The organism is Shewanella indica (assembly GCF_002836975.1).
GTDB classification, from domain to species: domain Bacteria; phylum Pseudomonadota; class Gammaproteobacteria; order Enterobacterales; family Shewanellaceae; genus Shewanella; species Shewanella indica.
The window spans coordinates 1-57671 of record NZ_NIJK01000053.1 but is presented as its reverse complement, the minus strand read 5'-3'; the positions used below and the strand labels follow the sequence as shown (position 1 = coordinate 57671).

The window sequence follows — 57671 nt, the reverse complement described above, 5'->3', positions numbered from 1 at the left end:
AGCTTGGCAAACAGTTCCTTGGCATCGTAAACCGGCCTTCCCCACACCTTGTCGTGATATTCCTGATAGAGTGGATCATCAGTCACCCAGCCACAACGAACTATATCCATTACTCAAAATCCCTTAAATCGCTAAATCCGATAAAAAATAACCTACATAAGCCTATATCGACAAGGTATAATCGAAACCATTTTCTATTAATAGCTGACAGCAGTAGATATGACGACGAAACACGACGTGAAGACATTCCAGGGTTTTATCTTGACCCTGCAAGAATACTGGGCGCAGCAAGGTTGCGCCATAGTTCAACCCCTGGACATGGAGGTCGGTGCCGGCACCTTCCATCCACAAACCTTTTTGCGTTCATTGGGCCCTGAGCCGATGAGCAGCGCGTATGTCCAACCATCGCGCCGCCCTACCGACGGCCGCTATGGTGAAAACCCCAACCGTCTTCAGCACTACTATCAGTTTCAGGTCGTATTGAAACCTTCACCGGATAATATTCAGGAGCTATACCTCGGCTCACTGCAAGCCCTAGGTGTAGACCCAAGTATCCATGATATCCGTTTCGTTGAAGACAACTGGGAATCACCTACCCTGGGAGCCTGGGGCCTGGGCTGGGAAGTTTGGCTCAACGGTATGGAAGTCAGCCAGTTCACCTATTTCCAACAGGTTGGTGGCCTAGAGTGTAGCCCGGTAACCGGCGAAATCACCTATGGTCTAGAGCGTCTTGCCATGTATATTCAAGGCGTAGACAGCGTCTATGATCTGGTGTGGACCGACGGCCCAATGGGAAGGATCACCTATGGTGACGTGTTCCACCAAAACGAAGTGGAGCAGTCAACCTACAACTTTGAACATGCCGATGTCGACTTCCTGTTCGGTCTGTTCGATCAGTGCGAGAAAACCTGCCAGCACCTGCTTTCACTGGAAAAACCTCTGCCTCTGCCCGCTTATGAGCAAGTTATGAAGGCTTCACACGCCTTCAACCTACTCGATGCCCGTCACGCCATCTCTGTGACCGAGCGTCAGCGCTATATCCTGCGGGTGCGCACCATGGCCAAGGCGGTAGCCGAAGCTTATTACCAGGCGCGTGAAGCCCTGGGCTTCCCAATGTGCAAGTGAGGTAGAACTAATGAATTTTGACAACTTACTCATAGAGATAGGTACAGAAGAGCTGCCACCAAAAGCCCTACGCACTCTGGCAGAATCTTTTGTAAACAACTTCTGCGAAGAACTAGACAAGGCCGAACTCAGCTATAGCAAGGCACACTGGTATGCCGCTCCGCGCCGCTTGGCGCTCTACATAGAGCAACTGGCTCTGGCACAACAGGATAAAGTGGTTGAGAAAAGAGGCCCAGCGGTCAGCTCGGCCTTTGATGCCGAAGGCAAGCCAACCAAGGCCGCCGAAGGCTGGGCCCGCGGCAATGGTATCAGCGTTGCCGAAGCCGAGCGTCTGGTGACAGACAAGGGTGAATGGCTGCTGCACCGAGCCAAGGTTGAAGGTGTGACCACTGAAAGCCTGATCCCGTCCATGGCTCAACACGCTCTGGACAAGCTGCCGATCCCCAAGCCTATGCGCTGGGGCAGCAACAAGACTCAATTTATCCGCCCCGTGCACACAGTTACTATACTACTGGGCGACAAGCTGGTAGCCGGTGAGCTGCTGGGTATCAATTCAGCGCGTACCATTCGAGGTCACCGCTTTATGGGTGAAGCCAGCTTCGAGCTGGATCATGCCGACAACTATCTCAGCAGCTTGAAAGAGCGCGGTAAGGTGATTGCCGACTATCAGGCCAGAATAGATATCATCAAGACAGACGCAGAAAAAGCCGCTGCCAAGTTGGGTGGCCGTGCCGATATCGCCGATGAACTGCTTGAAGAAGTCGCCTCCTTGGTTGAATGGCCTGTGGTACTGACAGCGGCTTTTGAAGAGAAGTTTTTGCAGGTGCCCGCTGAAGCCCTGGTCTACACAATGAAAGGCGATCAGAAATACTTCCCGGTATTTGATGGCAACAATAAACTGATGCCCAACTTCATCTTTGTGACCAATATTGAGTCCAAAGATCCGGCGCAAATCATTGCCGGAAATGAGAAAGTTGTCCGCCCTCGCCTGGCCGATGCCGAATTCTTCTTTAACACAGATAAAAAGCAATCACTCGAGTCCCGCATTGCCAGCCTGGAAACCGTGGTATTCCAGAAGCAATTGGGCACCCTTAAAGACAGAGTGGAGCGTATCTCCTGTGTGGCCGAAGCCATTGCGGCCAAAATCGATGCCAACCAAGCCGATGCCAAGCGTGCCGGTCTGTTGTCCAAGGCCGATTTGATGACCAATATGGTCATGGAATTTACCGACACTCAAGGCACCATGGGCATGCATTACGCGCGCCTCGAAGGGGAAACCGAAGCGGTTGCCCAGGCATTGGAAGAACAGTACAAGCCCAAGTTCTCCGGTGATACTGTGCCAACAGCGCCGGTATCCTGCGCTGTTGCACTGGCAGAGAAGCTGGATACCCTGAGCGGAATATTCGGTATCGGCCAGGCTCCTAAAGGCGCTGCCGACCCCTTTGCCCTGCGCCGCGCGGCCATAGGTGTACTGAGGATCATTGTTGAGAACAAACTGCCACTGGATCTGGTCGAGCTGATTGCCTACGCCATCAAGGCCCACGGCAGCAACCTCAGCAATCAGAACTGCGCCGAAGAGGTGCTGGAATTCCTGATGGGCCGTTTCCGCGCCTGGTATCAAGATAAAGGCATCAGTACCGATGTGATTCTGGCGGTTCTGGCCCGTAGACCAACTCGTCCGGCCGACTTTGACAGCCGTATCCAGGCCGTCAGCCATTTCCGCACCCTGGAGCAGGCAGCCTCTCTGGCCGCTGCCAACAAGCGGGTTTCCAACATTCTTGCCAAGGTTGAAGGTGAATTGCCAAGCGAAGTCGATATGACTCTGCTGCAGGAAGATGCCGAGAAAGCCCTGAATCAAGTTCTGAGCTCACTTCAGCCACAACTTGACCCCTTATTTGCCAAAGGGGAGTATCAACAGGGATTGACCCTGCTGTCGACGCTGAAAGAGCCGGTAGATACCTTCTTTGAAGATGTGATGGTAATGGCCGACGATGAGGCGCTGCGCCGCAATCGTCTGGCACTGCTGAATCAACTGCGAAATCAGTTCCTGCGGGTGGCCGACATATCACTGTTGCAGTGATGGCTGTTGCTGTAATGGCAAACCGATAAAAAAACGCGCCGAAAGCGCGTTTTTTCATTTTATTTCAAGCAGTTGCTTGTGCCATTGTTCAAACATTCCCCGGCTGATATTGGCTTCTTTCAACAAGGCGTCCAGCAATTCCGGAGGCAACTTATCCTCTTCCACCAGCATAGAACATTCACTGAGCAGATTGGCTTGCCAAATCAGCTGGCTTAAACGATTTTCCGGCTTGGCACCGACATTGGCCAAAGGTTGCAATACAGTCTCAAATGCCTTGGGCAACTGCCAACAACTCACCAGCAGGCTACTCAATGACAGGGAGCGCGCCGTCATCACCTGACGGAACAGCCAGGACTTGGGCTGCTCACCAGGCTCGGCTTGAATAAAGGCATCGAGCAGTAGTTTGAAGATGGCTATCTTGCCAACATCGTGCAGCAGCCCCACCATAAAAGCAGTATCAGGTTCTTCGGTTTCCAATTCTCCGGCCAGGAAAGCCACCTGCAGTGAATGGCGCCACAAATGGGCCCCAAAGCGGCGAAAGTAGATAGGTTTGATATCTATCATCTCTTTCATCATGCAGGTGGTCACTATCCGTCTCAACCTGTTGCTGCCCAGTTGAACCAAAGCCTGCTGAAGACTGGTTATCTGCCGCTCGCTGCGGCGAAAAGCCGCCGAGTTACAGATGCGGATCACCTCGGCACTCAACACGGGATCTTGTTGAATAAGCGCGACTATATCCTGATTATCAAATTCAGGATCGCTGAGTTTACTGTCCAGCTCCAGCATTCGGCCAGGGATCTGCAATACAGAATCGGCAATCTGCTGCGGTGAGGCCAGAGCCAGCTCAATGTCGCTCATGACCCGCTTTTCGAGTTTATTGGCTACGCCACCGCTATTTTGACTGCTGACGGAGAACAGTAAACTGTAAAATAGCGCCGTAGCATCAACGGCGGTCACCAACTCATCGCTCTCGGTGGCTGTCTCCCGGGAGCGGCTCAAGGTTTTCCGCTCATGCTGGATATTGGGCGGGGCTTCGTTGAAGCTTTTCGGTCGCTCTACTTCAACCTTTTCCCTGAGATTAAACAGTTTCCTGAAGAGTCTTATCAATTGATTTCCTGCGCAATTATTCCACCCAAGATGGTTCAGTATAATCGCTATTTAACAAAGTAAACGCGGCGAACATCCAATAAAAAAGGAAGGCCAGAAGCCTTCCTTTTAAAGATAATAAGCAGTTTGATTAAATGTCGAGGTTAGCCACGTTGAGGGCGTTGGCCTCAATAAAGTCGCGTCTTGGCTCAACCTGATCGCCCATCAGAGTGGTAAACAGCTGATCAGCGGCAATCGCATCTTCAATGGTAACCTGCAACATGCGACGGCTCTCTGGATCCATGGTGGTTTCCCATAGCTGCTCAGGGTTCATTTCACCCAGTCCTTTATAACGCTGGATATAGAGACCGCGCTTGGACTCGGCTATCAGCCAGTCAAGAGCTTCAACAAAACTGCTGACCTCTTTAACCCTCTCACCGCGTTTAACATAGCCACCGTCTTCAATCAGATCACAGATCTGCTCACCCAGCTTGGCAATGCGTTCATAATCGCTGGAATGGAAGAAGTCATAACCAAACAGATAATGGGTATCTATGCCGTGTTTGCGCACAATGAGCTGCGGCAGATACACCTTACGCTCAGGATCCAGCACAGTTTCCATCTTGTAGATCACGCCGCCGTTCTCTTCATCTTCAAGATCCTGCAGCAGCCCGTTGCACCAATTGGTCATAGCGGCTTCGTCGGCCAACATTTCGGCTGTCACCCGTGGACGATACAGCATGCGGTTGGTCACATTGGTTGGATAACGTTTTTCCAAGCGCTCAATGATGGCTTCCACTTCACGATATTGGTAAACCAGACGCTCCAGGCCTTCACCAGACATAGCCGGTGCATCCTTGGATGGATAGATGCAGCCGCCATCCAAAGCCTGAGTGGTCAAGTATTCAGTCAATGCCGGTTCATCTTTCAGATATTGCTCCTGCTTGCCTTTTTTCACTTTGAACAAAGGAGGTTGAGCAATATAAACAAAGCCACGTTCGATCAGCTCTGGCATCTGACGGAAAAAGAAGGTCAACAGCAGCGTACGAATGTGCGAGCCGTCGACGTCAGCATCCGTCATGATGATGATGTAGTGGTAACGGGTCTTGTCCGGATCATATTCATCACGGCCGATACCACAGCCAAGGGCGGTGATAAGAGTGGCCACTTCCTGAGAAGACAGCATCTTGTCGAAGCGAGCCTTCTCTACGTTAAGAATTTTACCCTTGAGTGGCAAAATAGCCTGGTTCTTTCTGTTTCGGCCCTGTTTGGCACTACCGCCGGCCGAATCACCCTCCACTATGTAGATTTCAGAAAGACCTGGGTCTTTTTCCTGACAGTCTGCCAATTTACCCGGCAAACCACCTAAATCCAAAGCACCTTTACGGCGGGTCATCTCGCGCGCTTTGCGGGCCGCTTCACGGGCGCGGGCAGCATCGATAATCTTGCCAACAATCATCTTGGCATCGGCTGGGTTTTCCAGCAGATAGTCATTCAGCTTCTCACCCATGGTCTGTTCCACGGCGCCTTTGACCTCACTGGAAACCAGCTTGTCTTTGGTCTGGGAGCTGAACTTAGGATCCGGAACCTTCACAGATACCACCGCGGTCAGACCTTCACGGGCATCGTCACCTGTGGCGTTGGTCTTGCCCTTCTTGTTGAAGCCTTCCTTCTCCATGTAGTTGTTCAGGTTACGGGTCAATGCCGCCCGGAAACCTGCCAAGTGAGTACCACCATCACGCTGCGGAATGTTGTTGGTAAAACAGAAAATGCTTTCCTGAAAACCGTCGTTCCACTGCATTGCCACTTCGACAGTAATGCCATCTTCCCGCTCTTGAGAAAAATGGAAAACATCCTTATTCACCGGAGTCTTGTTGCGGTTCAGGTATTCTACGAAGGCCTTGATACCGCCCTCATAATGGAATAACTCATCTTTGTTGTCGCGCTCGTCAACCAGACGAATACCCACGCCGGAGTTCAGGAATGACAGTTCGCGAATACGCTTGGCCAGCAGCTCATAATGAAACTCGGTATCTGTAAAGGTTTCATGGCTGGGCCAGAAACGAATTTCAGTACCTGTTTTAGTCGCTTCACCGATTTCCTTGATAGGCTCTTGCGGCTCACCATGTTTGTAAAACTGCTCATAAACCTTGCCATCGCGGCGAATAGTCAGTTGCAGTTTTTCCGACAGTGCGTTAACCACGGATACACCTACACCGTGCAGACCACCGGAAACTTTATAGGAGTTGTCATCGAACTTACCGCCGGCGTGCAGCACTGTCATAATAACCTGAGCTGCCGATACTCCTTCTTCAGGGTGAATGGCAACCGGAATACCACGACCATCATCTTTTACAGAGACAGAACCATCAACATGAATGGTGATCACTATGTCACTGCAGTGGCCCGCCAAAGCTTCATCGATAGAGTTATCGACGACTTCGAATACCATGTGATGCAGACCCGTGCCATCGTCGGTATCACCAATATACATCCCAGGTCTTTTACGTACCGCATCAAGGCCCTTAAGGACCTTAATACTCGAAGAATCGTAACTGTTCTCTGACATATTATTCTCTCATCGGTTATTCAATGACCGTTACCCGCCCCTGTTCCACCTGAAAAATCCGGCTGGGGGGCGTGCTTAATGAATCTGATATTGCCGCCGGGTCAATCGCAGTGACAAACACTTGCGCCCCGGTTTCGCTCAACTGCCGCAGCAATAACTTCCTGTGTTTCGCATCCAGCTCTGACGGCAGATCGTCGACCAGATAGATACTATTCTTATCTATTTGTTGTTTAAGTAACTTTCCCTGTGCTATTCGTAATGCACACACCAACAACTTCAGCTGACCACGAGACAAAGCATCCTGAGCAGGCAAATTACCCACTCTGAGTCTCAAATCAGCTTTATGGGGGCCACTGACAGTGTGCCCCATGGATAGATCCCGGGAATAAGACGCCTGCAACAGGGCCGCAAACTCAGTTTTACTATCCCAACCACGGGTAAAAGAAACCTTGATATCAACCTGTGGTAGAAACTCCCCGATTATACCCTTAAGTAGTTCATTTAACGAGTCTACATATGCCTTTCGTATCTCAGTAACCAACTCGGAGTAACGGACAAAATCCCGGTCCCAGAATGCGATTTGCTGATAGGCAGCACCATCCTTAAGTAACTGATTACGCTGTTTAAGGATTCTTCTTACATTAACCCAAGCCTGATAAAACTGCGGATCACAATGAAAGGCGCCCCAGTCGATAAACTGACGCCTGGCCTTAGGGCCTTCAAACAGCAGCGAAAAGCTCTCTGGAGTTATTACCTGGATTGGAAGAGTGTCGGCCAGCACAGACAGGCGCTTTATCTTCTCGCCATCCATTCTGACCTCGGTTTCGCCGCTGCGAAACCGTCGCAGTCCCAACTTACTGTCACCGGAGGGCAGGTTCAAATTGGCAAACAGGGTCAACTGATCCTGTTGGTTATTGATCACCCTCTGAGACAGATGACTGCGAAATGAACGTCCCATCCCCAGAAAGTAAATCGCCTCCAGGACACTGGTTTTGCCACTGCCATTTTGGCCGTAAATAAGATTCAGCCCAGTGCCGGGAAGCAGTTGGGCTGAATCGATATTACGAAAAGCTTGGATATTGAGACGAGTTAGACTCATTTAAGGCCCAAAGTCGCCCCTAGAGGCGCATCGGCATCACCACGTACATGGAGTCTTCCTCGACGTGGTTTTCAATCAAGGCACTGGAGTTACCATCACTGAGGGTAATCCTGACTTCGTCGGCCTTGAGGCCATTGAGCACATCCAGCAGATAAGAGACGTTGAAGCCAATTTCGAGCGGCTGACCGGCATAATCCACATCGATGATCTCTTCGGCTTCTTCCTGCTCCGGGTTATTGGCGGTAATCTTGAGTAGCGCATTTTCCAGCTGTACCCTGACACCGCGGAATTTCTCATTGGACAGGATAGATGCCCGCAATAGTGCTTGCTTAAGCTGATTGCGACTGGCCAGCACTATCTTGTCACCACCCTTGGGCAATACCCGACGATAATCCGGGAAGCGGCCGTCCACCAGCTTACTGGTGAACACTGCGCTGGCGGTAGTAGCACGAATGGCGTTCTCACCAATGGCAATATGGATATCCTGATCTTCACTGTCCAGCAGGCGAGCCAGCTCCATCACCCCTTTACGAGGCACGATCACCTGATTTTCCGGCAAAGAGGCTGCTATCTCTCTGTGGCTCAGAGCCAAGCGGTGGCCGTCTGTTGCAATGGCGCGCAGTACATTACCCTCGGTTTCCAGCAGCAAGCCGTTGAGGTAGTAACGCACATCCTGGTTGGCCATGGAAAACTGAGTAGCATCTATCAGTGACTTGAGTGTGCCCTGCTTGAGGCTAAATTCGATGGCAGGCTGGAAACTCTCGACATTGGGGTATTCTTCTGCCGGTAGCGTCGCCAATGAGAAACGGCTGCGACCGCTGCGAAGCAGCCACTTGTTTTCCTGCTGTTCGATTTTGATTTCGCTCTGCTCAGGCAGAGACTTGACGATATCGAGCAGTTTCTTGGCCGGCACTGTGGTGCGACCTTCCTGCACTTCGCCACTGACCTCGGCACTACCGACCAGTTCCACCTCAAGATCTGTACCCGTCATCTTGAGTGAGTGATTGCTTACTTCCACCAGGAGGTTTGCCAGAATGGGCAAGTTATGGCGTCTTTCCACCGCGCCACTGACCAACTGGAGCGGCTTTAATAGGGCATCCCTATCGATCGAAAATTTCATGGTCCTGTTCCCTGATTAAGAAGATAAGGTTCTAATCAAGTTGGCATAATCTTCTTTAATGTCGTGACTCTCTTCCCGCAGCTGCGCAATCTTGCGGCAAGCATGCAGCACAGTTGTATGGTCACGGCCACCAAAGGCATCACCTATCTCAGGTAAGCTCTGATTGGTTAATTCTTTAGACAATGCCATGGCCATCTGCCTCGGTCTCGCCACACTGCGGGAACGGCGCTTGGACAGCATATCGGCCATCTTGATCTTGTAGTATTCAGCCACTGTTTTCTGAATGTTGTCTATAGTGACTAATTTTTCCTGCAGAGCCAAGAGGTCACGCAAGGCTTCGCGCACAAAATCAATGGTTATTGGCCGACCGGTAAAGTTGGCATTGGCGATAACCCGGTTCAATGCCCCTTCCAATTCACGCACGTTGGAACGTAAACGCTTGGCAATGAAGAAGGCCACTTCATCCGGCAAGTTGATCCCGCTCTCCTGCGCCTTGCGCATCAAAATGGCGACCCGGGTTTCCAGCTCCGGCGGCTCAATGGCCACGGTAAGACCCCAGCCAAAGCGCGACTTGAGTCGATCTTCCACACCATCGATCTCTTTCGGATAACGATCCGATGTCAAAATGATCTGGTGATTGCCCTCAAGCAAGGCATTAAAAGTATGGAAAAACTCTTCCTGGGATCTATCTTTATTGGCAAAGAACTGAATGTCATCAATAAACAGGGCATCTACGCTACGGTAGTAACGCTTGAAGTCTTCAATAGCATTATTTTGCAGCGCTTTGACCATGTCTTGAACAAAACGCTCGGAATGCATATAAACCACTTTGGCGTTGGGATTATTCTTGATAATGCCGTTGCCTACGGCGTGCAACAGGTGAGTCTTACCCAGACCGGTACCGCCATACAAAAACAGAGGGTTATAGGCACCACCCGGGTTTTCTGCCACCTGCAATGCGGCCGCCTTACCCAGTTGGTTAGACTTACCTTCAACAAAGTTGTCAAACTGGTAAGTGGGATTAATATTACTGCGATAACTGTGGTTTACAGCCGGTTCAGCAGCAGTGTTAAAGGTTGCACCTTTACCGGCTGCACTCTTGGGCGCGCTGACAGACGCCTTGGTCGCAGTTGGGGCCTGTACCTGGGGCTTGGCCGACGGACGGCTACCAATATCAAACCTGAGTTTCGGTGCATCATTGCCCAAATGCTCAGTAAAAAACTGATTGATAATGTTGAGATATTTATCTCTAACCCAGTCAAGCACGAACCGGTTGGGCGCATAGAGCACCAGGGTATCCCCATCCATTTCGGCTTGTAACGGTCTGATCCACATACTGAATTGTTGAGCAGAAAGCTCATCTTGTAGTCGTCCGATACATTGCTGCCAAAGTGAAACCGCCACGTACTTATCCCCAAAAGATCGCCTCGAAAGGAGGGTATTCTATAGTGAGATCTGAATAATCGCTATCCTTTAAGTGTAATTATCCCCAGGCAGATCCCAACAGTCAGATCTGTCGGATCCAGATCGATCTCCCAAGATCCGCTATTTGGCGAGCCGGTTAAAATCCCGCTTTATAAAGCGATCCACCCTGATCTATAATCAGCGACCGCCGATCTGCCAAAAGATTAATGGATCCACAAGATGTAGTGTCCGTACACAGAGTTATCCACATCCTGTGGTGACAACAGCTCAACAGATCGCGAAAATGCCGAGATAAATTACCTTGAGAGGGGCTGCACGTGTTGACTGCCCTGACTAAAGTGATTACAATTCGGCCTCTTTTTTGCCCTTACCTCAAACAGAGATAAGGTAAATTCACTAACAAAGACGGATTGCCATCATGAGTAAACGTACTTTTCAACCTAGCAACCTGAAGCGCAAGCGTTCTCACGGCTTCCGCGCTCGTATGGCTACAGCGAACGGCCGTAAGGTACTGGCTCGTCGCCGTGCCAAAGGTCGCGCTCGTCTGTCTGCTTAATTGCGAGTAGACAACTAGGTGACTCGTTACACCTTTACGCGGGAGTTACGCTTGCTAACTCCCGCGCAATTCAAAACCGTATTTTCCAACCCCATTAAAGCCTCCTCAGCTGAGATAACCCTGCTTGCTGTACCCAATGAGATGCAACATCCGCGTCTTGGACTCACTGTGGCTAAACGCCATGTAAAGAGAGCCAATCAACGCAATCGTATCAAGCGGGTGATCCGGGATAGCTTCCGCCTCAATCAACATGATTTGCCACCACTGGATATAGTGGTCCTGGTTCGCGGCGGTGTGCTGGATATGGATAATGAACAGCTCAGAAAGCTGGTAGAAAAGTTATGGCGCAAACTCAGTCGCCGTTTCAATGGCTGATAATTAAGGCGATCAGAGCCTACCAACTCCTTATCAGCCCTATGCTGGGGCCTCGTTGTCGCTTTAATCCAACCTGCTCTCACTACGCCATAGAAGCGGTGCGAGTGCACGGAACGATTAAAGGGAGTTGGTTTGCAATCAAACGCATATTAAAATGTCACCCTTTACATCCGGGCGGCAGTGATCCCGTCCCCCCTAAAAATGACAGGTGTAATAAATAGGCTATGGAATCTCAACGCAATTTACTGCTTATCGGCCTGCTGTTTGTCAGCTTTTTGCTGTGGCAACAATGGCAAACCGATAAAGCACCCAAACCCGCTGTAACTGAAAATACAGTTGCCACTTCCGTTCAAGAGACAACTCACAGCGCTGACGTTCCGGTAGCCGAATCAGGCATGCCAGAAGAAACAGCCGTGGCGTCCAAAGATCTTATCAGAGTCACCACAGATCAACTGGATGTGCTGATCAACCCTGTCGGCGGTGACATTGTTCATGCCGCTCTGGTTTCTCACAAACTGGAGCTGAACAAAGACGAACCCTTCATCCTGTTGGAACAGAAGCCTGGGTTCGTATACATAGCCCAGAGTGGCCTAATGGGCAGCGGCGGTACAGACAGTACCAAGGGCCGTGCTACCTATTCAGCCAGCGCCAAAGAATTCACTCTTGCCGATGGCCAGGACACACTGACTGTTCCATTGAGCTACACAGCAGCAAACGGCGCCAAGTACACCAAGATCTACACCTTCCACAAAGGTCAGTTTGCCGTAGACGTTGAGTACAAGATTAACAACACCACATCAGAGCCACTGCAAGTTCAGATGTACGGTCAGATAAAACAGACCATCAAGCCTTCAGACAGCAGCATGATGATGCCAACTTATCGTGGTGCCGCCTTCTCGACTGCCGATATCCGCTACGAAAAGTATAACTTTGAAGATATCCAGGAAAAGAACCTGGAGAAGAAGACAGAAGGTGGCTGGGCCGCCATGCTGCAACACTATTTTGTGTCGGCCTGGGTTCCGCCAAAGAATGAAACCAACACCATATTTACCAGAGATAGTTCAGGTACCGCCAACATTGGCTTCATGGGCGAGAAAAAGACAGTAGCCCCTGGCACTGAAATGACCTTGAGCGCCGACTTCTACGTAGGTCCAAAGGATCAAGCCGCCCTGTCCGAACTGTCTGACACCCTTAACCTGGTTGTGGATTATGGCTTCCTCTGGTGGCTGGCTGTGCCTATCTACAAGCTGTTGATGTTCTTCCAATCCATCGTGGGTAACTGGGGTGTGGCCATCATACTTATCACCCTAACGGTGCGCGGTATTCTGTTCCCGCTGACCAAGGCGCAATACACCTCTATGGCCAAAATGCGTAACCTGCAACCAAAACTGCAGGAGCTGAAGGACAGATTCGGCGATGATCGCCAGAAGATGGGCCAGGCCATGATGGAGTTGTACAAGAAGGAAAAAGTGAACCCTATGGGTGGCTGTCTGCCTATCTTGCTGCAAATGCCTATCTTTATTGCCCTTTACTGGGTACTGATGGAAGGTGTGGAACTGCGCCATGCGCCGTTCATGCTGTGGATTGACGATCTGTCGGTACAGGATCCTTACTACATCCTGCCTTTGCTGATGGGTGTTTCCATGTTCCTGATGCAAAAAATGCAGCCAATGGCACCGACTATGGATCCTATGCAGCAGAAGATGATGCAATGGATGCCGGTCATCTTTACCGTGTTCTTCCTCTGGTTCCCATCCGGTCTGGTACTCTACTGGTTGGTGGGTAACATAGTTGCCATTATCCAGCAGAAGATTATCTATGCCGGCCTGGAGAAAAAAGGCTTAAAATAAGCCTATTTCGGGTCAAATGTTCAAGGGCGGCCTAAGGGTCGCCTTTTGCTTTTATAAATAAGTTTTCAAGGGTTAATGCAGTGACAACAGATACTATCGTGGCCCAGGCCACCGCTCCAGGTCGCGGTGGTGTTGGCATAGTCAGAGTCTCGGGGCCCAAGGCCCAAGCCGTTGCACAGGCATTACTGGGCCACCAGCCCAAGCCAAGATATGCCGATTACTGTGACTTCAAAGGAAGTCATGGAGAAGTGCTGGATCAGGGTATCGCCCTGTTCTTCAAAGGCCCGAATTCTTTTACCGGTGAAGATGTGCTGGAACTTCAGGGCCATGGTGGTCAAATCGTCATGGACATGCTGATTAAGCGAGTCCTGGAAGTCGAGGGGATCCGCTTGGCACGCCCAGGGGAGTTCAGCGAACAGGCCTTTATGAATGACAAGCTGGATCTAACCCAGGCAGAAGCGATTGCCGATCTTATCGATGCCACCAGTGAACAGGCCGCCAAAAGCGCACTACAATCACTTCAGGGCGAGTTTTCCCGCGAAGTGCATGAGTTGGTAGAACAGGTTACCAATCTGCGTCTCTATGTCGAGGCCGCCATCGACTTCCCAGATGAAGAGGTAGACTTCCTCTCTGATGGCAAGATTGCCAATGCCCTTTATCGCATCATAGATAAACTGGACTTGGTACAAGCCAGTGCCAAGCAGGGCGCCATCATCCGCGAAGGGATGAAAGTAGTGATAGCCGGCCGCCCCAACGCCGGTAAGTCCAGTCTGCTCAACGCCCTGGCGGGAAAAGAGTCGGCGATTGTCACCGAAATAGCCGGCACCACAAGGGATGTATTGCGGGAGCATATCCACTTGGATGGCATGCCGCTGCATGTCATAGACACAGCCGGCCTGCGCGACACCACTGACACAGTGGAACAGATAGGCATAGAAAGAGCCTGGGCAGAAATCGCTACCGCCGACAGAGTATTGTTTATGGTCGATGGCACAGAAACCCAAGCCGTTGATCCCCATGAAATCTGGCCTGATTTTATTGATCGCCTGCCGGAAAACCTCGGCGTCACTGTGGTACGCAATAAGGCGGATCTGACCGGTGAGTCACTGAGCCCCAGCGAAGAGAAAGGCTATGACGTCTTTAGGATCTCAGCCAAAACCGGGCTCGGGGTCGATGCACTGAAACAGCACCTCAAGAACCTGATGGGCTATCAGAGTAACCTGGAAGGCGGTTTTATCGCCCGTCGCCGTCACCTGGAAGCCTTGGAAGTCGCCGGTGAACATCTGCAGCAGGGCAAAGTACAGCTGGAAGTCTATCAGGCAGGTGAGCTGCTGGCCGAAGAACTGCGCATGACTCAACAGGCTCTGGCCGAAATCACCGGCCAATTCACCTCTGACGATTTACTGGGGAGAATTTTTTCCAGCTTCTGTATCGGGAAGTAAAGCGGGCAAATAACGGAAAATAACAGCAAACGATAGCAGATAACCCACTGATTTTATTAGTACGTCATTTGCCGTTTATTGCCAAATCTAGTCCCCAGTTGGGCCCCAATGACATGATAAATGCCGTATTGGGGACCAATTGGGGGCTAAAATGAAAATTTCCATTGAAAAACGAACACTTAGAACTGACGACACACGCTCACTACGCTTAGTTTATGACTATGGCTACACCACAAATATACAAGGTGAACGCCAAAATAAACGTAAACGCAGCTAAGAAACCTTAAACCTGTACGTTCACGACAAACCTAAAACACCCACCCACTTATAAATATCTTCGTCTGCCAGCTATGGTACAAAGACCTGTCAGAGCTACAGCCAGAGTAAAGTCATCTGCAATTATGTGGTCTATTTCCCTACGTAACCAACGGGTTAACCTCACCGTTGATGACAGTACAATGTAACCGGCTGCGAAGGTTCAGTGGGTTACTTTTTGTCAGAGCGGAGCACCAGCTCCACACGGCGATTCAGCCGCTGGCCTGCTTCGTTGGCATTGCTGGCAACGGGGCTGTACTCGCCATTGCCATGGGCTGCTAATTGGCTGGCGGGGATCTGGTATTGCTCGGTGAGCTGTTTTATCACTACCGCCGCTCGGCGCTGTGACAGGCTCTGGTTATAGCGGTTGTCGCCCTTATCGTCGGTGTGGCCGACCACGTAAAAATCCAGCTTCGGGTGCTGCTTAAGGTAGCTTGCCAGTACTTCCAGCACTGGCTTGGACTCTGACAGCATCTGGTCACTGTCGTAATCGAACAGCAGGCCTTCCAGAGTAGCCTTGCCGGATTGGGTAATGGCCTTGGTGAGAGCATCGAGGTCAATGACAACCCTGTCATCTTTCAGTGCCGAAAGCTCCATCACTCGCACAGTGGTGTCTGCCGGCGTGCCATCGTAGCGGCCCTGGGCATAGATATCGAAATACACATCACCACCAGGGCGGCTCAGTTTAAATAGCTGATAGTCCTGCCATTCATCGGTGTTAACATCCTGATGTAACCCCATGGACTTTATCAATTCGGCATCGTCACCACAGGCTTTACCCTCGCAATGGAATACGGACTCAGCGGCCAGCTTGTTGGCTGCGGCGGCGTAGTTACTGCTGATTTCAAACAGCGAGTATTCCTCTGGCATCCGATAACGTATCTCGGTGAGTTTGGCATTGAGTGGCTGGGTCTGATAACCGGCTGCAGATATGCCGACAATCACAGGGACTTGGGTAAAATTGGTTTGCTTGTAGCGACTAATGAAACTGCCGGGCATGCGGCCAAGCAGCGGATGATCTGCCGAGTCCTGACTATCTTCACTGCGTCTATCTTTTATCTCCACCTCTTGTGGAGCCTGCTGTAAAAACGCCGGGTTTGCCTCAATCAGATCCAGTGGCTCGGGAATACTCTCAAGGGTCACAAGCTGTACCTTGGTGTAACGGTCCTCACGGTGAAAAGCATAGATGACGCTGTAAACATCCCCGCTGGAACCTGTTAGCTTTGCCGCCACGTATGCGCCGAGATAACTGGTATCTACGGTTATCCTAGGTGCCAACTGGTCCCTTAGGACATAGGGATCACCGCAGGCTTCCTGCTGGCATTGAAACACTATCTCAGCATTTATTTTTTTAAGTTGTGCCAAATAGTTATTGATAACAAGCTCCAGCGTATAGCTGTCTGGGAGCTCGAAGCTGTGTTGAGTCAGTTTTCCTGACACAGGCAAAACGGAGAGCTTGTCTCCATCAACGGCAGTAATGAGATCAAATGGCGTAAAATGAATGCGTTTTTCTGCGGGATATTTGGCATCAGGGAAAATGCCGAAAAGCGTACTGGCAGAGGCACTGAAGGCAGTAACAACCAAAAATACTGCACTCAATAAAGTATTTTGTCCCATAAAAAAATCCTTTTCAGCGGGCGAATCTTACTTTAGCGTATTAATTAAGAGAGTAGGATGATACGATAAAACAATTAAAGTGTCAGCCTTCGTATTTGTTTCAGCTGAATATTACCCGAGAACTATATGGATATACGAAATGGATATACGAACTCGCGCCAGTATACACCTGGAGGGAGAGGGTTTTGACTTACTGCCTGAGTTAAAGCAACTCTACCTTGCGAATGGGCTGTGTTTACGCAAAGCATTATCATACACAGATGAACAGCATATCAGTCGCGTGGTTTTTGTAGATTGTAGACAAAAGCCAGAGCCCTGCGTATTTTCGATGCAAAAGCCCTCTACAGCCTATATTGCGATAGTCAATCACCTCGATACTCAAATCGAAGTCGAATTGCTGCGGGCGGGGTTTCACGGCCAATTGGTAAATAATTGTTCTTTAGTGTTACAGCTATCTGCTATCAATTGCCTTGTTAAAGGTGAGATGTACTTTTCACGAAAAGCACTCTCGCAATATGTTCTTGAAATATTCTCTAAAAACAAGGTGATCAGTTCTGAAAGAACGGCTCTTGATGTTACCCAGAAAGAGCGGCAAATAGTGGATTGTATTTTTAAAGGACTAAGCAATCAGGAAATCGCAGATGCGCTGAATATTTCGCTGAACACTGTAAAAATGCATCTCCAAAACATTTACAGAAAAAACAACCTTAAAGGGCGAATTCAATTAATGTCATCATACTAATTAATTAATCCTTTAGGGTGTAATGCCTGAGTAATTTTTATCCTCCGGAGTAATTGAGTCATAGAAGGATTACTCTAATAATAACCGCGAAATTACTATCAATTGCTTCAAGGAGTGAAACTATGTTCCAACGTAAAATTCGCGGTCAGGGTATGACTGAATACATCGTAATTGTTGCTCTAATTGCCATTGCAGCCATCGGTGCTTTCACCATGTTTGGTGATGTGGTGCGTAACCAAACGGCTTCTATGGCCGCTGAACTTTCTGGCAGCGCCAATGAAGCCAAATCAGCAAACAGAGAGGCAGAAACTGCGGGCAAAAAGGCGGTAACTGATGCTGCCAAGGCTGGTGGCTTGAACGCTTACAACGAGACTGCTTCAAAGGCCAGTACTCGTAAGTAACCAGCACAAGTAAGGATAAAGGCCATTGTTATAAATGGCCTATTCCTGTTTCTGGATAAATAACATAGTCCTTCAGAGGGTTGTAGAATGTCATTTCGCTTGATGCCATCGTTTTCAAAGTCAACTTTCACCCGCGTCGCGCTCGGTGTGTTCCTTTTGGGAACTACCTCCATTTTGATGGCAGACGAGAGTGGCGAACCAGCGCAATTACTGATGGACAGGTTCCCCAAGCCCCATGAGATAGAGCTTGCGCGCCAAGGTGTGGCCGAGGCCAATATCAATAAGCCTTGGGAAAGATCTTGCCCCTATAGAGAGCTAACAGGCACTGCCGAGGCAGAGGACGAGTTTTTCTTTCGCTGCCAACGTTGGGACGACTGTGTGTCTGCGGGTGGTTCGGCCAGCATCTACAGCGAGGCGTTCTTCCAGAATCATCAACGACAACCTAAAGATCAGGTACCTTGGGAGTCTTACAGGGATGGCAGCATATTTCTTCTCGAGCCATCCGATTTCGAGAGGGTCACCGGTCACTTGAGACAGTATGCCCTGAAGTCTGCAGAGGAAAATTGGCGCTTGTTTGAGGGGCGGGATGCTGCCGCGGCAAGTGACTTGGTGGAGAAGAAATTCTGGCAATGGTGCTCTGCCGAACCTTTGACTTTGTGGAAGGCAGAATATCAGTAGCAGACGTACCCACACCCAAACAACAAATTTAATTTGAATAAAGGCTGAGAATTCAAGCATCGCCGTCGGCTTTTCCATGCACTTGCTATCGGAAAAGTTAACGGCGTGCGCCACTGAAGGACAGAAACCACGGTCAAGGATTGAGCCATGCAAGTGTTCTACCGCTATCTGTTATACAGAGCCGCTGCAAAAGCTAATTTAAGTCGATTCCCTCACCGGCAGGCTGGGTACGCCAGTGTTCTTTTTCTGGCGATATTTGCTGCAATTGGTTTGGCGGTATTTTCATTGTATGACTCTGGTGTGGTCGCGACTGAGCGGGTTCGATTACAGAACACGGCCGACAACGTCGCCTACAGTACCGCCACAATGGTTACCCGCGATATGAATGTTATCGCTATTACCAATAGGGCCATTGTTGCCAATCAAATTGCTATCGGCCAGGTCGTAGCACTCGCGTCCTGGACGAATATGATCCACGAATTCACCGGAAATCTTGAAACCATCGGTGACTGGATCCAATGGATTCCCTACGTCGGACCTATCATAGAAAAGCTGACCGAAGTCATGCACAAAGGTACCACTGTGCTGAGAAATGCCATCAAGACAGGCAGTGGCCCCTTTATCTTCGCCCAAGACCAGCTAATTACCTTGCTGGCAGGGTTGCAGCGGGTTAACCATGAGGCGACGCTGGCTTCAGGGATCAATTTATATGATGAAGCCATCAAACTTAACGACCCGGATGTTCAGGCCAGCCCTTTGGTCAACGCATACAACTTTACCAAGTTCATTCAGGCCTATCGCGGTTCAACCCGTTACTTCGAGCGCCGGCAGATCCGCAATGACTCTGCGACTGCTCAACGGTTTGCGGAGTTTGGCAACGTGATAAACGACTCCCGCGATCGCATGATGGCGAATCGTGGCTATAAGGTAGGGCCGCGCATTCCTGTGCCAATCGGATGTGATGGTCCTATTACCGGAAGAATTTGGGCGGAAAAATACGGCGGCACAGACTTTACCTTGACCAAGAAAAAACGTGGGTATCAGTGGAGCTGGACCTCTCTCGATACCTTCAGTTTTTGGCTCAAATATCGCAGGGGGACTTTCTGTCATAAGACCAGAACCCGGGAATTTTCACCTTTGGGGTGGGGCGCTGCTCATGCACTGGATCAGGAGTTGCGCAGTGACAGATACACCTATAGAGATCGCAGGGGCGTTGCGGAGAAAGCCTTTCCACAGAACGGTGAATGGAAGGCCGTAAACTACAATCGCAACAACAATCGTCAAGCCTGGGCAAATGCCTGGCGCAATAACAACGCGGCCAATGGGGTATACCGTCCAACCTGGCATCAGGGTGAAAGTAAAGGGGACATTGATTATAACCTTCGCAAAACAGAGGGCTTGAGAACTTTCCTAGACTTCAAAGCTGACACCAAAACTGATATCGGCCCCGAATTTACTGTTCTGCTTAAAAAAGATGAGTCGAAAATGCCGACCCGTAAGACGCTGGATGACAGGAATACCAAGGCTGACAGATCAGATAAGTACAAGGTCGAGGAAAAGGGCGGTATGCCAGGTCAGCAATTGTTTGCTTTGGCGTCGGCAGTCCCCATTTTTTCCAGACCCGACGAAGTGAAATCCCGCAGCAATAAGCCCTGGATGATCAAATGGTCAAGACAGGACAAGCTCAGAGAGTTTGGCAATCTGTACAATCCATTCTGGCAGACCCGCTTAAAGAAGAGTGATGATGACGTTATTAAGGTACTGATTGGCTTGGGGGTTATTTCATGAAGTCCCTGAAACAACGTGGCGGCGTATTGGCCGAGTTTATTGTCATTGGTGGCTTTGTGCTGATGCCGTTGGCGCTGCTGTTGCCCATGGTATTCAAGCACGTGGAAAACCGTCAGATGACAGAACAAGCAGCCCGCTATGCCGTCTGGGAGCGGGTGGCATATTTCCAGAGCAAACCCAAGAACCGCGATTCTGACACGCCGGTTAAATCTGATGCACAAATCAGCAATGAGATCCGCAATCGCGTGTTTGCCGATAAAAATTCTGCCATATATCTGGGTCAAAATACCAACAAGGTGCAGGAAACATTAAACCCCGTGCTGCAGATAAAAGATCAGACCACTCGTAAATGGGTGACCTTATTTGAAGAAGATAAGGATAAAGCCGGCTTTTATCACAGTAGCCAAACCAGCGAGTCAGGGCTTCCCGGTAACTTTTCCAAGGTATCGACCGCGGTTGGCAAGGTGCTCTCCATCGCTCCTGATATGGATCTCAGTAACAAGGGCTTCTACAGGGTCAATGTCAGCAGCAAGTTACGCAGTTTTAAGTGGTTTCCCGAGCTTGGTGATAAGAGCCTGGCGATGACTCGTCAGGGTGCCTTGCTCACCGAAGGCTGGATGATTGGTGGGCCTGCCGCAGCGAAACGTGAGCTTAAGTATCTGGTGCCCATAGGGGCATTCGCCGAGAAGTTGGGGCTGGAGAAACTGATGGATATCTTGTCTGTATTGCCCATAGCCGAAGAGCTGGAGTGGTTGGATTTAGCCAAGATTGAACCGGATGCGGTGCCCTGCGTAAGACTGGGAACCTACGATCGCAAAGGCCGGGTGAGCACTCCCCGGATTTGTGAAAGCCGCTTAAAGGCCAAATTACATGAGTTGGGGCACAGGAGAAGATGATGCGGTGCATAGTGTTGGCCTTGCTGATTGCCTTTGGTACTCAGGCGCAGGAAAGCGTGCAGTTTCCCATTCCCAAGTTTTTTAAGTTGCAGGTAGTTGCTGACGATCTGGTCTTTAATGGCGTCGATATGTCGATTACCGGTTTTGACACCAATAAATCTCCCGAGGAGATTTATCAGTTTTATCAGGATGCCTGGCGAGGGGAAATTAAAGAGTCTGCCTTTGGCAACTGGATTATCTATTCCCACCTGAAAGAGGGCTTGCTCTATACGGTGCAGTTTCAGCAACTGGATAAGCTGCGAGTCTCGGGCACCCTAGCCATTTCCAACCTGCCATCTCTGCAAAAAAAGCAGTTGAAAAGCTTGGGCAAAGGCTTTCCCAAGGCGCGTAACACCCGGGTTGCCAACGATATCAAGGCATACGATGGCCTGCGCGAATCGCGGCATTTACTGCTGGTCAACAAGATGTCAGTGGCGTCGAACAGGGTGTTTTACAAGTCCGCATTAACCGGGCAAGGCTGGGTGCTGCAACATGGAGAGTCAGGTTCGTCAGAAGGTGAAGCATTACTGTTTGCCAAGGAAAACAGCACCCTAAATTTGACGATGATCAGCAAAGATGGCCAAACCTTCATTCAGGCGATAAGGATAGACAATTGATGAAACGACAGCGTGGATTTGGCGTAACTGAATATGCACTGGGTATTGTGGTGTTAGTGACAATTTTCTTTATGCCTTACAAAGACAATAAATCAATAGCCAATATGTTGATTGATGCCGTGAAGCAGGAGCATTCCGGCTACATCTATGCGCAAACGTTAAGTCAATTTCAGGTGACGTCACTCAAGGCGTCGCCAAAAGTTAATCCAGCCCCTAAAGCGAAAACGGAATTAGAAAGCTTTAACAAGTAAAGGAGTCACTTGTGTCTTTCCAGAAGTCCAAAAGCAGTTGGTTAATGCTGACTATTGCTGTACTTGTCGCAATAGCCGCATTCTGGCTGTCAAATAACTATCTAAAAAACAAAGAAGAAATATTAAAGAGTCAAATCGTACAAGAAGAAGCTGAAACGGTTTCCGTGGTGGTGGCATCCAGGCCAGTACAAATGGGCGAAATCCTAAGCCCGGAGAATATGGCAGTCGCCGATATGCCAGCGGCGTTTGCTTCGGCATCAGCCGTCGCGCCAGGGGATTTTGACTATTATAACGGTCAGGTGGTGAAGCACGATATGTCACCCGGAGAACCTTTGCTGACCCACTATGTCTCGGGCCTTGGTATTGAAAGCTTTTCAGATCTGCTCGGTGAAGGCGAACGTGCCGTAACATTGCAAATCGATGAAATCAATTCGGTTTCAGGAATGACCTTACCGGGGGATATCGTTGATCTCATGTTGGTCACCGAACTTGAGCCTGAAGGTGAGAGTACCGACAAGATCACCCAAATCCAGCCACTTTTACAAAGCGTTCGTATTCTGGCTGTGGATGACATATCTCTGGTTTCACCCACTCAGGACTTTGTGCTTCATGGAGTTGGCAAAGGCTCCCTCGAATACTCGTCAATCACAGTTGGCGTAAAATATCAGGACGCGGCAAAGCTTGTACTGGCCAAAGAGGTCGGTGAGATAGCCTTCATGCTGCGAAATCGCTCAGACGGGCAGCGATTGGCCAAGACGATGTTCGACAGCAAGCAGTTAGCATCTGAAGCCAACAGTGAAGGGCAGTACCAGCTCTATACCTTATCCAGTACGTCCGGTGGCAGCCTAAAACCGGTAACCGTATCCATTGCAGGCCCAAGCACAAAAACGGGTGAACTCAGTCTTTTGAAATACAGCGCTTCCTCTCAGGCAGTGAAGAATTAGGTGACAAGGATATGTTTTTTAAGCGCGTAAATGTGGTGGTGTTCCTGCTTGGTTTGGTATTGGCTCAATCGACCTTGGCGGCACCGGCAAAACAATACATTGAGCTGTACATGGGACAGGTCAAAACCATTCAAGTTGGAGAGGTGAAGCGGATAGCCGTCGGTATGGATACCGTTCTTGGTGCCAGTGTGATGGACAATGGCGAGTTGCTTCTGATCCCCAAAACACCAGGTTCCACCGAGTTGCACGTCTGGAAGGCGGGCGAGCGTAAGCTTACAGTCACCGTGGATGTGTTGCCGACACAAGCCAGTAAAACCCTGAAAGAGCTTCGCTCAATTTTCAGAACCTTTGAGCATGTCAGCTTCCGTCATGAGAGCGGAATAATTCTGGCTGAAGGGAAAATCCGCCCTGAGGATGCAACCTTGTTCCAGGGAACGCTGGAGAAGTTTCCCGGAGTCATCTCCATGGTCAGGGCCGAGCAGATTGAAATTAAAGATATGGTCAAAATGCAGGTCAAGGTGCTTGAGATAAACAAGAACGACGGCCTGCAGTTCGGTATCAACTGGGATAATGCCATCAGTGGCCCCTCTCTGGCTCTGGTGACCAATTTCAAGCCCAACGACTATTACGTATACGGTTCTGACGGCAATAAGCTGCTGGAACTCTTTGATGGCACCCTACCTATTTCATCATCCAAAGCTTATGGTTACGGCGGCATAGCCACAGGTATTAACTCCATGATTAATCTGCTTAAGGAGCAAGGTACGGCCCGTATTTTAGCAGAACCTTCCCTCAGTACCCGCAGTGGTGAGAAAGCCAGTTTTCAATCAGGAGGTTCTTACCCACTCGCTGTTCTGAATGAGTTTGGTCAGCCTGTAGTTGAAATGCAGGACTATGGTATTCAGTTGGATATTCAGCCGGTTATCGACGAGCAGGGTAATATCATTTCTACCGTTAGGGCGGAAATGAGCTCTATTGACTTTTCCACCGTGGTACAGGGCGTTCCGGGGTTGCTGACACGTAACACTGAGTCTGTGGTCAATATGAGAGCCGGCGAAACTCTGGTGATTTCAGGCCTTATCAAGGTGGAAGACAGCCGCAGTTACGAAAAACTGCCGCTGCTGGGAGACATTCCTATTTTGGGGGAACTCTTCACCTCCCGTAATTTCCAGGAAGGACGCAGCGAACTCATCATTCTGGTCACACCTACAGTAGCCAAAGTTGATGTACCGCTTCCTGACGATATTCAGCATAATTTGACGGATATGGAAGGTACCGAAGTTAATGTACCTACTTCAGATTGGTTACTGGACTGAGGTGACGTGATGTTTCAACTGCATGTTCAAACTAACAAAGGTACCCGGGTTGCGGATCAGATTTGCCAGGAATCAAGCTGTGTCTTGGGAAAAGATGACTCCTGCTTTGTACAGCTACACGGTTGGCGAATTGGCAAGGAGCACATTCGCTTCATTCGTACCGATGATGGCCTGTTTGTCAGTGAGTTAACCACAAGAAGTGGTCTCAGGGTCAATGGCAATGCCGTCGCGACCTACGGTCCACTGCAGCCAGAGGATTTGATTGAGCTGCATTCCTACCAAATAACGGCCAAAAATCACACCAAGCTCAAAACTGATTCTGATTCAGCTCCTGTGGCAACTGCTGCGGACTCAACAGACACCATCAAGGAGCAGGAGATTCCGCCACCAAAAAAGCCGCAAATAGAGGAGCCTGTTGTTACGGATAGCGGTCACTCCACTCTAGTCAGAGAATGGCGTAGCAAAATCCATCAGGAACTGCTCAAGCAAATGGATTTACGCCGTATCAACGTGAATACGATGACGGATGAGGAGCTGCGAACTTTCACGAACAGCATGATTGGCGGCATCGTGGCGCAGATGGAAGACTTTCCTGTAGAGCTAAACAGGCAGAAAGTCTCTGAGCAGGTGCTCAACGAAGCGGTTGGACTTGGTCCGCTGGAGTCTTTATTGGCGATGGATGACGTCAGTGAAATAATGGTGAATGCAGCCGATGAAATCTTCTATGAGAAAGCGGGACGCATTACCAAATCAGACGTGACCTTTACCGATGATCGCTCTGTGTTGGCGGCCATTGAGCGAATTGTTACACCGCTTGGACGGCGAATCGATGAAAGCTCACCCACAGTGGATGCCCGTTTGAAAGATGGTTCACGGGTAAATGCGGTAATCCCCCCAATTGCGCTGAAAGGCCCCTGTATAACCATTCGTAAGTTTATGAAGGAGCGACTCACCTCTCAGCATTTGGTGAATTTCAACACCTTGAGCCCGGCTATGGTGCACTTTCTGGAAATGGCGGTGAAACACAAGCAAAACATCATAATCTCCGGTGGAACCGGCTCGGGAAAAACCACGCTTTTGAATGTGCTGTCCAACTTTATTCCAGTGCATGAACGGGTTATAACGGTTGAGGATGCTGCGGAACTCAAGCTGACTCAGAACAACCTGATTTCACTCGAAGCCAGGCCATCAAACCAGGAGGGCAAGGGTGAAGTGCCGATTCGGGAGTTAGTGAAAAACTGTCTGCGTATGCGACCAGACCGGATTGTGGTGGGAGAATGCCGTGGTGGTGAAGCACTTGATATGCTTCAAGCCATGAATACCGGCCACGATGGTTCGCTCAGCACCGCTCACGCCAACAGCCCCAGAGACTGTATTTCACGTTTGGAAGTGATGGTGATGATGGCTGGGGTGGAACTGCCGATTCAGGCAATTCGTGAGCAGATATCCTCGGCCGTAAACCTGATTGTGCAGCAAACCCGCTTTGCCTGTGGCTCACGCAAGATTGTCAGTATTTGCGAAGTGGCGGGGGTAGAGGGCAACCGGATCCAGCTCGGTGAGATCTTCAAATTCCAACAAAACGGCTACGGCGACGATGGCAAGGTGAAAGGTGACTTCGTCTCAACCGGCATAGTACCGCAGTTTTATGAAGAGCTGGCGAAACGGGGACTTGAGGTGGATATGAACATCTTTTCTCCCGGCGCCAAGGTAAAGGATTTGGCACTATGATTTTTGAAATTGCGCTGGTTGCGGCGTTTTTTTCACTGTCAGCCGGGGTCTTTGCCTGGTTTTTGGTGCGGGTGGTTTCCAATGCCGCGGTCAACTATCGGCGGAACTTCACGGCACAGGCCAAGATCAAGCTGTCAGATCTGTTCCTGACCATCGAGCCTGAAAAGCTGTTCATGCTGAACCTGGCAGCCGTAGTGCTGTTTTTCGTTTTCACCTTTTTCCTGACCGGTAATTTCATTCCCGCCGCCCTGATGGCTGTTTTGGTGGGGGCGTCTCCAGCGGTGATTTTTTCGATACTGCGAAAGCGGCGACAACAGGCATTTATCAGTCAATTGCCAGACATGTTGCAGGGGACATCGACGGCAATGCGCTCAGGCGCCAGCTTGAACCAGGCTCTGGAGTCTGTGATTGCGGAATCCAGCGCCCCAATCAAGCAGGAGTTTGATTTGTTCCTGCGGGAAGTACGAGTGGGGGTGAGCTTCAACGAAGCGCTGGATAATCTTTACAAACGCATTCCGCTAATGGATCTGAACCTGGTGATTTCCGGGATGAAAATCTCCCGGGAAATCGGCGGAAATCTGGCCGAAACCCTTGAACGTATGGCAGATACCCTGCGCCGCAAATTGGAGATGGAAGGCAAGATTGATGCGCTTACTGCTCAGGGACGGGCACAGGGCTATGTGATGACAGGACTGCCTATATTGCTAGGCTTGGTTCTGTACCAAATGGAACCGGAGCAGATGTCGTTGCTGTGGACGGAATGGTATGGCTGGGTGGTGATATCCATAGTAGTTGTACTTGAAATTATTGGATTTTTCTTTATCAGAAAAATCGTCAGCATAGATGTGTAATTGCGATGACTTTTATTATTTCATTGGCTATCAGCATCGCCATTTTCATCGGATTCATGGCCTTCGGGCGTATTATCAGTTTTGTGAAAAAGGCCGACAGGCAATATATGGATCCGCTGCCGCCGCTGATGAGGCTCAGCTGGCCGGCAATCAATTTTTTGTCCCATTACTTCGGTGACTTGCTCTCGGTGGAATACATCGAGCGAAGCAAAATTAAACTGAGACGAGCAGGTCTTGCTTACCTGGTAACTGCTCAGCAGTTTTTTGCACTTAAACTATTGTCAGCATTAATGTTTATGCTGTTGTCCTGGTTGTGCTTTCTTATGTTGGACAAGCCTGCAGGTATAGTGCCGCTGGCATTTTCACTGTTCGGTTTCATTTTTCCTGAAATCAATCTCAACGACCGTAAAAAGAAGGTCGAAAAGGAGATTGTGCGCCTGTTACCTGTCTATCTCGACTTCATCACTATGGCGGTTGAAGCGGGGATGAATCTTAACAGTGCTCTGATGCAAGCCGTTGAAAAGGGTCCACCGGGGCCACTGAACCATGAATTTCAAAAGGTGCTTCGGGACATTAAAGCCGGCGTAGGGAAAATTGAGGCACTGCGGAATATGAGCGAGCGTCTGGATATTCGTGAAATACGCAGCCTGGTGTCGTCCCTATCCCATGCAGAAAAAAGTGGTTCAAGCGTGGGCGAAACATTGAGGATCCAATCTGAGCAACGACGCACAGAACGTTTCCAGCGTGCCGAAAAGCTGGCGATGCAGGCGCCGGTAAAACTGGTGGGGCCTTTGGTACTGTTTATCTTTCCCACCACCTTTATTGTGCTGTTTTTCCCTATCGCAACCCAGCTGTTCGAGCTGTTTTCCAAGGGGGGATAAATGCAACTTAAATCCTTGTATTCCGGTGAAAGAGCACTGCTGAATAGGGTGTTTTTACCGCGCAGTTTTTGGCAACGTGCCAGAGGCTTATTGGGTAAACCGCCTTTGCTGGAGGATGAAGGTTTTTTATTCAACGATTGCCGCGCTATCCACATGTTTGGTATGCGCTATGCGCTAGATATCGTCTTCGTGGATGGCGAATTGAAGATCTGTAAATTGGTGCCTAATTTGGCACCGTGGCGGATGGCGTACTGCGCCAATGCCGAACACACATTGGAATTGGCCTCGGGCAGTGTCGGTCGTCTGGAACTGGTACTCGGGCAACAACTTAAATTGAGATAAAAATGAAGCCAATCGTATTGATATCACTATGTATTCTGCTAACAGCTTGTGCCGCTGCACCGAACAAGCCGCAGACCGATGTATCCTTCACTGACAGACTGAAAGTCGCCGAACAGGCCTACACTGAAGCCCGTTTAACCGACGCCGAAACCCTGTACCTGCAGCTAACCCAGACTAATCCAGAATATAAAGAGTCCTGGTTTAAGCTTGGGAATATCTATGCCCGTCAGGGACGATATGAAGCTTCGATTCGTTGCTATGAGAAGGTGTTGGTACTGGACAGTCAGGACGGCAAAGCCTGGTTTAACCTGGCTGTAGTTAAACTCAATCAATCACGGCAAATTTTGCAGCAAGCCGAGCAAATTCTCGCGCCAGACACCGCGGAACTACAGCAAATCAAGCTGTTGACGCAATCCCTTAANTGCAGCAAGCCGAGCAAATTCTCGCGCCAGACACCGCGGAACTACAGCAAATCAAGCTGTTGACGCAATCCCTTAATCAGGTTTCCAAGGGGAGTTAACGTGAAACGGTATTTCAGTGGTCAAAGCCTGACAGAGTTTCTGGTGCTGATGCCCATTTTCTTCCTGTTGCTATTTGGAATATTGGAATTTACCTATATCTATCGCGCTAAAACCACCTTGAATACCGCGACATTTGAAGCAGCCCGTGCGGGTTCTCTTAACAACGCTCAGCTTAACCCAATGCGCGAAGCACTGCGTAAAGGCATGGTGCCTTTATATATGCAGGGCGGAACCGGGACTCTGAAAATGGGGGAGGCTTATATCAAGGTCAGGCTCGATGAAGCCGCGATGAATAAGGCATCCGCAACCGTCACCATAGTTCATCCCACAATAGCCGTTTTTGACACCTTCAAAGTGAAACGTAAAACAGCCTTGGTGAACGATACTGCTGATAAGGAACGCTGGATTATTCCCAATGACAGTCTGCTCTACCGTTCAGCCAAAAAAGAAACCGTTAAAATTGCCGGAAAAAATGAAAGCCTGAATATTCAGGATGCCAACTTGCTAAAAGTTAAAACACTTTGGTGCTACAAACTGAAGGTGCCGATTTTACGCGAACTATTGGTTTCAAGCCTGGGGTGGTTTGGCTCTCCTGAGCAAAGAGCATGTAACGCGCTTGGCTCATTGAGAGGGCCTCGACTGGCGTTGAGTTCGCAGTCAACAATCAGAATGCAGTCACATATAGTGTCTGATGGAAATTTGAAATAACAGGGATGGTTATGAACATCAAATTGCTTTTGGGTTGGTTTCTCTTAGGTAGTACATTTGCCACACAAGCGGCATCACTCAGCGAATATAGGTTTAAAGGGGCAAAGCTGTTCAGCAGCGAAAGTAAGATTCTGATCAATAGAGAGGTTCCCCTTGGGCCCCTAACATTTTCCCATCAGGAAACCAGCGAACGTACTGAAGGATATTATCCCGAGAAGGCCGTGCAGATTAACGGTCAGGCAAAAGTGCGGATATTTGACTTTAGTCGACAATATTCAGCATTTCACGTAGCGCAATTGCTTGAAGGTTTGTTGGATCAAAGGGGTTATGCTATTCGCTACAGTTGTCAGGAAATATCCTGTGGGGACTTAATCGGTTGGCGAGCGTCATTATCTCGCTTTATCGACGGTGTTGAAAATCGTCAGCAAGTAATTGTTGCCAGTAAAATGAATAATAATCTGTCGGTCTCATATATTGTTGGTCATGTAACAGATATTGACTCCCAACCTCGTCTGGTGATGGAAGTTATCGAGACGGCGGCTCCCATAAAGAGCGCGCCAAATAAAGCGTTAACACTTAATTTCGACGTAAACTCTGCTGAGTTAACAGAGGCGCAAAAACGCCAGGTTGCCAGTATTGCAGAAGTCATTCAACGTGACAGTACAGGCAAATATAAAATCACCGGGTTTGCTGATAGTCAGGGAGATGAAGCGTCCAATCTCACATTGTCCCAAGCGCGAGCCAACAGTTTGGCAAAGCTACTGGTCGATCAATATGGCGTTCCTGCAGAAATAATTGATGTACAAGGGGTAGGTGAAGCTCATCCGCTTAAAAGCAATAATTCCTTTGGTGGCCGAGCGGCAAATAGACGAGTTGAACTGATACCCGTCAGGCTGTAAATGTAACCGGCGTCGCTGATTCTATATGACCTTGAGATGAATTCTATTCCTTTTACACTGACTTGGAATTGGCACGCCCGTGCAGTACATGGAAGTGTGTTATCCTCAAAGGGGCTTTCTTTGGCCCCTTATCTGTCTGCTTTGACTCAAAGACCTCGAATGCTGCAGGGTCCGTAGCCCACGTTTATTCCCTGTTTCCAGTGTTGGAGTGTCGCGGCGATGAGATACTTTATCTTGCTGGATGCTCTGTCTTTGAACACATAGGCTGTGACAGATGACCAAACGCTTATCAAAGCCTTTAAGCCCCGCTGCAAACAGGTGATGCTTGACCGACGAGCTGGCCATCATTGACAGTTTCCACCCAATGCTGCAGTCATGGAACGACGGCGTTTTGGCCAAGAAAACGGTCGTTCGTGTAATCAGGCTATTTAATGCGAGTGAAGCGTCATTGGGAAGCTATTTCTTGGATCTCTCAAACTCAGCTAATACCAGTGTCTAAAGATATCCAGAATCACTATCCCAACGCCACTCTATTGTTAGTGCTCCAGTAAAACTATAAGGCTAAAGCCGTTGGGGGCTAGTATTTGTGACTAGTTTGAGTCCGAAGGTTCCCTTTGACGGCGTTGACCTTCGGTGACTGTTTCGATGAGTGCAAAAACTTGCTGGTGCTTAAGGTTAATGGCGACCCTATCATGTAAGGATCTTTCCCTCCATAGACCCCGAACCTGAATGCCACAAGTACAAGGACATGGGTATCAAGGGTAACAGCTACTTCGGCTCAATGCTTGTAAAACAAAGCGGCACGTTCATACCACAGGCTTGTCAATTCAGCTGCCGGGATTGATCTCTTGATACATGAGGAATATAGTTTCTAAATGGAAACTAAAATAATCCCTGAACTGGAACAAGCTCTCTCATTGCTGCAATGTGAGCTGGTCGCACGGCGCAACCGCTTCAACCCGGAAGCGGTAAACTGGGCGCAATATGATGTGCTGGAGGCTCTGCGTGTGGGCGGAACCATGCGTCCCTCAGTCCTCAGCGAGAAAATGGGGATTTCTCGCGTTCAGCTTTCAAAGGCATTAAGGGTACTCAAGGATCAAGGTTTGGTTGAGCAATCAAGCGACCAGACTGACCGCCGCGCTCAGGTAACCAAACTCAGTAGTAAAGGTGAAGCTTTCATGGAACGAGCATCACTACAGAGATACGAGGCCGCCCAGTTGGTGGCAGCGGTGATGACATTGGAAGATCAGCTTAGATTTTCCGAGCTCTGCAATAAGGCTGTTCAAGGACTGCAATCGCCAGGGACCACCAAGTGACCAATTTACCCATGCGTATTGTTCGCGCCCGCACCAATAACCTGAAGAATGTCACTCTGGAGATACCCAAGCAGCAACTTGTAGTATTCACCGGGGTTTCTGGCTCAGGAAAATCATCACTACTGTTTGACACCATAGCCGCGGAGTCACAAAGGCAACTGGCGGAAACCTACTCGACATTTGTGCGCAGCCGCTTACCCCAGCTAGGCCAGCCAGATGCAGATAGATTGGAAAACCTACCGGCCTCCATAGTCGTAGATCAGCGAAAACTGGGTGGCAATGCCCGCTCAACGGTTGGGACAGTAACAGAAATTTATGCTCTGCTGCGGCTGCTTTTTTCACGTATAGCAACTCCTCACGTGGGGGGAATCGAGTGTTTTCTCATTCAATAACCCAGAGGGAATGTGCCTGGCTTGCCAAGGTCTGGGGACGACCAGAAGCATTAATGAGAATGAACTCTTCGACAAAGAGCGCTCACTGGATGATGGCGCAATACGTTTCCCAGGCTTTGAGCCAGGTTCGTGGCGTTGGAAACGCTACGCTTTATCCGGCTTTTTCGATACAAGCAAACCACTTGGTGCCTATACAACCGCAGAATGGCATCGTCTAACCCTTGAGCAAGGAACTGCTGTCACAGCCCCAAAGCCAGGCTGGCCAAAGAGCACTGTATATGAGGGAGTACTGCCACGTCTGCGTCGTTCGTTTCTGGATCGGGATGACAACACACTTTCTCTAGTCGAGCGGGAAGCCTTAGCCAGAGTCACCAACAGCGGAGCATGTCCCGCCTGTAACGGAAGTAGGCTAAACCCCTTGGTGTTATCCAGCCTGATTAGAGGGCGTAATATTACCGAGTGTGCCACCATGGAAGCGGGTGAGCTGTTGGCCTTCATTAACGAAATCCCTGATCCGGAAATGCAGTCGGAGATATCTGCAATGGCCGAAAAACTCAAAAGCATGATAGAGATAGGCTTGGATTATCTCAGTCTGGCTCGGGAGACATCAGGCCTGTCAGGTGGTGAGTCTCAGCGGATCAAGATGATCCGCCATCTTGGCAGTAGTCTTAGCGATATTGCATATATCTTTGATGAACCCAGCGTCGGGCTGCATGCCCGCGATGTCCGTCAACTCGCCAATTTACTCACTCGCCTGCGGAATAAGGGAAATAGTGTCCTCATAGTTGAACATGACCCAGATGTAATTGCCATTGCCGATCATGTTATCGATATGGGCCCTGGGGCCGGAGAAGCGGGTGGTCAGGTAGTTTATCAAGGCCCTTTTATAGGGCTCAAACAAGCAGATACCATGACAGGCCAAGGCTTGCGCCGAAAAAGTTATCCAAGAGTATCACAGCGTAAAAACTCAGGTTGGCTCAAGCTTGAGCATCAGTCTATGTTCAATGTTCATGATCTGTCGGTCGATATTCCCCTCGGGGTCGTAACTGTGGTTGCCGGTGTCGCCGGCTCGGGGAAATCGACGTTAGCCAATAGGATATTGCCCCGCCTTTATGCAGACGTGGTGGTGATTGATCAAGACGAACTTCGCGCATCCTCCCGTTCAACCCCTGCCAGCTATCTCGGTATCCTGGATGATATACGTCGCCATTTCGCCAGGCAGAGTGGCAAAGCTGTCGGTCTATTCAGTAACAATGCAGCCGGGGCTTGCCCTGCATGTAAAGGACGAGGTGTTGTACACACAGATCTTGCGTTTCTTGAAACTATTGAGTCTATGTGTGAAACCTGCCAAGGTTCGGGATACAGCGGGGAAGCCAGCACCATTCGAGCCGCTGGAAAATCTATCGTTCAGATAATGAACATGCGCCCGCAAGAGGTTCTGCAGGTATTCAAGCACCAGACGAAAATAGTAAATGCACTGACACGCCTGATTCAGGTAGGACTCGGCTACATACAGATAGGTCAGCGGCTGTCCACTTTATCCGGAGGTGAAAGGCAGAGACTCAAACTGGCAGCAGAACTGGAACGAAGCGGAGGCATTTATGTCTTTGATGAACCCACCTCCGGTCTGCATATGGCCGATGTCGAGCGCCTGCTCGAACTGTTTACCTTACTCGCAGATCAAGGAAAAACAGTGATAATCGTCGAGCATAATCTTGAGATGATAGCCAATGCCGACCACGTAATAGAAATGGGCCCGGGAGCCGGAAAACATGGCGGAAAGATAATCTATCAGGGCCCTCCGTTAGGAATGCTGACTTCCGCGACTTCGGTCACAGGCCTTTTTTTGGAGGAACCGGTGTCAGGGAAACATGAGTTACTTAGGGAAGGTGCGAATAAGTCCTCGCGGTACTCTGGCTTACACAGCAATTGGCGTTCAAGGCATCTGACTGAAGGCATGCCGGGGCCTGTCGAAGTCGGATAACGCAGAGAGCCGGTTGCTGTGAAAGCCCCGAAGGGCGTGGCTTACAGGCCTGCCTGCTGTGTTGTGCTTCTTGCAAAGGACTAGGGCCATTTGCTGCGAACCACGCCTTGCATCCATGCCCGTAAGCCGACGCAGAGAACGCATGGGACTTGTTCGCACCTTCCTTATGGCCTAGTTCTCGGCAATCACAAAGCTGGCGACCATAGGATTGTGATCAGACACTTCAGTTTCCGGTACATACAGCTCTTTGGGTTTCAATCCTCGATAAAAGAGATGATCTAGGGGATATCCCAGAACTCTTACCCTGTTATCCTCGCCAAAATGAGCCTCATTCAATCCCAAAGAGGAAGCAAAGGCGGCCAGCAGCATACTGCGTTCCTCACTCCAGGTATTGAAATCACCCGCCAGAATAATAGGCCCCACTACTCTTTCCTCAGCCAGGGCTTCAGTCAAAGACTTAAGTTGCTGCCGATATTCTTCGATACCGACACTGAAGTTAATTCCATGGACATTGACCACAGTCAATAATGAGCCATCAGACAAAGGATATTCGGCAACCAAGGCCGTCTTGGGCAACCGCAACCAGGGCTCAAGAGTACGGTAGCCACAACTGCTCAAGGGAGCGCTGCGGGAGAGATTCATTACCCCAGCGGGGGTATCCAATACACTGAAAGCATTAGCGAAACGCCAAAACCACTGCGTAGCACTCAAATAAAGGTACATGCCGGGATCCAGACTGGCTTCCTGCAGCAGCACCAACTGCCTGCCTGTTGTAAAATCATCGAGACGAGAACGCCACAGGCCGTTTTGCTGCTTCTGAATATTCCAGATCAACACGCCAAACTCACCATTCTTATCCAGCGCCTTTGCCGTTGGCGTTTGGATACAGGCCGCGCCGGTATTGGAATCAACCCTGTCAGATTGCAGTTGAACATTTGCCGGTACGGTAAACACCCAATGCCATCCCCCTAGTATCACCAGCAAAGAAAGCAACGGGAAGATCAGCAACCACTTCAGTTTCATATCAGCCTCAAGCGCAGAAAGAGCCTACAACAGGATCAATGCAATAGTGCCCAAACTCAGGTTACCCAAGGCTGTCTGTCACCGCAAATTGGATTAATATGGGCCGATTAAATCAAGGCGCCAGGCGCTACATACAGAGAGGATTATCATGGCGAAAGTCGAAGTATTAGTCGGAACCACCTTGGGAGGAGCCGAATATGTCGCCGAAGAACTCATCAATAAGCTTGAACAAAACGGCCACCAGACAAGCCTGTACTTAACCCCACAGTTGGAGCAACTGGATCCCAAAGCCCTTTGGTTGATCGTTTCCTCCACCCATGGGGCCGGCGATCTTCCGGACAATTTGCAGCCCTTCTATCAGGAATTACTCCAGTCAAACCAAAACCTGCAGGACTGTCGGTATGCTTTATGTGCGATCGGCGACTCGAGTTACGACACATTCTGCCAAGGCCCGGAAAAGCTGCTACAGCAACTGAGCGCCAAGGGAGCCAAGCCCTATGTGGATAAGATCCAGATCGATGTTCAATACGATCCCGTACCGGAAGATCCAGCATTGGCATGGCTCGACGACTGGCTGCCCGAGTTATAAAATGCTTTTCAACTTGAATAAAGCATCAAGTACTCACAATTTAGATCTAACTTATCCACAATTTTGCTCAATAAAATATAACTCTGTGGATAATGCTTTATTTTGATCTGATCAATCGTTGCATGAATCGGATCCTGAATGCATACCAGATCCTCCTTGTGGATAAGATCGCGATCTATCCCCAGCTTTAATGGAGATAGATCGCCAACTGATCACAGGATCGATTTGCGTTAACCTATTGTTTTTATGTAAATATAACCGTTACCCACAGAAAAGCCCGATCCTAATAGTAAACATAACAAGAAGATCTATATAAAGATCTTAAGATCTATAAGGCAGATCCCTTGCGATCCATCAGCATGAAATAGAGCATTCACCTGAATCGTTACAGGTGCTAAAATGATCGGCTGAAATTCCTTTTTCATCCCTTGCTCAGCCAAAGGTAAATCTATGCGTTTTCATGAACGGTTTGATGTAATTGTTGTAGGTGGTGGTCATGCCGGAACTGAAGCCGCATTGGCAGCTGCCAGAATGGGAGTTAACACCCTGCTCTTAACCCATAATATTGACACTTTGGGTCAGATGTCCTGTAACCCGGCTATCGGGGGTATAGGTAAAGGGCACTTGGTTAAAGAGATAGATGCCTTGGGTGGCGCCATGGCAACAGCAACTGATTGTGCCGGGATCCAATTCAGAACCCTGAATTCAAGTAAGGGACCTGCAGTAAGAGCTACCAGAGCCCAAGCAGATCGCGCCTTATATCGACAAAAGATCCAACAGATATTGCAAAACCAGCCCAACTTAAGGATCTTTCAACAAGCTGTTGACGATCTGGTTGTTGAAAACAACAGAGTCATTGGTGTTATTACCCAAATGGGACTGGCTTTTGAAGCTCCTGCTGTGGTGCTGACAGCCGGTACTTTCTTGGGAGGTAAGATCCATATTGGATTGGAAAATTACAGTGGTGGGCGTGCCGGTGATCCTCCAGCGATCGCTCTAGCTCATAGACTCAGAGAGTTACCTATTCGAGTTGGCCGTCTCAAAACGGGTACGCCGCCTCGTATCGATGCTCGCAGTGTCGACTTCGAGCAGATGACAGAACAGCAAGGAGATAATCCTCTTCCTGTGATGTCTTTTATCGGTGATGTGAACCAACATCCTCAGCAAATCTCTTGCTATATCACCCATACCAATGAAAAAACCCACGAGATAATTCGTGGCGGTTTGGACCGAAGCCCTATGTATTCTGGGGTTATCGAAGGAATAGGCCCGAGATACTGTCCGTCTATCGAAGACAAGATCCATCGCTTTGCCGATAAGAGTTCGCATCAGATCTTTATTGAACCTGAGGGACTCAATACCAATGAGTTATACCCCAACGGTATCTCAACCAGTTTGCCATTCGATGTGCAAATTGCTTTGGTCCGCTCGATCAAGGGGATGGAAAATGCTGAGATCATGCGCCCTGGCTATGCCATTGAATATGATTACTTTGATCCCAGAGATCTGAAAAATTCGCTGGAAACCAAAACCATAAATGGGTTGTTCTTTGCAGGTCAAATCAACGGCACCACAGGTTATGAAGAGGCAGGAGCTCAAGGCCTGTTGGCCGGCATGAATGCGGCTTTACAGGTGCAAGGTAAAGACGCTTGGGCACCTAGACGGGATCAGGCTTATCTTGGCGTGCTGGTGGATGATCTATCGACTTTGGGCACCAAGGAGCCCTATCGCATGTTCACCAGTCGTGCCGAATACCGCTTGCTGCTGCGCGAAGATAATGCCGATCTGCGTCTGACCGAGAAAGGCCGTGAGCTGGGTTTGGTTGACGATCAGCGCTGGGCCAAGTTCTCGGCCAAGGTTGAGGCGATAGAATCTGAACTGCAACGCCTGCGCAGTCAATGGATCCATGTGAATTCACCTTTGGTTGAAGCGCTGAATCCGCATCTCAATACGCCAATATCTCGCGAAGCTTCGTTTGAAGAGCTGCTGCGTCGTCCTGAGTTGGACTATGACAAGCTTATGGGGATTGAAGGTTTCGGGCCGGGGCTCGAAGATCGTCAAGCGGCCGAACAGGTGCAGATCCAGGTTAAATATGCTGGTTATATTCAGCGCCAGCAGGAAGAGATAGCCAAAGCACAGCGTAACGAAAATACCGGATTGCCGCTGGAGCTTGATTACAATGAAGTGCCAGGCTTATCCAACGAAGTGATCGCCAAGCTCAATGCCCATAAACCAGAGACCATAGGCCAGGCCTCCAGGATCTCGGGGGTAACTCCGGCAGCCATCTCCATTTTGCTGGTGCATCTGAAAAAACGGGGATTACTGCGCCGAACGGCCTGATACAGTAAACCATTCCAGAGCCGGGGAAGCTGTAGATGCTTCCCTTGGCCGTTTTGGGGCCGCATAATAGCCCCGCAGTATTTTTCTGGGGAGAATACCCGTGCTTGCAGCACAGTTAAAAACATATCTGGCTGAGACAGGCCTCAATGCATCAGATGAACAGCAGCAACAGTTGCTTGGTTTTGTTGCCATGCTCAACAAATGGAATAAAGCCTATAACCTGACCTCGGTGCGCGAACCTGAGCAGATGCTCATCCGTCATATCATGGATAGCCTGGTCGTCTCTCCTCATCTCAAGGGACAGCGTTTTATCGACGTGGGCACAGGCCCTGGGTTGCCCGGTATCCCGCTGGCGATTTTGAATCCGGATAAAGAATTTGTATTGCTCGATAGCTTGGGCAAGCGGATCCGTTTTCAAAAACAGGTCCAGATTGAACTCAAATTGAAAAATATACAGTCGGTAGAGAGCCGGGTGGAAGCCTTTGAGGATCCGCAAGGGTTTGACGGCGTGCTAAGCCGCGCCTTTGCCTCAGTGGCAGACATGTTAAGCTGGTGTCAGCATTTGCCGGCGCAAAATGGGGTATTCTATGCCCTTAAAGGGCAACTGAACCCTGATGAGTTAACCGGGATCCCTGAGGGGTACAGTATCAGGGAATCCATTGAACTCAAGGTTCCAAAATTGGATGAACAGAGACATCTGCTGATCATAGCTCCCCAGGTTTGAATGCCTTGCAATTGGCTGGCGTATCAAGCAACTTGATGCAAACGGAACCGGGCATCAATAACAAAATTGACAGACAAGGTGACAGTGTGGCGAGAATTATTGCCGTAGCCAACCAGAAAGGTGGCGTTGGAAAAACAACAACTTGTGTTAATTTGGCTGCCTCTTTGGCGGCAACCAAGCGGCGGGTGCTATTGATCGATCTGGATCCCCAGGGCAATGCCACCATGGGGAGTGGTGTCGACAAGTACGAAGTTGAAAACACCGCCTATGAGTTACTGGTGGAAGAAAAGAGTTTTGACGAAGTCGTCGTACGTAACACTGCCGGGAAATACGATCTCATTGCCGCCAACGGTGATGTGACTGCCGCCGAAATCAAATTGATGGAGTTCTTTGCCAGGGAGATTCGCCTGCGCAACGCTTTGGCAAAGGTGCAGGATGAATACGACTTTATCTTTATCGATTGTCCTCCCTCGCTGAATATGTTGACTGTGAACGCCATGTCGGCGGCCGACTCAGTACTGGTTCCCATGCAGTGTGAGTATTATGCCCTGGAAGGCTTGACTGCCCTGATGGATACCATTTCCAAGTTGGCGGCCATGGTTAACCCTAAACTCGGGATCGAGGGAATACTCAGAACCATGTACGATCCCCGCAACCGTCTGGCCAACGATGTTTCCGATCAACTGAAACAGCATTTCGGTGACAAGGTTTACCGCACTGTGATCCCAAGAAATATTCGCTTGGCCGAAGCGCCGAGTTTTGGCGCTCCGGCTATGTACTATGACAAGAGTAGCGCTGGGGCCAAGGCCTATCTGGCTTTAGCCGGCGAAATCATTCGTCGCTCAGAGCAGAATCAGCAAGCGAAACAGGCATAAAGGAATGAGCATGACACTGAAAAAACGGGGTCTGGGCAAGGGCCTGGACGCACTTTTGAGTACCAGCCATGCAGCGAGTAAGAAGCGTGATGATGCCGAGCAATCTAAAGTTGATGCCGGCGAAACCTTGCTGACTTTGGATGTGGATCTGCTGCAACCCGGTAAGTATCAACCCCGTAAAGATATGTCGCCGGAGGCGCTGGAAGAGCTGGCTGAATCTATCAAGGCTCAGGGCGTTATTCAGCCCATAGTGGTGCGTAAGATCAGTGATGACAAATATGAAATAATCGCCGGCGAACGTCGCTGGCGTGCGGCGCAGCTGGCCAAGTTGGACAAGGTGCCCTGTATAGTCAAGCAGGTTGCCGATGAGGCTGCTGTGGCTATCGCCCTGATAGAAAACATTCAGCGGGAAGATCTCAATGCTATGGAAGAAGCCATTGCGCTTAACCGTTTGATCGAAGAATTTGATCTTACTCACCAACAAATAGCTGATGCTGTGGGAAAATCACGGGCTACCGTTTCGAACTTGCTGCGACTCAATGGATTGAATGAACCGGTAAAGCGGTTACTGGAGTACGGTGATATTGAGATGGGTCATGCCCGAGCCTTGCTTGCCTTGCAAGGTGAGGAGCAAACTTCTGTTGCCCGATTGGTGGTAGCGAAGGAATTGACCGTTCGTGAAACAGAACGATTGGTTAATAAAGTCTTAAATCCTGCCAAAGAGGCCGAAAAGCCTGTAAAAGATACCGATGTTGCTCGTCTGGAGAGTCAGTTAATTGAGAGGCTAGGTGCAAAAGTTTCTATTTCCCACGGTAGTAAGGGAAAGGGAAAAATTGTAATTAACTATCAAAATCTGGCTGAATTAGACGGCATTCTTGCCAAAATCCATTAAAAAAACGTCGTTAACGCTTTTTAGTGTAAATTTGTGACGTTTGTTAATATTGCATTTATGCGAATTTGGGGCTGTATCACGTTAAAAGGTGAGGTTTTTACTTATCTCAAAGTTGCAAACAAGACTTGAAAAGGTATACTTTCGCAAGCTTTTTGTACCTCGACTCTATACGGATATTTGTAGTCCGGTCATCGAAACAAAAAGTAGGAATGCGGAGAAGAATAATTGAGTAAGGTTTTAGCGCGTCGTGGCCGTTGGTCAGCCTATAAATTGGTGATGATGCAGGCGGCGATAGCTGGGGGTGCTTCAATTATCTTCTTTGCCGTGTGGGGAGCCCAGTTTGGCTATTCTGCTCTGGCAGGAACTGCCATAGCTGTGCTCCCTAATTTTGTATTCGCTACCCTGGCTTTTTCCCATATGGGAGCAAGCTCTGCCGGTAAGGTCCTAAAAGGCTTTTACTGGGGGGAAGCGGTAAAGTTGCTGTTGACAATAGCGTTGTTTTCGCTGGTATTTATCAATTTAGAGGTCGCATTTATGCCCCTTTTTATTTGCTATGTACTGGCGTTGATAGTGCATTGGGCAGCTCCTTTGTACTTCAAGCAAAGTTAAGTGGGATGAATCATGGCTGCACCTGGTGAAACATTAACACCGCAGGGCTATATCCAGCATCACCTTACCAACCTTACCGTTGGTGAAGGTTTCTGGACATGGCACATTGATTCATTGCTCTTTTCGGTTGGTCTTGGCGTGCTGTTTCTGTGGTTGTTCCGCAGCGTTGGTAAAAAAGCAACCTCTGGCGTTCCCGGTAAGCTTCAATGCTTTATCGAGATGATCGTCGAGTTTGTCGACAACAGCGTTAAAGATACATTCCACGGTCGCAATGCTTTGATTGCACCTCTTGCTCTGACTATTTTTATGTGGGTATTCATGATGAACCTCATGGATATGGTGCCAGTTGACTGGATACCACATACTGCCGCTTTGGCCGGTGTGCCTTATCTGAAGATAGTACCGACTACTGACCTTAACATCACTTTCAGCCTCGCGTTGGGCGTGTTTGTGCTGATTATTTACTACAGCATCAAGGTCAAAGGTGTGTCAGGATTTGCGAAAGAACTGACGCTACAGCCCTTCAACCATTGGGCAATGATACCCGTCAACTTCCTGCTCGAAACTGTTACCTTGATAGCTAAACCTATTTCATTGGGGCTACGTCTTTTTGGTAACTTGTATGCAGGTGAGTTGATCTTCATCCTTATTGCGCTGATGTATGGTACCAACTTGGCGATTGCCGCTCTGGGTGTGACTTTGCAACTGGGCTGGCTGATCTTCCATATTCTGGTTATCACGCTGCAAGCGTTTATTTTCATGATGCTGACTATTGTTTATCTAAGCATGGCTCATGAAGATCATTAAGGACTGCTGAAGAAATTTTTTAAACTAAATCATCAACCAACACAGATTTAGATACTGGAGATACAGATGGAAACGATTCTGGGCTTTACTGCAATTGCTGTTGCTCTGCTCATTGGTTTGGGTGCACTGGGTACCGCTATCGGTTTCGGCCTTTTGGGTGGTAAGTTCCTGGAAGGCGCTGCGCGTCAGCCAGAAATGGCTCCTATGCTGCAAGTTAAGATGTTCATTGTAGCGGGTCTGCTCGACGCCGTGACCATGATCGGTGTAGGTATTGCACTTTACATGCTGTTTACTAACCCACTGGGTGCAATGCTGTAATAAACGCTTCTGTCTTAACTCTAAATAGGAGGCTGTTGTGAATATCAACGCTACCCTAATCGGTCAGACGGTCGCCTTTATTATCTTCGTGTGGTTCTGCATGAAGTTTGTATGGCCCCCTTTGATGAATGCCATCGAAGCGCGCCAGAAAAGGATTGCTGATGGTCTTGCTGACGCTGACCGTGCAGCAAAAGACCTGGAGTTGGCTCAAGCGAAAGCGACTGACCAACTGAAAGACGCCAAGGCTACAGCCAACGAAATCATTGAGTCTGCCAACAAGCGCAAGGCTCAGATTATTGATGAAGCCAAAGCTGAAGCAGACGCTGAGCGTGCGAAAATCATTGCTCAGGGTAAAGCAGAAATTGAAGCTGAACGTAATCGCGTGAAAGAGGAACTGCGTAAGCAGGTTGCGACTCTTGCCATCACTGGTGCAGAGAAGATCCTCGAGCGTTCGATTGATGAAGCCGCCCAAAGCGACATAGTTAATAAACTAGTTGCTGAAATTTGATAAGGGAGTTGAGTTATGGCTGAGTTAACCACCATTGCTCGCCCTTACGCTAAGGCAGCTTTTGACTTTGCTGTTGAACATCAAGCAGTAGAAAACTGGGCAGAAATGCTCGATTTCGCGGCAATGGTGAGTGAAAATGAATCCATGAAGCCACTGCTGGCTGGATCTATGTCCAGCAATAAGCTAGCTGCACTCTTTATCAATATCTGTGGCGAGCAAATTGATGAGCACGGTCAAAATCTGATCAAGGTAATGGCTGAAAACGGTCGCTTGGAGGTACTGTCTGCTGTATCTCAGCTCTATGCTGAGTTTCGCCACGAATGGGCTAAGGAAATCGAAGCCAACGTGGTATCTGCTACTGAGCTTAGCTCTGAGCAGCAACAGCAGATCAGTGTTTCTTTAGAGAAACGTCTCGCACGCAAAGTTAAGCTGAATTGCAGCGTCGATGCCGAGCTTATCGCCGGTATTATTATCAAGGCAGGGGATCTGGTGATAGATGGATCCGTCCGCGGCAAATTAAACCGCCTGTCTGATAAGCTGCAGTCGTAATTGGGAGTTTGAGCATGCAACTGAATTCCACTGAAATCAGCGATCTGATTAAGCAGCGGATCGAGCAGTTCGAAGTCGTCAGTGAAGCCCGCAACGAAGGTACTATCGTTTCGGTCAGTGACGGCATCATCCGCATTCACGGCCTGGCCGATGTAATGCAGGGTGAGATGATCGAACTGCCTGGCAACCGTTATGCAATCGCGTTGAACCTTGAACGTGATTCTGTAGGTGCCGTAGTTATGGGTCCTTATGCCGGTTTGGCTGAGGGCGTAAAAGTTAAAACCACTGGCCGTATTCTGGAAGTTCCAGTAGGTCGTGGTCTACTGGGACGTGTTGTTAACACTCTGGGTGAGCCAATCGACGGTAAAGGACCAATCGACAACGATGGTTTTGCACCTGTTGAAATGATTGCTCCTGGTGTTATTGAGCGTCAATCCGTATCTCAACCGGTACAAACCGGTTATAAGGCGGTTGATGCCATGATCCCTATCGGTCGCGGTCAGCGTGAGCTGATCATCGGTGACCGTCAAACTGGTAAAACTGCGATGGCTATTGACGCCATCATCAACCAGAAAGATTCCGGCATCAAGTGTGTGTACGTTGCAGTAGGCCAGAAGGCTTCTACTATTGCCAACGTAGTACGCAAGCTGGAAGAGCACGGTGCTCTGGCCAACACTATTGTTGTGGTTGCTACTGCTTCTGAAGCGGCTGCCCTGCAATACCTGGCACCATACTCTGGTTGTACCATGGGTGAATATTTCCGTGACCGCGGTGAAGATGCACTGATCGTTTACGATGACCTGTCCAAGCAGGCCGTTGCTTACCGTCAGATCTCACTGCTGCTGAAGCGTCCACCAGGCCGTGAAGCTTACCCAGGTGACGTATTCTATCTACACTCTCGTCTGCTGGAACGTGCTTCCCGCGTGAACGAAGAGTACGTTGAAAAGTTCACCAATGGCGAAGTAAAAGGCAAGACTGGTTCTTTGACCGCTCTGCCAATTATTGAAACCCAGGCAGGTGACGTATCTGCGTTCGTACCGACCAACGTAATTTCTATTACCGATGGTCAGATCTTCCTTGAAACCGACCTGTTCAACTCTGGCCTGCGTCCAGCGGTTAACCCAGGTATCTCTGTTTCTCGTGTAGGTGGTGCGGCTCAGACCAAGATCATCAAGAAACTGTCCGGCGGTATCCGTACTGCTCTGGCACAGTATCGAGAGCTTGCTGCGTTCTCACAGTTTGCGTCTGACCTTGACGATGCAACTCGTGCCCAGCTGGAGCACGGTGAGCGTGTAACCGAACTGATGAAGCAAAAGCAATACGCTCCTATGAGCGTAGCTGACCAAGCTGTATCTATTTTTGCAGCTGAAAAAGGCTACCTGAAAGGTATTGAGCTGAAGAAGATCGGTGACTTCGAAGCCGCTCTGCTCTCTTTCATGAACGGCGAGCATGCTGAGCTGATGAAGCTGATCAACGATAGCGGTGATTACAATGCCGAAATCGAAGCTGAGCTGAAGGCTGGTCTCGACAAGTTCGTGGCAACCCAAACCTGGTAAATACATGCGAGGTGTCATAAGGCACCTCAGGTCCAGATTGGAGAGTAGAGATGGCCGGCGCTAAAGAGATTAAAACCAAGATCGCGAGTGTGAAAAACACTCAGAAGATCACGTCCGCCATGGAAATGGTGGCAGCCAGCAAAATGCGCAAGGCGCAGGATCGCATGGCTGCAAGCCGTCCATATGCGGAGAGCATGCGTAAGGTGATCGGTCACGTCGCTCAGGGTTCTCTGGAGTACAAACACCCCTACCTGGAGGTGAGAGAACCCAAGCGGGTTGGTTACATAGTAGTGGCAACCGACCGTGGCCTTTGTGGTGGTCTGAACGTCAACCTTTTCAAGAAGGTTGTCGCAGACGTGAAAAGCTGGAAAGAGCAAGGTGCGGAAGTTGAATTCTGCCCTATCGGTGCTCGCAGTGTTCAGTTTTTCAAAAGCTTTGGTGGCAAGGTGCAGGCCCATGCTTCAGGTTTAGGTGATGCTCCCAAGCTCGCTGACCTGATTGGTACTGTGCGGGTAATGCTCCAGGCTTACAACGAAGGCAAGCTGGATCGTCTGTATGTGGTATTCAACAAGTTTGTTAATACCATGACGCAGACTCCTGTGATCGAGCAGCTGCTACCTTTGCCTAAATCAGACGAAGATGACGTAGCGCATCGCTGGGACTACATCTATGAGCCAGATCCAAAGGTCTTGTTGGACAAGCTTTTGGTTCGTTATGTGGAGTCTCAGGTGTATCAGGGTGTCGTTGAAAACATTGCTTCCGAGCAGGCTGCCCGTATGGTGGCCATGAAGGCAGCAACAGACAACGCCGGCACGCTGATCGATGATCTGCAACTGGTATACAACAAGGCCCGTCAGGCGGCGATTACGCAAGAACTGTCGGAAATTGTGTCAGGTGCAGCCGCGGTTTAGGCTGGGTAACGAATACAAGTTTTAGAGGATTAATCATGAGCACAGGTACTGTTGTCCAAGTGATTGGCGCGGTTGTGGACGTTGAGTTTCCACAAGATACCGTACCTCAGGTATATGACGCTCTGAAGATCACAGGCGAAGGCGCCTGTAAAGGCTTGGTGCTGGAAGTTCAGCAACAGCTGGGTGGTGGTGTAGTTCGTACCATCGCCATGGGTTCTTCCGATGGTCTGCGTCGTGGTATCGAGGTAGAAAACTCTGGTTCACCAATTTCCGTTCCGGTTGGGGCTGCGACCCTTGGCCGTATCATGAACGTTCTGGGTGAACCTGTGGATGAAGCGGGCGCTATCGGTGAAGATGAGCGTTATATCATCCACCGTGATGCTCCTTCTTATGAAGAGCAATCTAACACCACTGAATTGTTGGAAACCGGCATCAAGGTTATTGACCTGGTATGTCCGTTCGCCAAGGGTGGTAAAGTAGGTCTGTTCGGTGGTGCGGGTGTTGGTAAGACAGTTAACATGATGGAACTGATCAACAACATCGCTAAAGCCCACTCAGGTCTGTCCGTATTCGCCGGTGTAGGTGAGCGTACCCGTGAAGGTAACGACTTCTACTACGAGATGAAAGACTCAGGCGTACTGGACAAGGTAGCCATGGTGTACGGTCAGATGAACGAGCCACCAGGTAACCGTCTGCGTGTTGCTCTGACCGGTCTGACTATGGCCGAGAAGTTCCGTGACGAAGGTCGTGACGTACTGTTGTTCGTTGACAACATCTACCGTTACACCCTGGCTGGTACCGAAGTATCGGCACTGTTGGGTCGTATGCCTTCTGCTGTGGGTTATCAGCCAACACTGGCTGAAGAGATGGGTGTTCTGCAAGAACGTATTACTTCTACCAAAGTGGGTTCTATCACTTCGGTACAAGCGGTATACGTACCTGCGGATGACTTGACTGACCCAAGCCCTGCAACCACCTTCGCTCACTTGGATGCGACCGTGGTACTGTCTCGTCAAATCGCTTCTCTGGGTATCTACCCAGCGGTTGACCCACTGGATTCCACCTCTCGTCAGCTGGATCCACAGGTTGTTGGCCAAGAGCACTATGACGTGGCAAACGGTGTACAGACAGTTCTGCAGCGTTACAAAGAGCTGAAAGACATCATCGCTATTCTGGGTATGGACGAGTTGTCAGATGACGACAAGATGACAGTATCCCGCGCCCGTAAGATCGAGCGTTTCCTGTCTCAGCCATTCCACGTAGCTGAAGTCTTTACCGGTTCTCCAGGTAAGTACGTGCCCCTGAAAGACACCATCCGTGGCTTCAAGGGAATTCTGGACGGTGAGTTCGACCACCTGCCAGAGCAAGCGTTCTACATGGTTGGTTCTATCGACGAAGCCGTTGAGAAAGCCAACAAGAAATAACTAGGCAATATTGCATAGTTTGGTAAGGAGAACGGGATGGCAGCCATGACAGTACAGCTTGATATCGTCAGTGCAGAGAGCAAAATCTTCTCAGGCCTTGTTGCCCATTTACAGGTAACTGGTTCTGAGGGTGAACTGGGTATTATGCCCGGCCACACTCCGCTGCTGACCAATATCAAACCTGGCATGGCGCGCATCGTCAAACAAAATGGTCAGGAAGAGGTGTTTTACCTTTCAGGTGGTTTACTGGAAGTTCAACCCAACTCCGTGTCCGTATTGGCTGATGTTGTAATGCGTGCCGATGAGATTGACGAGCAGGCTGCAGTAGAAGCCAAGCGTCGTGCAGAAGCCCATATGGCCGATGCCGGTGCTGACTTCGATTATGCTGCGGCAGCAATTGAACTGGCTAAAGCCGTGGCTCAGTTGCGGGTCGTTGAGACCATCAAGAAGAACATTGCCAGATAACAGCACTGCTGAAAAAAGGCGCCTTAGGGCGCCTTTTTTGTGTCTGTTATTCCTATTGTCCAAGCAGGTTTGCAAGCTTCCAAGCTGCCTGAGCGCTGCATTTTTGCCGCGATTCCGGTACACTTGCGCCAGCCCAAAGAAAAGGAATCTCTCATGTCATTGAATGTTGTTATTCTCGCCGCCGGGAAAGGGACCCGGATGCGTTCTGATCTACCCAAAGTTCTGCATAAGGTCGCCCATAAACCCATGGTGCAGCATGTGATTGATACGGCTCATTCACTAAATGCCGACAAAATCAATCTGGTTTATGGTTATGGCGGCGATAAGCTGATGACGGAACTGGGCGAGCAACCGCTTAACTTTGTGCTGCAGGCTGAACAGCTGGGCACAGGGCACGCGGTAGCCCAGGCGATTCCCCATATAGATGACAATGACACTGTATTGGTGCTCTATGGCGACGTTCCCCTCACCCGTAAGGAAACACTGGAAGCCTTGCTTGCTGCCAGGCAAAACGATGGCGTAGCCGTACTGACAGTGCATCTGGATGACCCAAGCGGCTATGGCCGTATGGTGCGCGAGCATGGCAAGGTGGTTGGCATAGTCGAACAGAAAGATGCCTCTCCCGAGCAACTCAAGATCAATGAGATCAACAGCGGCATCATGGCATTGCCGGGCAAACAATTAAAAAACTGGCTTGGGCGCTTGGAAAACAACAATGCTCAAGGCGAGTACTATCTTACCGATGTGATCGCCATGGCGCACGCCGATGGGGTTGCCATAGATACGGCTCATCCTGTTAATTCCATTGAGACAGAAGGCGCCAACAACAGAGTGCAGTTGGCGGCGTTGGAACGTGCTTATCAGCAGCGCTGTGCAGAAGCCTTGATGCTGGATGGGGCTAACCTAAGGGATCCGGCACGCATTGATGTTCGCGGTGAAGTGACAGTCGGCATGGATGTGATGATCGACGTCAATGTGATCTTCGAAGGTAAAGTGGTGCTGGGCAATAATGTGACTGTGGGTGCCGGCGCTATTCTTATTGATTGTGAGATTGCCGATAACGCCGAGATTAAGCCTTACAGCATAGTCGAGGGCGCCAAGTTGGGTGATGGCGCCAGTGCCGGCCCGTTTGCTCGTCTGCGTCAGGGCGCTGAACTTAAGCAGGATGCCCATATAGGCAATTTTGTTGAGATGAAGAAAGCCATACTCGGTGTTGGCTCCAAGGCTGGACATCTGGCTTACCTCGGTGATGCACGCATTGGCCAAGGGGTAAATATAGGTGCAGGTACCATTACCTGTAACTATGATGGCGCCAATAAACATCTGACCGTTATTGAAGATGAGGTGTTTGTCGGTAGTGATACCCAGTTGGTTGCTCCTGTCACCATAGGTAAAGGAGCGACTCTGGGAGCCGGTTCCACTGTAACCCGTGATGTCGGCGCCGATGAGTTGGTTATCACCCGAGTTAAACAGAAACATATCAAGGGTTGGAAGCGTCCACAAAAGCAAAAGAAATAATTCCTCTAATTGAAAGCACCCACTCGGGTGCTTTCAATCTCACAAACCCGTCAATGGGTTTGAAGTCAATCATATTTAATTGTAAATATCTGTAAAGAAACTTAAATACTAATCCTTCTCATTTATATTTGCTGGCAAAAATAGAACTGATTGCCGGTCCGGCATAGAGAATGAGGTGATTATGAGGTTTAAGTTTTCCTGTGTAGGTATGGCTGTGGTGGCCGCTATATCTTCAATGCCACTGGCGGCAGAGCAAGTGCCAGAAGACATTGAGCGTATCAGTGTTACCGGTCGTAGCTTCAATGATTATAAGACTGGCGTCGCCTCTGGCGCGATGCGTGGTGATATTAATCTGATGGATACACCTCAATCCGTTACCGTTATCCCCGACTTTGTTACTGATGAACAGCTGGCAACCAACCTGGCTGAAGTATTGGTGAATGACTCAAGCGTGACCAGTGGCAGTGAAAAATGGAATCGCCAGGTATTTAATATTCGTGGCTTTGAGTTGGACTCTGGTTCTGGGTACCTGATCAATGGTCAGCAGCAGTGGTCGCACTATGTGCAACCTATTGAAACTCTGCAGCAGGTAGAAGTGCTTAAGGGCCCCTCCAGTATGCTCTACGGCCAGTCAGGCCCTGGTGGCTTGATCAATATGGTGACCAAGAAGCCGACCTACGACACACTGTTTAACCTGGGATTTGATACCGATGATAACGGCTCTACCCGCTTTCAACTGGATGCCGGTGGTAGTCTAAACGAAGCTCAGACTATCCGTTATCGCACTGTGCTGGTTAAGCAGGATACCCAGTATTGGCGTGAATATCAGAATGGTGAAAATCAGGAAAGAGATCGTTGGTTGGGCTACCTGAATCTGGAGTTTGATATTACCGATGATCTTTTGCTGTCACTGAAATATGACCATACCCAAGATAAAACCGGAATAGACCGTGGCGGTTGGTTGAACAGCAAGGGTGAGCTCATTGGTGGTCGGGATATTATCTGGGATATGCCATGGGCGTTTACTGACAATACCATCGAAAACTTAGGGGCCGAACTCACTTACTTTATCAGCGACAACTGGAAAGTGAAGGCCGGCTATAATGATCAGCAGTTCAACCGCCAAAGGTTGGACTCTCTTCCAAGTTTGATCAAAGGTTCTGAGGATCCATTTACTGATGGCTACACTGTGAGTCCATTCGATCGTTATGATGATTGGCAACATAAAACAGGATTCATTGATATTACCGGTAACTTCAGTACCGGTGTTTTGGAACATCAGTTCCTGATCGGTGCCAATATGTTGGACTACTACTATGGGCAGTTGCGCGAAAAAGGCGAAAGTGTTTCTGTTATGCCTGGCCAGCCCATCGCAAATCCAGGTTTGGACTATCATAACGATACTTCACTCAGTGAAAGCGACTATAAGCACTATGGTTTCTATATTCAGGACCTGGTTACTATCAATGAACAGTGGAAACTGTTGGCCGGTGTTCGTTATGACGAACAAAAGAAAGATGGTGCCGGGAACAACAGTTATGCCGTTTCACCTAAATTTGGGGTGATCTATTCGCCGATGGATAACGGCAGTATCTATGTCAATTACTCAAAGAGCTTCAGTCCCCAAGGGAGCGTTAATGATCCTAATGATGTTAATGACAAGATGAATCTGGATCCTGAATATGGGGAACAGTATGAAATAGGCACCAAGTGGGAACTGTTCGATGGTGGGTTATTACTGACAGGCGCCGTGTTTGATATAACCGTCTCCAATGTTACCGTGACTCAAGACTTAGGGGCAGGTGAATCAATAACAACTCAGAGTGGTGAACAGCGTCATAAAGGGTTTGAGATGGGCGCTCAGGGACGACTCAGTGATAAGTGGTTTATGACAGGTTCCATGATGTATCTGGATGCAGAGTATGATCGCCCTGCAGAAGATAGTCTCAATGGTAAAACGCCGATAGATGCGCCTGAATGGTCGGCCAATATCTGGACCCGTTATGAGATGACAGAAGCGTTGGCTCTGAATTTTGGTGCTGTCTATGTCGGTGAACGCTTTGCCGATAAAGAGAACATGATCACCAAAGATGGTTATGTACGTTTTGACCTGGGCGCTGCCTACACTATGGATGTGATGGGAACAGATGTCAGCGTAAGGGTTAACATGAAGAATCTGTTTGATAAAGAATATCTTGCCGGCGGTACCAATACAGATGTGACTGTTGGTGAAGGTCGTCATGTGAGCCTGGCGCTGGAAGCCAAGTTTTAATCGCCAATAGATAACATGCCAACAGCAATGCCGGCCACTCCAGTGGCTGGCATTTTTTATGGATGAAATCTAATGCTTTCGGCTTCTTGGGGCGCGCCCAGGCTCGGGCTGGCTTTAAGGCATGCCTGTATATCGGCTGAACTACTAACGAGCTTTTTTCACTCAGCAATTGCGTTTAGGTTTCGAAGTTATATAATTCGCCTTTCGAATCGAAACTTATTCAATCTGGAATGACCAAACGCAACACCCAACAAAGGCGTCACGCCATAGTTACCCTGCTGCAGCAGCAGGGTGAAGTCAGTGTCGATGCCTTGGCGCTGAAGTTTGAAACTTCGGAAGTGACCATACGTAAAGACTTGGCAGCCCTGGAGAAAATCGGTTTGCTGCTGCGTCGTTATGGTGGTGCCGTCGTTGTTCCTCAAGAGATAACCCAGACCTTGTCTGAACCGCCTTCCCGCAATAAGTTGGCCATAGCTCAGGCCGCTGCCGGGCTTATCAAAGATCATAATCGCATCATCATAGATTGTGGCAGCACCACTTTGGGACTTATTCCTGAGCTTAACGATAAGCGCGGGCTGGTGGTCATGACCAATTCCCTGCAGTTGGCCAATGCGATACATGAATTGGAAAACGAGCCCACACTCTTGATGACGGGGGGCACCTGGGACCCCCACTCCGAATCTTTTCAAGGACAGGTGGCTGAGCAAGTACTGCGTTCCTACAACTTTGACCAGCTTTTTATCGGCGCCGATGGCATTGACTTGCAGCGAGGCACCACCACTTTCAATGAGTTGATTGGGCTGAGCCGGGTGATGGCGGAAGTTTCCCGGGATGTAGTGGTGCTGCTCGAATCGGAAAAGGTGGGCCGCAGAATTCCTAATCTTGAGTTGCCCTGGGAGTTGGTCACTACCCTGGTGACAGATAATAGGCTGCCAGATGCAGCCGCTGAAAGTATTTCAAATCAAGGGGTAAAGCTGATCTTGGCCCCTTTTACAGCGTAAACTTTAAACTAAGCGGATATTGATATGTGTGGAATTGTTGGCGCAGTAGCGCAAAGGGATGTTGCTGAAATCTTGATCGAGGGACTGAAACGCCTGGAATATCGTGGCTATGATTCGGCCGGTGTGGCTGTCATTCACCAAGGTGAACTGACCCGTACCCGCAGAGTTGGCAAGGTGCAGGAGTTGGCCGATGCCTTGCAAACTGCTCCTTTGGCCGGTGGTACCGGCATCGCCCATACCCGCTGGGCGACCCATGGTGAGCCCAGTGAGCGCAACGCGCATCCACATCAATCCGGCAGTGACATAGCCGTGGTGCACAACGGGATTATTGAAAATCACGCTAAGTTGCGGGAGATGCTCAAGGGCTTAGGCTATCAGTTCAACTCAGATACAGATACAGAAGTCATTTGTCATCTGGTCGACCATGAGCTCAAGTCTGCCCCCGGCTTGCTGGCGGCGGTACAAGCCACAGTCAAACAACTGGAAGGTGCTTATGGCACTGTGGTCATCGACCGCCGCGACCCTGAACGGCTGGTGGTCGCCCGCAGTGGCAGCCCATTGGTAATAGGTTTTGGTCTGGGAGAAAACTTCGTCGCCTCGGATCAACTGGCACTGCTGCCGGTGACCCGTACTTTTGCCTTTCTGGAAGAGGGCGATGTTGCCGAAGTGACTCGCCGTGAGGTTCATATCTATGATCTTGACGGAAACCCGGTAGTGCGTGAAAAGAAAGAATCTGAAATCACTCATGATGCCGGTGACAAGGGCGAGTATCGTCACTATATGCTTAAAGAGATCTATGAGCAGCCAATGGCGCTGACCCGTACTCTCGAAGGCCGAATAGCCCAGCAGCAGGTGCTGGATACAGCCTTTGGTGATAATGCTGCCGAGCTTCTCAAAGAGATCAAACATGTACAGATCATTGCCTGTGGTACCAGTTACCATGCCGGTATGGCGGCACGTTATTGGCTGGAAGATTGGGCCGGTGTTTCCTGTAATGTGGAAATTGCTTCTGAATTCCGCTACCGCAAGTCGCATCTGTTCCCCAACAGCCTGTTGGTCACCATTTCTCAATCCGGTGAAACGGCCGATACCCTGGCGGCAATGCGTTTGGCCAAAGAGATGGGGTACAAGGCAACCTTGACCATATGTAACGCCCCCGGATCCTCGCTGGTTCGCGAGTCCGATATGGCATATATGATGAAAGCCGGTGCCGAGATTGGGGTGGCTTCCACCAAGGCCTTTACCGTGCAGTTGGCCGGTTTGTTGATGCTGACGGCGGCACTGGGACGTTATAACAGCATGAGTGTGGAAATGCAGGCGGCAATCGCCCAGAGTTTGCAGTCTATGCCGGCTAAAGTGGAGCAGGCTCTGGGGTTGGATGACGCCATAGCTGAGTTGGCTGAAGACTTTGCCGATAAGAGTCATGCCTTGTTCCTGGGACGTGGCGATCAGTATCCCATTGCGATGGAAGGCGCGCTGAAGCTGAAGGAGATTTCCTATATTCATGCCGAAGCTTATGCATCCGGAGAGCTGAAACATGGACCATTGGCGCTGATCGATGCCGACATGCCTGTGATAGTGGTTGCACCCAATAATGAACTGCTTGAAAAGCTTAAGTCCAATGTGGAAGAAGTGCGTGCCCGTGGTGGTTTGATGTATGTGTTTGCTGATGTTGATGCTGAATTTGCATCCGATGACACCATGAAGGTAATTCCTGTGCCACATTGTGATGAGTTTATGGCACCGCTTATTTACACTATTCCGCTGCAGTTGCTGTCATACCATGTTGCCCTGATCAAAGGGACTGATGTGGATCAGCCAAGAAACTTGGCCAAGTCGGTTACTGTAGAGTAATTGGCCGGAATCAAGCGCAAGCCTGAAAGTGTTGCCACTAATCGCCTGAGTGTATGCTCAGGCGATTAATTGCGTTAGCCGCTGCTGCTTTTTTGCTTCGTATATCTTCCAGACCTTTTCGTGGAAGTAGAAAACAACAGTGTTGATGCTGGGTTCTATCAGGGCCACGGCACCACCTATAAGCGCACTGCCGGTAAGCAGGTAAGTGATGGTAAAGGCTACGCTGAAGTGTAGTATGGCAAAGGTCATTGTCTTAATCATGGTGGTTCTCCTCTCTCGATAATTTAATGATAATAATTCTCATTAATAATTAAAAGGGGATTTAACAGATTAATTTGACCGTTTTTATCTATTAAAAAGGCCGCTTATGCGGCCTTTAGTAGTCTAAGGCTATCAGTAATGCCAAGGGAAGCTGGAAAAGTCCTGATCGCGTTTTTCAAGAAACGCGTCTCGGCCTTCCTGGGCCTCGGCTGTGCCATAGGCTAAACGGGTCGCTTCACCGGCAAACAGTTGCTGGCCAACCAAACCATCATCAGGCAGGTTAAAGCCATATTTGAGCATGCGCATTGCGGTTGGGGACTTGGAGTTGATCTCCTTGGCCCAGCGCAGAGCTTCGGTTTCAAGTTCTGCATGAGGAACCGAACGGTTAACCATGCCCATGGCAAAGGCTTCATCGGCACTGTAGTTAAAGCCACAGAAAAATATTTCTCTTGCCCGCTTCTGACCTATCATCTTCGCCAGATAAGCGCTGCCATAGCCAGAATCAAAGCTGGCTACATCCGGGTCTGTCTGTTTGAAAACGGCGTGTTCTTTCGATGCCAGTGTCAGATCGCACACCACATGCAGGCTGTGACCGCCACCAACCGCCCAACCGGGAACTACGGCTATGACGACCTTGGGCATAAAGCGGATCAAGCGCTGTACTTCGAGAATGTGCAGGCGGCCCATGCGAGCCAAATCGGCCTTGCCGGCTTCCTCACCTTCATATTTGTAGCCGTCTTTGCCGCGAATACGCTGATCGCCACCGGAGGAGAAGGAATATTGCCCTTTAGCTGATGGGCCATTACCTGTTAACAGCACACAACCTACATCAGACCATTGCCGGGCGTGGTCCAGAGCTATGTAAAGTTCATCAACTGTCTTGGGACGAAAAGCGTTCAGACAGTCGGGACGGTTAATGGCAATTCGCACAGTACCTTGAGATTTGGCTCTGTGGTAAGTGATGTCTTCAAAAGCGAACCCGGCAACCTCTTCCCACAATTCAGGTTCAAAAGTATCGGAAACAAAAGATGTCATAACAAACAGCCCCTATATTGATAATGGCTCAAAGGCTAGGTGGATTGGCGTGGGAGGTCAATGATTTCAGGTGCGGGTTTTGCAACAGTCGACAAAACCCGGTGCTTTATTCAGAGGTTATCGCAGATGAACAACAGGTTATCTTTGCTGAAAACCGGATGAGATATGACATTGCCACGACAATACTCGTCCTTGAAGTCCATTAAAGTCTCTGGCGAGGTCAGTATGCCGTCCAGCTCCTGTAGCTCATAAGCTGACAAACGCTCGGCAATATCGGCCTTGAGGCGGGCCTTTTTCTGATCGAGGCGAATGATCTGTGTGCCCGTCATGGCATCCAGCTTGCGTTCAATTTTCTTTACTAATGCTTCGGTTTGGGCAATAGGCTCATCGAGCTTATCTGTCTGAGTGACCAAGTAATAAAGCACTCCGGCCAATATTGCCAAAATAATCCAGCCTTTCATCATTTAGTCCAACTAAGGTTAATAACCCTTGTGTTACAAGGTATAATACGCCAGTTTTTATACAATAAGCAGTAAAAGGCTGTAAAGATGAGTGAAGAATCGAGCAATAAGGATTATTCGAAAGCCAATCGAATCAAGATTCACCAGCCTGATGCGAGTAAAGCAGACCGCTTTAATCCTCGCAACCGAATTTACGTTCGTGCGGTTGATGGTCTATGGAGTTCGTTAAGGCGGCGGATGGGATGGATAGCTATGCTGTTTTTCCTGATTTTGCCTTGGCTTCCCTGGGGAGATAGGCAGGCAGTCTGGTTTAACCTGGCAGAGCAGAAGTTTCATGTATTCGGCCTGACTATCTGGCCTCAGGATCTGACGTTGCTGGCAGCCTTGTTTATGATTGCTGCCTTCGCACTGTTTTTTGTCACTACCTACCTGGGAAGGGTCTGGTGCGGTTACACCTGCCCGCAGACAGTGTGGACCTTCATCTTTATCTGGTTTGAAGAAAAGCTCGAAGGGGCACGCAACAAAAGGATGAAGTTGGATCAGATGCCCTGGAGTTTTGACAAGCTCTGGCGCAAAACGGCCAAGCATACTGCTTGGTTGCTGATTTCCCTGCTGACGGCTATGACATTTGTGTCTTACTTTGTGCCCTCCAGAGAAGTATACCTCGAGGTGTTTACCTTACAGGCCAGCGGCGCCGTGTACTTTTGGGTTATTCTCTTCACTTTGGCAACTTATGGTAATGCCGGCTGGATGCGGGAAATCATGTGTATCCACATGTGTCCCTATGCGCGTTTCCAGGCGGCCATGTTCGATAAGAACACTTATATTGTTGGCTATGACACCAAGCGTGGTGAAACTCGCGGCCCCCGTTCCCGTAAGGCAGATCCCAAAGCTCTGGGGCTGGGCGACTGTATCGATTGCGATCTCTGTGTTCAGGTTTGTCCGACAGGGATTGATATCCGTAATGGTCTGCAGTACGAATGTATCAACTGCGGCGCCTGTATCGATGCCTGCGACTCCACCATGGAACGTATGGGATATGCCAAAGGCCTTATCAGTTACACCACGGAAAACAAACTGGAAGGGATCAAGGAAAAAGTGCTGCGTCCCAAGCTGGTGGGCTATGGTGTTGTGCTTACTGCGATGATTTTGGTGTTCATCTACGCCAGTGCCAATATCGCCCCTGTGCGCATCGATATCATTCGTGACCGGAATCAGCTCTATACCGAGAATACTCAGGGGATGACAGAGAATACCTTCACTTTGAAGATATTGAACAAAACAGAAACGGCCCACGAGTACCAGATGCACATTGATGGGTTAAACAACTATAAGTGGTATGGTCCACAAACAGTGCAGATTGCGGCCGGTGAAGTATTGACGCTGCCTGTCAGTGTGGCGGTCGACCCTGTGGAGCTGAAACGTCCCATTACCAAGATAGACTTTATTGTCACTACCGAAGTCAATGGTGAGACGGTTGAAGCCAAACAGGAGTCCCGTTTCTTCGGGCCTTAAGCTTTAATAAACGACGCTAGATAGATAGAAAGGGGCGCGAGCCCCTTTTTTCATCAAAAAGTATCGCTTTTTTGGCCGTTTGGCTGCTTTTGTGAGCGAACGATAAATTAATCCTGTTTTTCTTAGATTTAGCCCTTGCACAAAAGTTCAGGCTCCCTATAATGCGCTCCCACTGACACGGCACAGCGGCAACGCGAAAGACGTGACAGGG

56 protein-coding genes (1 of these 56 running past the window's edge) are annotated in these 57671 nt (G+C 49.5%); 45 read left to right on the top strand and 11 right to left on the bottom strand.

Features of this window, described 5'->3' with window-relative positions; all coding sequences use genetic code 11:
• Positions 1-110 carry the start of a DNA-3-methyladenine glycosylase I gene (locus CX650_RS18850; RefSeq protein WP_025011835.1) on the bottom strand. It extends 454 nt beyond the left edge of the window, so only the first 110 of its 564 coding nucleotides appear in the window; its start codon is at positions 108-110; its stop codon lies off the left edge, out of view.
• Between the two features lie 109 nt (positions 111-219).
• Here CX650_RS18850 and glyQ point away from each other — a divergent pair, with 109 nt between their 5' ends.
• Positions 220-1125, top strand: a complete 906-nt coding sequence (gene glyQ / locus CX650_RS18845; RefSeq protein WP_028780936.1) for a glycine--tRNA ligase subunit alpha — start codon at positions 220-222, stop codon at positions 1123-1125.
• 10 nt (positions 1126-1135) lie between these two features.
• A complete protein-coding gene (glyS, locus tag CX650_RS18840; protein ID WP_101096717.1) occupies positions 1136-3205 on the top strand; it encodes a glycine--tRNA ligase subunit beta in 2070 nt (689 codons plus the stop codon).
• A 54-nt stretch (positions 3206-3259) separates the two neighbouring features.
• On the opposite strand, the gene CX650_RS18835 is transcribed toward glyS, so the two are convergent.
• The 5 genes from CX650_RS18835 to dnaA all read right to left on the bottom strand — a co-directional run bounded on the left by CX650_RS18835 (position 3260) and on the right by dnaA (position 10483).
• A complete protein-coding gene (locus CX650_RS18835; protein ID WP_226685164.1) occupies positions 3260-4312 on the bottom strand; it encodes an HDOD domain-containing protein in 1053 nt (350 codons plus the stop codon).
• A gap of 130 nt (positions 4313-4442) precedes the next feature.
• The gene (gene gyrB / locus CX650_RS18830; protein ID WP_101096715.1) at positions 4443-6860 is read right to left on the bottom strand and encodes a DNA topoisomerase (ATP-hydrolyzing) subunit B; all 2418 of its coding nucleotides are present in this window, start codon (positions 6858-6860) and stop codon (positions 4443-4445) included.
• Positions 6861-6876: 16 nt separating this feature from the next.
• The gene (recF, locus tag CX650_RS18825; RefSeq protein ID WP_039035679.1) at positions 6877-7959 is read right to left on the bottom strand and encodes a DNA replication/repair protein RecF; all 1083 of its coding nucleotides are present in this window, start codon (positions 7957-7959) and stop codon (positions 6877-6879) included.
• A 19-nt stretch (positions 7960-7978) separates the two neighbouring features.
• The gene (gene dnaN, locus CX650_RS18820) at positions 7979-9079 is read right to left on the bottom strand and encodes a DNA polymerase III subunit beta (protein WP_101096714.1); all 1101 of its coding nucleotides are present in this window, start codon (positions 9077-9079) and stop codon (positions 7979-7981) included.
• Between the two features lie 15 nt (positions 9080-9094).
• On the bottom strand, positions 9095-10483 hold the full coding sequence (gene dnaA, locus CX650_RS18815) for a chromosomal replication initiator protein DnaA (RefSeq protein WP_039035678.1): 1389 nt from the start codon (positions 10481-10483) through the stop codon (positions 9095-9097).
• Positions 10484-10922: 439 nt separating this feature from the next.
• On the opposite strand from dnaA, the gene rpmH reads away from it, so the two are divergent.
• The 5 genes from rpmH to mnmE all read left to right on the top strand — a co-directional run bounded on the left by rpmH (position 10923) and on the right by mnmE (position 14727).
• Positions 10923-11060 carry a 50S ribosomal protein L34 gene (gene rpmH / locus CX650_RS18810; protein ID WP_011758135.1) on the top strand — a complete coding sequence of 46 codons (138 nt, stop codon included), beginning with the start codon at positions 10923-10925 and terminating at the stop codon, positions 11058-11060.
• 18 nt (positions 11061-11078) lie between these two features.
• Positions 11079-11435, top strand: coding sequence for a ribonuclease P protein component (rnpA, locus tag CX650_RS18805; protein ID WP_101056528.1), 357 nt, complete (start codon positions 11079-11081; stop codon positions 11433-11435).
• A complete protein-coding gene (yidD, locus tag CX650_RS18800) occupies positions 11402-11656 on the top strand; it encodes a membrane protein insertion efficiency factor YidD (protein ID WP_101056527.1) in 255 nt (84 codons plus the stop codon). Before rnpA ends, yidD begins: the two co-directional genes overlap by 34 nt.
• Positions 11657-11659: 3 nt before the next feature.
• A complete protein-coding gene (yidC, locus tag CX650_RS18795; protein ID WP_101096713.1) occupies positions 11660-13285 on the top strand; it encodes a membrane protein insertase YidC in 1626 nt (541 codons plus the stop codon).
• An 80-nt stretch (positions 13286-13365) separates the two neighbouring features.
• Positions 13366-14727: a tRNA uridine-5-carboxymethylaminomethyl(34) synthesis GTPase MnmE gene (gene mnmE, locus CX650_RS18790; RefSeq protein ID WP_101096712.1), complete on the top strand. Its 1362-nt coding sequence runs from the start codon at positions 13366-13368 to the stop codon at positions 14725-14727.
• A 486-nt stretch (positions 14728-15213) separates the two neighbouring features.
• On the opposite strand, the gene CX650_RS18780 is transcribed toward mnmE, so the two are convergent.
• Positions 15214-16659: an OmpA family protein gene (locus CX650_RS18780; RefSeq protein ID WP_101096711.1), complete on the bottom strand. Its 1446-nt coding sequence runs from the start codon at positions 16657-16659 to the stop codon at positions 15214-15216.
• A 139-nt stretch (positions 16660-16798) separates the two neighbouring features.
• Between CX650_RS18780 and CX650_RS18775 the strand changes: the two genes are divergently transcribed.
• From CX650_RS18775 to CX650_RS20255, 19 genes are all read left to right on the top strand, one after another.
• Positions 16799-17401, top strand: a complete 603-nt coding sequence (locus CX650_RS18775; RefSeq protein WP_101096710.1) for a response regulator transcription factor — start codon at positions 16799-16801, stop codon at positions 17399-17401.
• 122 nt (positions 17402-17523) lie between these two features.
• Positions 17524-17802 carry a pilus assembly protein gene (locus CX650_RS18770; protein ID WP_101096709.1) on the top strand — a complete coding sequence of 93 codons (279 nt, stop codon included), beginning with the start codon at positions 17524-17526 and terminating at the stop codon, positions 17800-17802.
• 177 nt (positions 17803-17979) lie between these two features.
• Positions 17980-18480, top strand: a complete 501-nt coding sequence (locus CX650_RS18765; protein WP_189484317.1) for a hypothetical protein — start codon at positions 17980-17982, stop codon at positions 18478-18480.
• Positions 18481-18627: 147 nt separating this feature from the next.
• Entirely contained in the window at positions 18628-20268 is a 1641-nt protein-coding gene (locus CX650_RS18760; RefSeq protein ID WP_101096708.1) for a TadE/TadG family type IV pilus assembly protein, read from the top strand.
• The gene (locus tag CX650_RS18755) at positions 20265-21164 is read left to right on the top strand and encodes a hypothetical protein (RefSeq protein WP_101096707.1); all 900 of its coding nucleotides are present in this window, start codon (positions 20265-20267) and stop codon (positions 21162-21164) included. Before CX650_RS18760 ends, CX650_RS18755 begins: the two co-directional genes overlap by 4 nt.
• On the top strand, positions 21161-21820 hold the full coding sequence (locus CX650_RS18750) for a hypothetical protein (RefSeq protein WP_133087274.1): 660 nt from the start codon (positions 21161-21163) through the stop codon (positions 21818-21820). The genes CX650_RS18755 and CX650_RS18750 overlap by 4 nt, the downstream gene beginning before the upstream one ends.
• Entirely contained in the window at positions 21820-22071 is a 252-nt protein-coding gene (locus CX650_RS18745) for a hypothetical protein (RefSeq protein WP_093981802.1), read from the top strand. The genes CX650_RS18750 and CX650_RS18745 overlap by 1 nt, the downstream gene beginning before the upstream one ends.
• Positions 22072-22082: 11 nt before the next feature.
• Complete coding sequence (gene cpaB, locus CX650_RS18740; protein WP_093981801.1) at positions 22083-23015, top strand: Flp pilus assembly protein CpaB; 933 nt, start codon at positions 22083-22085, stop codon at positions 23013-23015.
• Between the two features lie 11 nt (positions 23016-23026).
• Positions 23027-24331 (top strand): type II and III secretion system protein family protein, encoded by a 1305-nt coding sequence (locus CX650_RS18735; RefSeq protein ID WP_093981800.1) that lies wholly within the window; start codon positions 23027-23029, stop codon positions 24329-24331.
• A gap of 9 nt (positions 24332-24340) precedes the next feature.
• Positions 24341-26059: a TadA family conjugal transfer-associated ATPase gene (locus tag CX650_RS18730; protein ID WP_101096706.1), complete on the top strand. Its 1719-nt coding sequence runs from the start codon at positions 24341-24343 to the stop codon at positions 26057-26059.
• Positions 26056-26910, top strand: coding sequence for a type II secretion system F family protein (locus CX650_RS18725; RefSeq protein ID WP_206191410.1), 855 nt, complete (start codon positions 26056-26058; stop codon positions 26908-26910). The genes CX650_RS18730 and CX650_RS18725 overlap by 4 nt, the downstream gene beginning before the upstream one ends.
• Positions 26911-26915: 5 nt before the next feature.
• The gene (locus CX650_RS18720) at positions 26916-27791 is read left to right on the top strand and encodes a type II secretion system F family protein (RefSeq protein WP_093981798.1); all 876 of its coding nucleotides are present in this window, start codon (positions 26916-26918) and stop codon (positions 27789-27791) included.
• Positions 27792-28133: a DUF192 domain-containing protein gene (locus tag CX650_RS18715; protein WP_101096705.1), complete on the top strand. Its 342-nt coding sequence runs from the start codon at positions 27792-27794 to the stop codon at positions 28131-28133. It abuts the gene before it with no gap.
• Between the two features lie 2 nt (positions 28134-28135).
• A complete protein-coding gene (locus tag CX650_RS18710) occupies positions 28136-28618 on the top strand; it encodes a tetratricopeptide repeat protein (protein ID WP_101096704.1) in 483 nt (160 codons plus the stop codon).
• A gap of 36 nt (positions 28619-28654) precedes the next feature.
• Positions 28655-29362 carry a TadE/TadG family type IV pilus assembly protein gene (locus CX650_RS18705; protein ID WP_093981795.1) on the top strand — a complete coding sequence of 236 codons (708 nt, stop codon included), beginning with the start codon at positions 28655-28657 and terminating at the stop codon, positions 29360-29362.
• An 11-nt stretch (positions 29363-29373) separates the two neighbouring features.
• Positions 29374-30261: an OmpA family protein gene (locus CX650_RS18700; protein WP_157823089.1), complete on the top strand. Its 888-nt coding sequence runs from the start codon at positions 29374-29376 to the stop codon at positions 30259-30261.
• 875 nt (positions 30262-31136) lie between these two features.
• The gene (locus tag CX650_RS18695; protein ID WP_093981793.1) at positions 31137-31577 is read left to right on the top strand and encodes a MarR family winged helix-turn-helix transcriptional regulator; all 441 of its coding nucleotides are present in this window, start codon (positions 31137-31139) and stop codon (positions 31575-31577) included.
• Positions 31574-31969 carry a P-loop NTPase family protein gene (locus CX650_RS20260; protein WP_208622120.1) on the top strand — a complete coding sequence of 132 codons (396 nt, stop codon included), beginning with the start codon at positions 31574-31576 and terminating at the stop codon, positions 31967-31969. The genes CX650_RS18695 and CX650_RS20260 overlap by 4 nt, the downstream gene beginning before the upstream one ends.
• Positions 31970-32438: 469 nt before the next feature.
• A complete protein-coding gene (locus CX650_RS20255) occupies positions 32439-33953 on the top strand; it encodes an ATP-binding cassette domain-containing protein (protein WP_208622119.1) in 1515 nt (504 codons plus the stop codon).
• A gap of 171 nt (positions 33954-34124) precedes the next feature.
• On the opposite strand, the gene CX650_RS18685 is transcribed toward CX650_RS20255, so the two are convergent.
• The gene (locus tag CX650_RS18685) at positions 34125-34976 is read right to left on the bottom strand and encodes an endonuclease/exonuclease/phosphatase family protein (RefSeq protein WP_101096702.1); all 852 of its coding nucleotides are present in this window, start codon (positions 34974-34976) and stop codon (positions 34125-34127) included.
• 148 nt (positions 34977-35124) lie between these two features.
• On the opposite strand from CX650_RS18685, the gene mioC reads away from it, so the two are divergent.
• The 18 genes from mioC to glmS all read left to right on the top strand — a co-directional run bounded on the left by mioC (position 35125) and on the right by glmS (position 54188).
• Positions 35125-35565, top strand: coding sequence for an FMN-binding protein MioC (gene mioC, locus CX650_RS18680; protein ID WP_025011723.1), 441 nt, complete (start codon positions 35125-35127; stop codon positions 35563-35565).
• Between the two features lie 450 nt (positions 35566-36015).
• Positions 36016-37905: a tRNA uridine-5-carboxymethylaminomethyl(34) synthesis enzyme MnmG gene (mnmG, locus tag CX650_RS18675; protein ID WP_039035946.1), complete on the top strand. Its 1890-nt coding sequence runs from the start codon at positions 36016-36018 to the stop codon at positions 37903-37905.
• 100 nt (positions 37906-38005) lie between these two features.
• Positions 38006-38629: a 16S rRNA (guanine(527)-N(7))-methyltransferase RsmG gene (gene rsmG, locus CX650_RS18670; RefSeq protein ID WP_071476691.1), complete on the top strand. Its 624-nt coding sequence runs from the start codon at positions 38006-38008 to the stop codon at positions 38627-38629.
• 86 nt (positions 38630-38715) lie between these two features.
• Positions 38716-39504, top strand: a complete 789-nt coding sequence (locus tag CX650_RS18665; RefSeq protein ID WP_039035962.1) for a ParA family protein — start codon at positions 38716-38718, stop codon at positions 39502-39504.
• 10 nt (positions 39505-39514) lie between these two features.
• Positions 39515-40396, top strand: a complete 882-nt coding sequence (locus CX650_RS18660) for a ParB/RepB/Spo0J family partition protein (RefSeq protein WP_039035948.1) — start codon at positions 39515-39517, stop codon at positions 40394-40396.
• 225 nt (positions 40397-40621) lie between these two features.
• Positions 40622-41005 (top strand): ATP synthase subunit I, encoded by a 384-nt coding sequence (locus CX650_RS18655; protein WP_039035949.1) that lies wholly within the window; start codon positions 40622-40624, stop codon positions 41003-41005.
• 12 nt (positions 41006-41017) lie between these two features.
• Positions 41018-41812 carry a F0F1 ATP synthase subunit A gene (gene atpB / locus CX650_RS18650; RefSeq protein ID WP_039035950.1) on the top strand — a complete coding sequence of 265 codons (795 nt, stop codon included), beginning with the start codon at positions 41018-41020 and terminating at the stop codon, positions 41810-41812.
• Between the two features lie 66 nt (positions 41813-41878).
• Positions 41879-42130: a F0F1 ATP synthase subunit C gene (atpE, locus tag CX650_RS18645; protein ID WP_025011729.1), complete on the top strand. Its 252-nt coding sequence runs from the start codon at positions 41879-41881 to the stop codon at positions 42128-42130.
• Between the two features lie 37 nt (positions 42131-42167).
• Positions 42168-42638, top strand: a complete 471-nt coding sequence (gene atpF, locus CX650_RS18640) for a F0F1 ATP synthase subunit B (protein ID WP_028780952.1) — start codon at positions 42168-42170, stop codon at positions 42636-42638.
• Between the two features lie 15 nt (positions 42639-42653).
• A complete protein-coding gene (gene atpH, locus CX650_RS18635) occupies positions 42654-43187 on the top strand; it encodes a F0F1 ATP synthase subunit delta (protein WP_039035951.1) in 534 nt (177 codons plus the stop codon).
• A 14-nt stretch (positions 43188-43201) separates the two neighbouring features.
• Positions 43202-44743, top strand: a complete 1542-nt coding sequence (atpA, locus tag CX650_RS18630; RefSeq protein ID WP_039035952.1) for a F0F1 ATP synthase subunit alpha — start codon at positions 43202-43204, stop codon at positions 44741-44743.
• Positions 44744-44793: 50 nt separating this feature from the next.
• Positions 44794-45654 (top strand): F0F1 ATP synthase subunit gamma, encoded by an 861-nt coding sequence (atpG, locus tag CX650_RS18625; RefSeq protein WP_039035953.1) that lies wholly within the window; start codon positions 44794-44796, stop codon positions 45652-45654.
• A gap of 35 nt (positions 45655-45689) precedes the next feature.
• A complete protein-coding gene (gene atpD / locus CX650_RS18620) occupies positions 45690-47078 on the top strand; it encodes a F0F1 ATP synthase subunit beta (protein WP_039035954.1) in 1389 nt (462 codons plus the stop codon).
• 36 nt (positions 47079-47114) lie between these two features.
• Positions 47115-47543: a F0F1 ATP synthase subunit epsilon gene (locus tag CX650_RS18615; protein ID WP_025011732.1), complete on the top strand. Its 429-nt coding sequence runs from the start codon at positions 47115-47117 to the stop codon at positions 47541-47543.
• A 153-nt stretch (positions 47544-47696) separates the two neighbouring features.
• Complete coding sequence (glmU, locus tag CX650_RS18610) at positions 47697-49061, top strand: bifunctional UDP-N-acetylglucosamine diphosphorylase/glucosamine-1-phosphate N-acetyltransferase GlmU (protein ID WP_039035963.1); 1365 nt, start codon at positions 47697-47699, stop codon at positions 49059-49061.
• A 181-nt stretch (positions 49062-49242) separates the two neighbouring features.
• Positions 49243-51333 (top strand): TonB-dependent siderophore receptor, encoded by a 2091-nt coding sequence (locus CX650_RS18605; RefSeq protein ID WP_101096701.1) that lies wholly within the window; start codon positions 49243-49245, stop codon positions 51331-51333.
• 230 nt (positions 51334-51563) lie between these two features.
• Positions 51564-52334: a DeoR/GlpR family DNA-binding transcription regulator gene (locus tag CX650_RS18600; RefSeq protein ID WP_101096700.1), complete on the top strand. Its 771-nt coding sequence runs from the start codon at positions 51564-51566 to the stop codon at positions 52332-52334.
• Positions 52335-52358: 24 nt separating this feature from the next.
• Complete coding sequence (glmS, locus tag CX650_RS18595) at positions 52359-54188, top strand: glutamine--fructose-6-phosphate transaminase (isomerizing) (protein WP_101096699.1); 1830 nt, start codon at positions 52359-52361, stop codon at positions 54186-54188.
• 57 nt (positions 54189-54245) lie between these two features.
• On the opposite strand, the gene CX650_RS18590 is transcribed toward glmS, so the two are convergent.
• The 3 genes from CX650_RS18590 to CX650_RS18580 all read right to left on the bottom strand — a co-directional run bounded on the left by CX650_RS18590 (position 54246) and on the right by CX650_RS18580 (position 55945).
• Complete coding sequence (locus CX650_RS18590) at positions 54246-54449, bottom strand: DUF2061 domain-containing protein (protein WP_101096698.1); 204 nt, start codon at positions 54447-54449, stop codon at positions 54246-54248.
• Positions 54450-54581: 132 nt separating this feature from the next.
• Positions 54582-55484: a 1,4-dihydroxy-2-naphthoyl-CoA synthase gene (locus CX650_RS18585; RefSeq protein WP_028780956.1), complete on the bottom strand. Its 903-nt coding sequence runs from the start codon at positions 55482-55484 to the stop codon at positions 54582-54584.
• A 110-nt stretch (positions 55485-55594) separates the two neighbouring features.
• Positions 55595-55945: a hypothetical protein gene (locus CX650_RS18580; protein ID WP_101096697.1), complete on the bottom strand. Its 351-nt coding sequence runs from the start codon at positions 55943-55945 to the stop codon at positions 55595-55597.
• An 87-nt stretch (positions 55946-56032) separates the two neighbouring features.
• On the opposite strand from CX650_RS18580, the gene ccoG reads away from it, so the two are divergent.
• Positions 56033-57460, top strand: coding sequence for a cytochrome c oxidase accessory protein CcoG (gene ccoG / locus CX650_RS18575; protein ID WP_101096696.1), 1428 nt, complete (start codon positions 56033-56035; stop codon positions 57458-57460).
• Positions 57461-57671 lie beyond the last annotated feature (211 nt).

Bases quoted from the DNA above. Each gene is read 5' to 3' on its own strand.
- glyQ (WP_028780936.1), top strand. From the start codon at position 220: ATGACGACGAAACACGACGTGAAGACATTCCAGGGTTTTATCTTGACC.
- glyS (WP_101096717.1), top strand. From the start codon at position 1,136: ATGAATTTTGACAACTTACTCATAGAGATAGGTACAGAAGAGCTGCCA.
- gyrB (WP_101096715.1), bottom strand. From the start codon at position 6,860: ATGTCAGAGAACAGTTACGATTCTTCGAGTATTAAGGTCCTTAAGGGC.
- recF (WP_039035679.1), bottom strand. From the start codon at position 7,959: ATGAGTCTAACTCGTCTCAATATCCAAGCTTTTCGTAATATCGATTCA.
- dnaN (WP_101096714.1), bottom strand. From the start codon at position 9,079: ATGAAATTTTCGATCGATAGGGATGCCCTATTAAAGCCGCTCCAGTTG.
- rpmH (WP_011758135.1), top strand. From the start codon at position 10,923: ATGAGTAAACGTACTTTTCAACCTAGCAACCTGAAGCGCAAGCGTTCT.
- yidD (WP_101056527.1), top strand. From the start codon at position 11,402: ATGGCGCAAACTCAGTCGCCGTTTCAATGGCTGATAATTAAGGCGATC.
- yidC (WP_101096713.1), top strand. From the start codon at position 11,660: ATGGAATCTCAACGCAATTTACTGCTTATCGGCCTGCTGTTTGTCAGC.
- CX650_RS18780 (WP_101096711.1), bottom strand. From the start codon at position 16,659: ATGGGACAAAATACTTTATTGAGTGCAGTATTTTTGGTTGTTACTGCC.
- CX650_RS18775 (WP_101096710.1), top strand. From the start codon at position 16,799: ATGGATATACGAACTCGCGCCAGTATACACCTGGAGGGAGAGGGTTTT.
- CX650_RS18770 (WP_101096709.1), top strand. From the start codon at position 17,524: ATGTTCCAACGTAAAATTCGCGGTCAGGGTATGACTGAATACATCGTA.
- CX650_RS18765 (WP_189484317.1), top strand. From the start codon at position 17,980: ATGGCAGACGAGAGTGGCGAACCAGCGCAATTACTGATGGACAGGTTC.
- CX650_RS18760 (WP_101096708.1), top strand. From the start codon at position 18,628: ATGCAAGTGTTCTACCGCTATCTGTTATACAGAGCCGCTGCAAAAGCT.
- CX650_RS18755 (WP_101096707.1), top strand. From the start codon at position 20,265: ATGAAGTCCCTGAAACAACGTGGCGGCGTATTGGCCGAGTTTATTGTC.
- CX650_RS18750 (WP_133087274.1), top strand. From the start codon at position 21,161: ATGATGCGGTGCATAGTGTTGGCCTTGCTGATTGCCTTTGGTACTCAG.
- CX650_RS18745 (WP_093981802.1), top strand. From the start codon at position 21,820: ATGAAACGACAGCGTGGATTTGGCGTAACTGAATATGCACTGGGTATT.
- CX650_RS18735 (WP_093981800.1), top strand. From the start codon at position 23,027: ATGTTTTTTAAGCGCGTAAATGTGGTGGTGTTCCTGCTTGGTTTGGTA.
- CX650_RS18730 (WP_101096706.1), top strand. From the start codon at position 24,341: ATGTTTCAACTGCATGTTCAAACTAACAAAGGTACCCGGGTTGCGGAT.
- CX650_RS18725 (WP_206191410.1), top strand. From the start codon at position 26,056: ATGATTTTTGAAATTGCGCTGGTTGCGGCGTTTTTTTCACTGTCAGCC.
- CX650_RS18720 (WP_093981798.1), top strand. From the start codon at position 26,916: ATGACTTTTATTATTTCATTGGCTATCAGCATCGCCATTTTCATCGGA.
- CX650_RS18715 (WP_101096705.1), top strand. From the start codon at position 27,792: ATGCAACTTAAATCCTTGTATTCCGGTGAAAGAGCACTGCTGAATAGG.
- CX650_RS18700 (WP_157823089.1), top strand. From the start codon at position 29,374: ATGAACATCAAATTGCTTTTGGGTTGGTTTCTCTTAGGTAGTACATTT.
- CX650_RS18695 (WP_093981793.1), top strand. From the start codon at position 31,137: ATGGAAACTAAAATAATCCCTGAACTGGAACAAGCTCTCTCATTGCTG.
- CX650_RS20255 (WP_208622119.1), top strand. From the start codon at position 32,439: ATGGAAGCGGGTGAGCTGTTGGCCTTCATTAACGAAATCCCTGATCCG.
- CX650_RS18685 (WP_101096702.1), bottom strand. From the start codon at position 34,976: ATGAAACTGAAGTGGTTGCTGATCTTCCCGTTGCTTTCTTTGCTGGTG.
- mioC (WP_025011723.1), top strand. From the start codon at position 35,125: ATGGCGAAAGTCGAAGTATTAGTCGGAACCACCTTGGGAGGAGCCGAA.
- mnmG (WP_039035946.1), top strand. From the start codon at position 36,016: ATGCGTTTTCATGAACGGTTTGATGTAATTGTTGTAGGTGGTGGTCAT.
- CX650_RS18660 (WP_039035948.1), top strand. From the start codon at position 39,515: ATGACACTGAAAAAACGGGGTCTGGGCAAGGGCCTGGACGCACTTTTG.
- atpB (WP_039035950.1), top strand. From the start codon at position 41,018: ATGGCTGCACCTGGTGAAACATTAACACCGCAGGGCTATATCCAGCAT.
- atpE (WP_025011729.1), top strand. From the start codon at position 41,879: ATGGAAACGATTCTGGGCTTTACTGCAATTGCTGTTGCTCTGCTCATT.
- atpH (WP_039035951.1), top strand. From the start codon at position 42,654: ATGGCTGAGTTAACCACCATTGCTCGCCCTTACGCTAAGGCAGCTTTT.
- atpA (WP_039035952.1), top strand. From the start codon at position 43,202: ATGCAACTGAATTCCACTGAAATCAGCGATCTGATTAAGCAGCGGATC.
- atpG (WP_039035953.1), top strand. From the start codon at position 44,794: ATGGCCGGCGCTAAAGAGATTAAAACCAAGATCGCGAGTGTGAAAAAC.
- atpD (WP_039035954.1), top strand. From the start codon at position 45,690: ATGAGCACAGGTACTGTTGTCCAAGTGATTGGCGCGGTTGTGGACGTT.
- CX650_RS18615 (WP_025011732.1), top strand. From the start codon at position 47,115: ATGGCAGCCATGACAGTACAGCTTGATATCGTCAGTGCAGAGAGCAAA.
- glmU (WP_039035963.1), top strand. From the start codon at position 47,697: ATGTCATTGAATGTTGTTATTCTCGCCGCCGGGAAAGGGACCCGGATG.
- CX650_RS18605 (WP_101096701.1), top strand. From the start codon at position 49,243: ATGAGGTTTAAGTTTTCCTGTGTAGGTATGGCTGTGGTGGCCGCTATA.
- CX650_RS18600 (WP_101096700.1), top strand. From the start codon at position 51,564: ATGACCAAACGCAACACCCAACAAAGGCGTCACGCCATAGTTACCCTG.
- glmS (WP_101096699.1), top strand. From the start codon at position 52,359: ATGTGTGGAATTGTTGGCGCAGTAGCGCAAAGGGATGTTGCTGAAATC.
- CX650_RS18590 (WP_101096698.1), bottom strand. From the start codon at position 54,449: ATGATTAAGACAATGACCTTTGCCATACTACACTTCAGCGTAGCCTTT.
- CX650_RS18585 (WP_028780956.1), bottom strand. From the start codon at position 55,484: ATGACATCTTTTGTTTCCGATACTTTTGAACCTGAATTGTGGGAAGAG.
- CX650_RS18580 (WP_101096697.1), bottom strand. From the start codon at position 55,945: ATGAAAGGCTGGATTATTTTGGCAATATTGGCCGGAGTGCTTTATTAC.
- ccoG (WP_101096696.1), top strand. From the start codon at position 56,033: ATGAGTGAAGAATCGAGCAATAAGGATTATTCGAAAGCCAATCGAATC.